The 56,929-nt window shown below is 64.8% G+C and carries 51 protein-coding genes and 1 pseudogene (2 of these 52 running past the window's edge); 15 read left to right on the top strand and 37 right to left on the bottom strand.

Annotated features, from left to right (window positions below; genetic code table 11):
* The 3 genes in view from aroQ to SR858_RS21240 are tightly spaced (at most 42 nt apart) and all read left to right on the top strand, a layout consistent with a single transcriptional unit that may run on beyond the window.
* A protein-coding gene (aroQ, locus tag SR858_RS21230) for a type II 3-dehydroquinate dehydratase (protein ID WP_019921545.1) crosses the window boundary here: on the top strand, window positions 1–258 show its 3' portion. 216 nt of this gene lie to the left of the window's left edge; the window shows 258 of its 474 coding nt (coding positions 217–474); the start codon falls outside the window, past its left edge; the stop codon is at window positions 256–258.
* Between the two features lie 40 nt (window positions 259–298).
* Window positions 299–1,426, top strand: coding sequence for a porin (locus tag SR858_RS21235; RefSeq protein WP_019921544.1), 1,128 nt, complete (start codon window positions 299–301; stop codon window positions 1,424–1,426).
* A gap of 42 nt (window positions 1,427–1,468) precedes the next feature.
* Window positions 1,469–2,806 (top strand): MFS transporter, encoded by a 1,338-nt coding sequence (locus tag SR858_RS21240; RefSeq protein WP_019921543.1) that lies wholly within the window; start codon window positions 1,469–1,471, stop codon window positions 2,804–2,806.
* A 2-nt stretch (window positions 2,807–2,808) separates the two neighbouring features.
* On the opposite strand, the gene SR858_RS21245 is transcribed toward SR858_RS21240, so the two are convergent.
* The 6 genes from SR858_RS21245 to SR858_RS21270 all read right to left on the bottom strand — a co-directional run bounded on the left by SR858_RS21245 (window position 2,809) and on the right by SR858_RS21270 (window position 8,556).
* Window positions 2,809–3,819: an NADP-dependent oxidoreductase gene (locus SR858_RS21245; protein ID WP_019921542.1), complete on the bottom strand. Its 1,011-nt coding sequence runs from the start codon at window positions 3,817–3,819 to the stop codon at window positions 2,809–2,811.
* Window positions 3,820–3,823: 4 nt separating this feature from the next.
* The gene (locus tag SR858_RS21250; RefSeq protein WP_019921541.1) at window positions 3,824–4,897 is read right to left on the bottom strand and encodes an alkene reductase; all 1,074 of its coding nucleotides are present in this window, start codon (window positions 4,895–4,897) and stop codon (window positions 3,824–3,826) included.
* 23 nt (window positions 4,898–4,920) lie between these two features.
* Entirely contained in the window at window positions 4,921–5,727 is an 807-nt protein-coding gene (locus SR858_RS21255) for an SDR family NAD(P)-dependent oxidoreductase (protein ID WP_019921540.1), read from the bottom strand.
* Window positions 5,728–5,796: 69 nt separating this feature from the next.
* Complete coding sequence (locus SR858_RS21260) at window positions 5,797–6,405, bottom strand: TetR/AcrR family transcriptional regulator (RefSeq protein WP_019921539.1); 609 nt, start codon at window positions 6,403–6,405, stop codon at window positions 5,797–5,799.
* Window positions 6,406–6,460: 55 nt separating this feature from the next.
* Window positions 6,461–7,840: a heavy metal sensor histidine kinase gene (locus SR858_RS21265; protein WP_026637234.1), complete on the bottom strand. Its 1,380-nt coding sequence runs from the start codon at window positions 7,838–7,840 to the stop codon at window positions 6,461–6,463.
* On the bottom strand, window positions 7,837–8,556 hold the full coding sequence (locus SR858_RS21270) for a heavy metal response regulator transcription factor (protein ID WP_019921537.1): 720 nt from the start codon (window positions 8,554–8,556) through the stop codon (window positions 7,837–7,839). The genes SR858_RS21265 and SR858_RS21270 overlap by 4 nt, the downstream gene beginning before the upstream one ends.
* 134 nt (window positions 8,557–8,690) lie before the next feature.
* Here SR858_RS21270 and SR858_RS21275 point away from each other — a divergent pair, with 134 nt between their 5' ends.
* The 3 genes and pseudogenes from SR858_RS21275 to SR858_RS21285 all read left to right on the top strand — a co-directional run.
* The gene (locus SR858_RS21275) at window positions 8,691–9,212 is read left to right on the top strand and encodes a GlcG/HbpS family heme-binding protein (protein WP_040377741.1); all 522 of its coding nucleotides are present in this window, start codon (window positions 8,691–8,693) and stop codon (window positions 9,210–9,212) included.
* Between the two features lie 2 nt (window positions 9,213–9,214).
* Window positions 9,215–9,649, top strand: coding sequence for a hydroxyisourate hydrolase (uraH, locus tag SR858_RS21280; RefSeq protein WP_026637233.1), 435 nt, complete (start codon window positions 9,215–9,217; stop codon window positions 9,647–9,649).
* Between the two features lie 46 nt (window positions 9,650–9,695).
* Window positions 9,696–9,836, top strand: a pseudogene (locus tag SR858_RS21285) (molybdopterin cofactor-binding domain-containing protein); the annotation flags it as partial.
* Window positions 9,837–9,860: 24 nt separating this feature from the next.
* On the opposite strand, the gene SR858_RS21290 reads toward SR858_RS21285, so the two are convergent.
* The 5 genes from SR858_RS21290 to SR858_RS21310 form a co-directional block, all read right to left on the bottom strand.
* The gene (locus tag SR858_RS21290; protein WP_019921534.1) at window positions 9,861–10,550 is read right to left on the bottom strand and encodes a hypothetical protein; all 690 of its coding nucleotides are present in this window, start codon (window positions 10,548–10,550) and stop codon (window positions 9,861–9,863) included.
* Between the two features lie 122 nt (window positions 10,551–10,672).
* Window positions 10,673–12,076, bottom strand: coding sequence for an alkaline phosphatase (locus tag SR858_RS21295; protein ID WP_019921533.1), 1,404 nt, complete (start codon window positions 12,074–12,076; stop codon window positions 10,673–10,675).
* 22 nt (window positions 12,077–12,098) lie between these two features.
* Window positions 12,099–13,547: an alkaline phosphatase gene (locus SR858_RS21300; protein ID WP_407654713.1), complete on the bottom strand. Its 1,449-nt coding sequence runs from the start codon at window positions 13,545–13,547 to the stop codon at window positions 12,099–12,101.
* Window positions 13,548–13,676: 129 nt separating this feature from the next.
* Entirely contained in the window at window positions 13,677–14,771 is a 1,095-nt protein-coding gene (locus SR858_RS21305; RefSeq protein WP_019921531.1) for a mechanosensitive ion channel family protein, read from the bottom strand.
* A gap of 109 nt (window positions 14,772–14,880) precedes the next feature.
* Entirely contained in the window at window positions 14,881–15,975 is a 1,095-nt protein-coding gene (locus SR858_RS21310; RefSeq protein ID WP_026637232.1) for a calcium:proton antiporter, read from the bottom strand.
* Window positions 15,976–16,142: 167 nt separating this feature from the next.
* Here SR858_RS21310 and SR858_RS21315 point away from each other — a divergent pair, with 167 nt between their 5' ends.
* A complete protein-coding gene (locus tag SR858_RS21315; RefSeq protein WP_019921529.1) occupies window positions 16,143–17,279 on the top strand; it encodes a glycoside hydrolase family 43 protein in 1,137 nt (378 codons plus the stop codon).
* Window positions 17,280–17,289: 10 nt separating this feature from the next.
* Here the strand turns inward: SR858_RS21315 and SR858_RS21320 are convergent, their stop codons facing one another.
* From SR858_RS21320 to SR858_RS21365, 10 genes are all read right to left on the bottom strand, one after another.
* Window positions 17,290–18,066, bottom strand: a complete 777-nt coding sequence (locus SR858_RS21320) for a PEPxxWA-CTERM sorting domain-containing protein (protein WP_051120299.1) — start codon at window positions 18,064–18,066, stop codon at window positions 17,290–17,292.
* 348 nt (window positions 18,067–18,414) lie between these two features.
* Window positions 18,415–19,224: an isocitrate lyase/PEP mutase family protein gene (locus tag SR858_RS21325; protein WP_019921527.1), complete on the bottom strand. Its 810-nt coding sequence runs from the start codon at window positions 19,222–19,224 to the stop codon at window positions 18,415–18,417.
* Between the two features lie 9 nt (window positions 19,225–19,233).
* Window positions 19,234–21,597 (bottom strand): DNA polymerase II, encoded by a 2,364-nt coding sequence (locus SR858_RS21330; RefSeq protein ID WP_019921526.1) that lies wholly within the window; start codon window positions 21,595–21,597, stop codon window positions 19,234–19,236.
* Between the two features lie 71 nt (window positions 21,598–21,668).
* The gene (locus SR858_RS21335; protein ID WP_019921525.1) at window positions 21,669–22,730 is read right to left on the bottom strand and encodes a LacI family DNA-binding transcriptional regulator; all 1,062 of its coding nucleotides are present in this window, start codon (window positions 22,728–22,730) and stop codon (window positions 21,669–21,671) included.
* A 34-nt stretch (window positions 22,731–22,764) separates the two neighbouring features.
* A complete protein-coding gene (locus SR858_RS21340) occupies window positions 22,765–23,469 on the bottom strand; it encodes a histidine phosphatase family protein (protein ID WP_019921524.1) in 705 nt (234 codons plus the stop codon).
* 13 nt (window positions 23,470–23,482) lie between these two features.
* Window positions 23,483–24,100 (bottom strand): PqiC family protein, encoded by a 618-nt coding sequence (locus tag SR858_RS21345; protein ID WP_019921523.1) that lies wholly within the window; start codon window positions 24,098–24,100, stop codon window positions 23,483–23,485.
* Window positions 24,097–25,719 (bottom strand): PqiB family protein, encoded by a 1,623-nt coding sequence (locus SR858_RS21350; protein ID WP_019921522.1) that lies wholly within the window; start codon window positions 25,717–25,719, stop codon window positions 24,097–24,099. Before SR858_RS21350 ends, SR858_RS21345 begins: the two co-directional genes overlap by 4 nt.
* The gene (locus tag SR858_RS21355) at window positions 25,712–26,980 is read right to left on the bottom strand and encodes a paraquat-inducible protein A (RefSeq protein WP_019921521.1); all 1,269 of its coding nucleotides are present in this window, start codon (window positions 26,978–26,980) and stop codon (window positions 25,712–25,714) included. The genes SR858_RS21350 and SR858_RS21355 overlap by 8 nt, the downstream gene beginning before the upstream one ends.
* Window positions 26,981–27,074: 94 nt before the next feature.
* Window positions 27,075–28,310, bottom strand: coding sequence for a M20/M25/M40 family metallo-hydrolase (locus SR858_RS21360; RefSeq protein ID WP_026637231.1), 1,236 nt, complete (start codon window positions 28,308–28,310; stop codon window positions 27,075–27,077).
* 11 nt (window positions 28,311–28,321) lie between these two features.
* Window positions 28,322–29,554: a urate hydroxylase PuuD gene (locus SR858_RS21365; RefSeq protein ID WP_019921519.1), complete on the bottom strand. Its 1,233-nt coding sequence runs from the start codon at window positions 29,552–29,554 to the stop codon at window positions 28,322–28,324.
* A 123-nt stretch (window positions 29,555–29,677) separates the two neighbouring features.
* Between SR858_RS21365 and SR858_RS21370 the strand changes: the two genes are divergently transcribed.
* Together SR858_RS21370 and SR858_RS21375 are read left to right on the top strand one after the other, a co-directional pair.
* Window positions 29,678–30,616: a LysR substrate-binding domain-containing protein gene (locus SR858_RS21370; protein ID WP_019921518.1), complete on the top strand. Its 939-nt coding sequence runs from the start codon at window positions 29,678–29,680 to the stop codon at window positions 30,614–30,616.
* 101 nt (window positions 30,617–30,717) lie between these two features.
* Window positions 30,718–32,478 (top strand): allantoate amidohydrolase, encoded by a 1,761-nt coding sequence (locus tag SR858_RS21375; protein WP_019921517.1) that lies wholly within the window; start codon window positions 30,718–30,720, stop codon window positions 32,476–32,478.
* A 405-nt stretch (window positions 32,479–32,883) separates the two neighbouring features.
* On the opposite strand, the gene SR858_RS21380 is transcribed toward SR858_RS21375, so the two are convergent.
* The 9 genes from SR858_RS21380 to SR858_RS21420 are packed head-to-tail and all read right to left on the bottom strand — an operon-like array spanning window position 32,884 to window position 43,375.
* A complete protein-coding gene (locus tag SR858_RS21380; protein ID WP_322533909.1) occupies window positions 32,884–33,204 on the bottom strand; it encodes a phytanoyl-CoA dioxygenase family protein in 321 nt (106 codons plus the stop codon).
* Window positions 33,162–33,557 (bottom strand): phytanoyl-CoA dioxygenase family protein, encoded by a 396-nt coding sequence (locus tag SR858_RS21385; protein WP_322533910.1) that lies wholly within the window; start codon window positions 33,555–33,557, stop codon window positions 33,162–33,164. Before SR858_RS21385 ends, SR858_RS21380 begins: the two co-directional genes overlap by 43 nt.
* Window positions 33,558–33,586: 29 nt before the next feature.
* Window positions 33,587–34,822, bottom strand: a complete 1,236-nt coding sequence (locus tag SR858_RS21390) for a Zn-dependent hydrolase (protein ID WP_019921516.1) — start codon at window positions 34,820–34,822, stop codon at window positions 33,587–33,589.
* 2 nt (window positions 34,823–34,824) lie between these two features.
* Complete coding sequence (hydA, locus tag SR858_RS21395; RefSeq protein ID WP_019921515.1) at window positions 34,825–36,222, bottom strand: dihydropyrimidinase; 1,398 nt, start codon at window positions 36,220–36,222, stop codon at window positions 34,825–34,827.
* Between the two features lie 10 nt (window positions 36,223–36,232).
* Window positions 36,233–37,765: an NCS1 family nucleobase:cation symporter-1 gene (locus tag SR858_RS21400; RefSeq protein ID WP_084669931.1), complete on the bottom strand. Its 1,533-nt coding sequence runs from the start codon at window positions 37,763–37,765 to the stop codon at window positions 36,233–36,235.
* Window positions 37,766–37,799: 34 nt separating this feature from the next.
* Complete coding sequence (gene preA, locus SR858_RS21405; RefSeq protein ID WP_019921513.1) at window positions 37,800–39,113, bottom strand: NAD-dependent dihydropyrimidine dehydrogenase subunit PreA; 1,314 nt, start codon at window positions 39,111–39,113, stop codon at window positions 37,800–37,802.
* Complete coding sequence (locus SR858_RS21410; RefSeq protein WP_019921512.1) at window positions 39,106–40,482, bottom strand: NAD(P)-dependent oxidoreductase; 1,377 nt, start codon at window positions 40,480–40,482, stop codon at window positions 39,106–39,108. The genes preA and SR858_RS21410 overlap by 8 nt, the downstream gene beginning before the upstream one ends.
* A 59-nt stretch (window positions 40,483–40,541) precedes the next feature.
* Window positions 40,542–42,044 (bottom strand): CoA-acylating methylmalonate-semialdehyde dehydrogenase, encoded by a 1,503-nt coding sequence (locus tag SR858_RS21415; protein WP_019921511.1) that lies wholly within the window; start codon window positions 42,042–42,044, stop codon window positions 40,542–40,544.
* Window positions 42,045–42,058: 14 nt separating this feature from the next.
* Window positions 42,059–43,375 (bottom strand): aspartate aminotransferase family protein, encoded by a 1,317-nt coding sequence (locus SR858_RS21420; protein ID WP_019921510.1) that lies wholly within the window; start codon window positions 43,373–43,375, stop codon window positions 42,059–42,061.
* A 176-nt stretch (window positions 43,376–43,551) separates the two neighbouring features.
* Between SR858_RS21420 and SR858_RS21425 the strand changes: the two genes are divergently transcribed.
* Together SR858_RS21425 and SR858_RS21430 are read left to right on the top strand one after the other, a co-directional pair.
* Window positions 43,552–45,012 (top strand): aminotransferase-like domain-containing protein, encoded by a 1,461-nt coding sequence (locus SR858_RS21425; RefSeq protein ID WP_019921509.1) that lies wholly within the window; start codon window positions 43,552–43,554, stop codon window positions 45,010–45,012.
* 11 nt (window positions 45,013–45,023) lie between these two features.
* Window positions 45,024–45,692 (top strand): TetR/AcrR family transcriptional regulator, encoded by a 669-nt coding sequence (locus tag SR858_RS21430; protein ID WP_019921508.1) that lies wholly within the window; start codon window positions 45,024–45,026, stop codon window positions 45,690–45,692.
* Between the two features lie 358 nt (window positions 45,693–46,050).
* Here SR858_RS21430 and SR858_RS21435 read toward each other — a convergent pair whose 3' ends face one another.
* On the bottom strand, window positions 46,051–46,989 hold the full coding sequence (locus SR858_RS21435; RefSeq protein WP_322533916.1) for a choice-of-anchor A family protein: 939 nt from the start codon (window positions 46,987–46,989) through the stop codon (window positions 46,051–46,053).
* 99 nt (window positions 46,990–47,088) lie between these two features.
* Window positions 47,089–48,162 (bottom strand): collagen-binding domain-containing protein, encoded by a 1,074-nt coding sequence (locus tag SR858_RS21440; protein WP_322533918.1) that lies wholly within the window; start codon window positions 48,160–48,162, stop codon window positions 47,089–47,091.
* A 302-nt stretch (window positions 48,163–48,464) separates the two neighbouring features.
* Here SR858_RS21440 and SR858_RS21445 point away from each other — a divergent pair, with 302 nt between their 5' ends.
* From SR858_RS21445 to SR858_RS21460, 4 genes are all read left to right on the top strand, one after another.
* Window positions 48,465–48,722: a hypothetical protein gene (locus tag SR858_RS21445; RefSeq protein WP_026637229.1), complete on the top strand. Its 258-nt coding sequence runs from the start codon at window positions 48,465–48,467 to the stop codon at window positions 48,720–48,722.
* A complete protein-coding gene (locus tag SR858_RS21450) occupies window positions 48,719–49,648 on the top strand; it encodes a sensor histidine kinase (RefSeq protein ID WP_019921504.1) in 930 nt (309 codons plus the stop codon). The genes SR858_RS21445 and SR858_RS21450 overlap by 4 nt, the downstream gene beginning before the upstream one ends.
* Entirely contained in the window at window positions 49,645–50,415 is a 771-nt protein-coding gene (locus SR858_RS21455) for a LytR/AlgR family response regulator transcription factor (RefSeq protein ID WP_019921503.1), read from the top strand. The genes SR858_RS21450 and SR858_RS21455 overlap by 4 nt, the downstream gene beginning before the upstream one ends.
* A 95-nt stretch (window positions 50,416–50,510) precedes the next feature.
* Window positions 50,511–50,936 carry a VOC family protein gene (locus SR858_RS21460; protein WP_019921502.1) on the top strand — a complete coding sequence of 142 codons (426 nt, stop codon included), beginning with the start codon at window positions 50,511–50,513 and terminating at the stop codon, window positions 50,934–50,936.
* Here the strand turns inward: SR858_RS21460 and SR858_RS21465 are convergent.
* The 5 genes from SR858_RS21465 to deoC all read right to left on the bottom strand — a co-directional run.
* Entirely contained in the window at window positions 50,933–52,189 is a 1,257-nt protein-coding gene (locus SR858_RS21465) for a cytidine/deoxycytidylate deaminase family protein (protein ID WP_019921501.1), read from the bottom strand. The two genes, SR858_RS21460 and SR858_RS21465, sit on opposite strands and share 4 nt — an antisense overlap.
* A gap of 4 nt (window positions 52,190–52,193) precedes the next feature.
* Entirely contained in the window at window positions 52,194–52,643 is a 450-nt protein-coding gene (locus SR858_RS21470) for a cytidine deaminase (RefSeq protein WP_322533921.1), read from the bottom strand.
* Between the two features lie 104 nt (window positions 52,644–52,747).
* The gene (gene deoA / locus SR858_RS21475; protein WP_019921499.1) at window positions 52,748–54,070 is read right to left on the bottom strand and encodes a thymidine phosphorylase; all 1,323 of its coding nucleotides are present in this window, start codon (window positions 54,068–54,070) and stop codon (window positions 52,748–52,750) included.
* 90 nt (window positions 54,071–54,160) lie between these two features.
* Window positions 54,161–56,548, bottom strand: a complete 2,388-nt coding sequence (locus SR858_RS21480; protein ID WP_019921498.1) for an aldehyde dehydrogenase family protein — start codon at window positions 56,546–56,548, stop codon at window positions 54,161–54,163.
* 15 nt (window positions 56,549–56,563) lie between these two features.
* Window positions 56,564–56,929 carry the 3' portion of a deoxyribose-phosphate aldolase gene (gene deoC / locus SR858_RS21485; RefSeq protein WP_019921497.1) on the bottom strand. It continues 606 nt past the right edge of the window, so 366 of the gene's 972 nt are visible here — the last part of the coding sequence; the start codon falls outside the window, past its right edge; its stop codon occupies window positions 56,564–56,566.

The raw sequence follows: 56,929 nt of genomic DNA on the forward strand, positions 1-56,929 counted from the left end.
GCACTGGCCGGTGTGGTGTTCAACGCCGGCGCGTACACCCACACGTCGGTGGCGCTGCACGACGCCATCAAGGGCGCGCAGGTCAAGGTGATCGAGCTGCACATCACCAACGTGCATGCGCGCGAGCCGTTCCGCCATCACTCGTACCTGGCGCCAGCGGTATACGGCGTGATGGCCGGCTTTGGCGTGCAGGGCTATGCGCTGGCGATTGCGGCGCTGGCAGCAGGGCCGCCTGCCAGCCACAGCGACGTGAAATAAAAAAACAAAATTCACACAATAACGACAACGGAGACAAGACATGAGACAGCAGCTATGCCTGGTGGCAGCGCTGGCGGGCAGCGCCATGCCCGCGCCAGCCCTGGCCCAGGGCCAGACCACGCTGTACGGCAATATCGATGAATACGTGGGCTACATCCGCAGCAGCAGCGGCGCCAGCATTATCGGCCTGAACGACGGCGCCATCCTGCGCAGCCGCCTCGGTGTGCGCGGCGGCGAAGACCTCGGCGGCGGCAACCAGTTCAAGTTCACGCTGGAACAGGGCTTTGCCACCGACAGCGGCGTGATGGCCGACAGCAGCCGCCTGTTCGACCGCCAGGCCTGGATCGGCCTGGCCGGCCCGTACGGCGAATGGCGCATCGGCCGCCAGAACACGGAAATCTTCATGGCCGGCGGCGCCATCGACTACACCGAGCGCACCACGTTCGGCTCGCTGTTCAACAGCTTCGGCATCCCTTCGCGCTACGACAACGACCTGTATTACAAGTCGCCGCGCCTGCAAGGCGCCCAGCTGACGCTGCACTACGCGCTGCCGGAAAACGCGGGGCGCGCCGACAACGGCCCGGTGGTACAAGCCATGCTGGACTGGCAGGGAGCACGGTGGCGGGCCGGCTACGTGGGCCTGGCCGCCCGGCCCGACAGCGCCACCGCCACCGTGCGCAACCGCATCGTCTATCACAACGTGTACGTCAACTACCAGTACGGCAAGGGCAAGGTGTACCTGGCGCTGGGCCGCAGCAACAACAATACCGCCAGCGCCAACGGCTTGAACACCGCGGCCATCCTCAGCAATATCAGCAGTCCGAACAATTATTTTGCCGGCACCGACCTCAACGCCGCGCGCTATTACAACCTGGCGCAGGTCTCGGCCGACTACCGCCTCGGCCCGCAGTTGCGCGTGGGGGCGCTGTACGGCGTGCTGCACGACACCTCGGGCGGCGGCGCCAGCGCGCGCGGCTTTAATGTCGGCGGCTATTACGACCTGTCGCGGCGCAGCCAGCTCTACGCGTTCGCCAGCCGGCTGACCAACGACCGCAACGCCGGCTTCCGTTTCAGCGGCTCGGCCGGACCGTCGGCCAACCTGGCCGGCGCCGACGTCAATGGACAAAAACTGACCGGTCTGCAGATCGGCATCTTGCACAAGTTCTGATGCGCTTGTTCACCATATAAACTACGATTCTTGGAGAATACAATGTCGACCGCAACCGCACAGGCCAGGCAGCAAGCTGCTGCCGCCGCCCCCGCTTCTCAACATTCACCGCGCAAAGCGGCACTGGCCAGCTGGATCGGCAGCGCCGTGGAGTACTACGACTTTTTCATTTACGGCACCGCTGCCGCGCTGGTGTTCGGCAAGATCTTCTTTCCCGCGTTTGATCCGGCCACTGCGGCCATCGCCGCCTTCGCCACGTTTGGCGTGGCCTATATCACGCGCCCGATCGGCGCCGTCATGCTCGGCCACATCGGCGACAAATACGGCCGCAAGAAGGTGCTCACGTTCACGCTGCTGCTGATGGGCGTATCGACCTTCCTGGTCGGCCTGCTGCCCACCTACAGCCAGGCCGGCATCCTGTCGCCCATCATGCTGGTGGTGCTGCGCATGTTGCAAGGCATCTCCGCTGCCGGCGAACAGGCCGGCGCCAACTCGATGACGCTCGAACACGCGCCACCGCACCGCCGCGCCTTCTTTACCAGCTTTACGCTCAGCGGCACCCAGGCCGGCCTGATCCTGGCCACGCTGGTCTTCCTGCCGATTTCCGCACTGCCGGAAGAGCAGCTGCTGTCGTGGGGCTGGCGCATCCCGTTCTTCCTCAGCGCCATCGTGGTGGTGGTCGGTTTCTGGGTGCGCCGCACGCTGCCGGAAACCCCGGCCTTCCAGGAAGAGTCCAAGCAGCAGGAAGACGACCGCCTGCCGCTGACCGTGCTCCTGCAGCAGCACAAGGCCAACCTGGTGCGGGTGATCTTTGCCGCGCTGGTCTCGGTGATCAGCACCATCTTCAGCGTGTTTACGCTGTCGTACGCGGTCAATACCGTGCACCTGCCGCGTTCGACCATGCTGACGGTGCTGGTGCTGGCCAACCTGGTGGCGCTCGGTGCGATCCCGCTGTTTGCGGCGCTGTCCGACCGCATCGGTCGCCGCCCCGTGTTCATCTTCGGCGCACTCGGTTCGGCAGCGCTGGCGTGGCCGTATATGTGGGCCATCAGCACCTCCAACATTCCGCTGATCTTCGTGTTCGGCCTGCTGCTGTCGGGCGTGGTGTACAGCGCCGCCAACGGCGTGTGGCCGGCGATGTACGGCGAAATGTTCAGCACCCGCGTGCGCCTGTCAGGCATGGCGATCGGCACCCAGATCGGCTTCGCGCTCGGCGGCTTCGCCCCGACCATCAGCGCCGCCATCCTGCGCCCGGACGATCCGATAGGCTGGGTGCCGGTGGCGGCGTTCGTCACCTGCACCTCGATCATTTCGGCCTTCGCCGTCTTCACCGCGCGCGAGACTTGCCGGGTGCCGATGCAGGACCTCGGGAAAAATTGATACTACGGTGCCGGCGCCGTCCGCACCACCACCTTGCCCCTGGCCCGCCCCTGGTCCAGGTAGGCCAGCGCCTCCCTGGCCTGGGCGAACGGATAAACCTGGTCGATCACGGGACGGATGGCGCCCGTTTCCAGCAGCTGGCCGATGGCGGCCAACTGGGCGCCGTCCGGACGCACGAACATGAAGGAATAAGCGGCGCCGCGTTGCCCGGCCAGGCCCCGGATCTTGCGGCTGAGCAGGCCCATCACGCAACGGAACACCACGTTCATGCCGCGCTGGCGGGCAAATTCGGCGGTGGGCGGGCCGATCAGCGAGACGACCTTGCTGCCCGGTCGGACGATGCCCAGCGCCTGCGCCAGTCCATCGCCCTTCACCGTGCCCAGCACCACGTCGTAGTCGCTCAGCACTTGGGTGAAATCCTGCTGCTTGTAGTCGATCACTTCATCAGCCCCGAGGCTGCGCACCAGCGCCACGTTGGCGGTGCTGGTGGTGGTGGCCACGCGGGCCCCCATCTGTTTGGCCAGCTGGATGGCAAACGAGCCGATGCCGCCCGAGCCGGCCGGGATGAACACCTGCTGCCCCGGCTTGACCAACGCATGCTCGTGGAACGATTGCCACGCGGTGAGCCCCACCATCGGGATCGATGCTGCCTGCACGAAGTCGAGGTTGGCGGGCTTGTGGGCGGCTGCGTGTTCGGGCACGGCAGCGAACTCGGCCAGCGCACCACGGCCAGTGTCGAACACGCTGGCAAACACTGCATCACCCACCTTGAACCGGGTCACGCCGGCGCCTACCTCCACCACTACCCCGGCCAGATCGCTGCCCATCACGGCAGGCAGCTCGAACTTGAGCAGCGGCTTGAATTCGCCCCTGACGATTGCGTTATCGACCGGATTGAGGCCGGCCGCGTGGACTTGCACCAGGATCTCGCCGGGCGCGGCCACCGGGCGGGCCACCTCGGCCAGCGCCAGGGCGCCGGTCTTGCCATAGGCTGTCAGAATGAGTGCTTGCATGGTGTCAGTTCGCCAAGGTCGGGTAATCAGTGTACCCCTTGGCGCCGGGCGTGTAGAACGTGGCCGGATCGGGGGCGTTCAACGGGGCGTCGCGGTGCAGGCGCTCGACCAGGTCGGGATTGGCGATGAACGGGCGGCCAAAGGCCACCAGGTCGGCCTGGCCACCTGTCAACGCCTGCTCGGCGCTGGTTTTGTCGAAGCCGCCGGCAGCGATGAACGGGCCATCGAAGGCGGCGCGCAAGGCAGCCTTGATGCCGGCAGGTACGGGCGGCGTGCCCATCGCCGAATGGTCGAGCACATGCACGTACAGCAGGCCCAGCCGCGACAGTTCCGCCACCAGCTCAATGTATTGTTCGTCAACGCCGTCATAGGCGCCAGCGGCATTGACCACGCCGTAAGGCGACAGGCGTATGCCCACGCGGTCGGCGCCAATCGCGGCCACTGCCGCGCGCGCCACTTCCAGCACGAAGCGGTTGCGTCCTTCGGCGGTCACGCCGTAGCCGTCGGTGCGCAGGTTGATATTGGCGTTGAGGAATTGTTCAAGCAGGTAGCCATTGGCCGCGTGCAGTTCGACGCCGTCGAAGCCGGCCTCGATCGCCAGGCGCGCGGCGTCGGCATACTCCTGCACCGTGGCGGCGATGTCGTCCTCGGTCATGGCCCGCGGCGCCGTGTGCGGCAACGGCCCCCTGCCGTCGACCTGCATTTCGCCGGGGCACACTGCGGAAGACGGCCCCATCACCGTGGCGCCGGCGGGCAGGTTGTCGATGTGGCTGACGCGGCCCGTGTGCATCAACTGCACGACGATCTTGCCGCCCTGCGCATGCACGGCGTCGGTCACCAGGCGCCAGCCGGCCACGTGTTCGCGATTGAACAGGCCGGGAATCCGTGGGTAGCCGAGGCCGTTGGGCGACGGCGATGTGCCTTCGGTGATGATCAGGCCGGCCGTGGCGCGCTGGGCGTAGTACTCGGACACCAAGCTGCTGGGAATGTTGCCGATGGAGCGGCTGCGGGTCAGTGGCGACATCACCACGCGGTTGGACAATTGGATGCCGCGCAGGGCGAACGGTTCGAAAATCATGATGGTTATCCTGAAAGTAAAAGTTAAGCAGGCAGCAGGCGCGGGGCGACGGTGCCGGTCTGGGCGCTGGCGAACAGTGTCACGCGCGCAGTCTCGTATTGTTCGATCAGCGCGGCATCGGCCACCGATGGCAGGGTCAGGGTTTCGCCCTGGTCAAGGCCGAACAGTGCGGCATCGACCAGGGCGTCGGCCGCCATGACCGACTCCGGCGCCAGCGCGGCCAGCGGCACGCCCGACGGGTCCCACAGCTCGGTAGCGGTGGCGGCCGGCAGCACGGCCTGCACCTTGACGCCGGTCTCGGCCAGCTCGTGCTCGATGCCGCGCGTCAAGGCCACCACGAACGCCTTGGTGCCGCTGTAGACGGCGGAAATCGGCAACGAATGCAGGCCCAGCACCGAGGCGACGTTGATGATCAGGCCGGCGTTGCGCTGTTTAAAGGCGGGCAGCACGGCATAGGTCAGGCGGGTGAGCGCGGTGATGTTCAGGGTCAGTTGCGAGGACACATCGTCCGGCGTGCTGGCAGCGAGCGGCGCCAGGCGGGCGATGCCGGCGTTGTTGACCAGCACGCTCACGGCAGGATTGGTGGCCAGCACGTCGGCCACGCTGTCCTGCCCTGCCGTGGTGGCCAGGTCGGCGACCAGCGGCGTGACCTGCACGCCGTGTTTTTCAGTGAGGCTGGCAGCCAGGGTCTGCAGGCGGTCGGCGCGACGCGCGACCAGCACCAGATCGTAGCCGCGGGCGGCAAAACGGTCGGCATAGACGGCGCCGATGCCGGACGAGGCGCCGGTGATGACGGCGATGTTGCGGCTGCTGTGAGCGGTAACTGACATGATTTTCCCTTTGGAAAATTAAAAATATGACGATCATCATATTAGTGATCAAAAAAAACTGCCGAACTATTATTCGGCAGCCGGTAAGAACTGCTTGACGGTGGCCGCGCACAGCGCTGCCGACAACTTGGGATCGTCCACCGCGCGGGCCAGCATGGTGGTCCCGATCAGGGAACACAGCAACGCCATGGCCTGCTCGTGGGCCTGGGGCTGGCCCCAGTCCGGCATCTGGCGCGCCAGCAGATCGACCATCTCCTTGATGTGCACGGTGGCCGCGTGGCGCACTTCGGGCGCCTGGCGCGGCATTTCCGAGGCCAGCGCCGAGACCGGGCAACCGCGCTCGATGGAGGCGATGTGTTCGGGCGACAGGTAAGCTTCCATGATGGCCCTGACCGCCTGGCCCGGTGGCGCACTGGCTGCCACCTTGGTGGCCAGCGCCACCGCGTCGGCGCCCGCGCGGTCGCCGGCCTCGGCCAGCAGCGCGTCGCGCGAGGCGAAGTGGGCGTAGAAGCCGCCGTGGGTGAGGCCGGCCTCCTTCATGATGTCGGCCACGCCCGTGCCATCGTAGCCGCTGCGGCGGATGGCGCGCGAGGCCACCTCGACGATGCGTTCGTGGGTCACTTCCTTGCGGCTGGCACCCGGGCGTTTGGATGATTTGGTTTGCATGACGGTCATCATATACCGGTTTTGGATTGGCTGCAAGCCCGGGCCAGGCGCGGGCGCTGCGGGTCCGCTACGGAAAAACGAGCACGAAGCGCGCCTCATTGCCAGCGGCTGCCACCCGCGCCGTGCCGCCGTGCACGGCCATGATGGCGCTGACGATGGCCAGTCCCAGCCCGGTCGAGCCGTCGGCGTTGCCGCGCGCGGGATCGGCGCGGTAAAAGCGGTCGAACAGGTGCGGCAAGTGTTCGGGTGCGATGGGCGCACCGGTATTGGCGACCGTGAGCTCGGCGCCGTGGCCGCGCTGGTCTGCGCGCAGCGTAATCGTGCTGCCCGGCTGCGCATGGCGCACCGCGTTCGACACCAGGTTGGCCAGCGCGCGCCGCAGCAAGGCCGGATCGGCGTGCACCACCGCCGCGCCCAGGCAGGCGATGCGCACGTCCTGTTCCTCGGCCATGCCCTCGTAAAAGTCGGCCACCTTGCGCAGTTCGTCGAGCGCTGCCAGCGGCTGGCGCGCCAGCAGCACGTCGTCCTGGCCGGCGCGCGCGAGGAACAGCATGCTCTCGATCATGCGCGCCAGCCGTTCCAGTTCCTCGATGTTGGAAGCGATCAGCTGTTCATAGTCGGCCGCGCTGCGCGGCTGCGCCAGCAGCACCTGGCTTTGCCCCAGCAAATTGGTGATCGGCGTGCGGAATTCGTGCGCCAGGTCGGCCGAAAAGCCCGACAGCCGGGCATACCCGTCCTGCAGGCGCGCCAGCATGGCGTTCAAGGCATCGACCAGCGGTTGCAGCTCGGACGGCGCGTGGCCGGCGTTGAGCCGCTGCGCCAGCGTGCCGGGCCGCACCAGCGCCGCGTGGGCGGCGATGCGCCGCAGCGGCCGCAGGCCGCGATGGAGCATCAGCGCGGCGCACAGGGCGGCCGCCAGCGCGCTGACGGCCGCGGCGAGCGCAATGCGCCAGCGGTACTGGGCGAACATCGCATCGCGCTCGGCGTACAGCCGCGCAACGTACACGGTAACATCGCGGCTGCCGAGGCGCGCGGCAGCGGCCACCACCCGGCCTGGTTCGCCGTTGCGGCCGCGCCAGCCGACGATGGCGCCACGGTCCGGCGCCGTGCCGGCCATGGGCGGCAGCGGATAGCGCTCGGCGCCGGCGTTGATCTCGGCCAGCACGGCGCCATCGGCCGCCACGATGCGCACCAGCGAATTTTCCTGGCCGCTCATGGTGTCGCGGAAAAATTCCGGTTGCGTGCTCACCAGTTCCACCGCACCGGGGCGGCCCAGCACGATCTGCACCTGGCGCAGCTTGCCCAGCAGCTGGATATCGTCGCGGCGCTCGATCTGGCCCACGAACTCGCGGTACAGGTAGGCGCCCAGGCCGGCCGCTGCCAGCACCACGATCAGCATGAACAGCGCGGTCACCCGCACCGTCAGCGAGGAACGCCAGCGCCTCATGCGGCGTCCGGTGCTGGGGCTGGGGCCGGGGCCGGGGCCAGGTCGCACACGTAGCCCATGCCGCGCCGGGTGTGGATCAGCTTGACGGGGAACGGGTCGTCGAGCTTGCGCCGCAGCCGGCGCACCGCCACTTCGATGACGTTGGTGTCGCTGTCGAAGTTCATGTCCCATACCTGCGAGGCGATGATGGAGCGCGACAGCACCTGGCCCTGGCGCTGGGCCAGCAGGTGCAGCAGCGCGAACTCCTGGGAGGTGAGCACGATGGTGGTGGCGCCGCGCCGCACGCGCCGGCGCAGCACGTCGATTTCGAGGTCGCCAATGCGGATCAGGTCATCCTCGCGCGCGGGGCCGCGCCGCAGCAGCGTGCGGATGCGCGCCACCAGTTCCACAAAGGCGAACGGTTTGACCAGGTAGTCGTCGGCGCCCAGCTCCAGCCCGCGCACGCGGTCCTGCACCTCGTCGCGCGCGGTGAGAAACAGCACCGGCACCTGCGCCGTGGCCTGGTCGGCGCGCAAGGCGGCCAGCACCTGCCAGCCATCCATGCCCGGCAACATCACGTCGAGCACCACCAGCGCCAGGTCGGCGGCGCCGTCTTTTGCCATGGCCAGCCCGTCGCGGCCGGTGCGCGCCAGGCGCACGGCAAAGCCCGACTCGGCCAGGCCGCGCAGCAGGTAGTCGCCGGTCTTCGGCTCGTCTTCGATAATCAGGATCGTCATGGACTGCGGCGCCAGTGAAATAGCCATTCTACCCCTGCCGACGAGCGCGCTGGCTGACGAAATTATCATCTGGCCGTCAGCCTGGCGTCGGGGTCGGAAGCGCACACTGCGGTCTTCATTCAGCCGAGGATCTCATGACTTCTACTACTGCACTCTGCGCTGCCGTGCTGGCAACCGCGATCGCCGGCCCCTGCACGGTGGCCGCTGCGGACCTGGTGCCGCAACCGGCGCTCACCCTCGCTGCAGCCAGCCGCCTGGCCACTGCCGCTGGCGGCGCCTGCCGGCAGCTGGACCGCACCATCGCGGTCGCGGTGCTCGACGGCGGCGGCCACCTGCTGGTGCTCGAGCGCGACCCGGCGGTCGGTCCGCACAATATCGAGGCGGCCCGGCGCAAGGCGTTTACCGCACTCTCCACCCGCACCGCCACGCTGGACCTGGCCCGGCGCGCAGCGCGTGACGCCGACAGCCGCAACCTCAACACCTTGCCCGAGCTGCTGCTGCTGGGCGGCGGCGTGCCGCTGATGTCGGCCGGCCAGCCGGTGGGCGCCATCGGCGTGGCCGGTGGCGGCGGCGCCGGCAACGACCATGCGTGCGCACTGGCAGCGCTTGCCGCCGTGCCCGCGCTCGACCAACCAGTTACTCACTCCAGGGAATGACCATGCACCAGCTGAAAAACCTCGCACTTTTCCTCGCGTTTGCCGCAGCTTGCGGCGCCGCCGCTGCCGCCGCCCCGGCCCGCGCCCCCAATCCGCTCAGCGTCCACGTGCTGGACCTGCAAAGCGGCCAGCCCACGGCCGGCATCCGCGTCACGCTCGAACAACGCAGTGGCGATGGCAGCAGCGACTGGCGCGTGCTGGCCGCCAGCGTCACCAACGCCCAGGGCCGCATTGCCGCGCTGTACCCGGACGGCAAGACCATGCCGGCCGGCGACTACCGCATCGTGTTCGAGACCGGCGAACATTTCAGGCGCGCAGGCACGCCCACGTTCTTCCCGCGCATTCCGGTGGAGTTCCACACCGAGGCGGGCGTGGCGCACTATCACATTCCGCTCCTGCTCAGCCCTTACGGGTACTCCACCTATCGCGGCAACTAGGACCGCCAGCCGTCGCGCCGGGCGCGGATATCGCGCATCGGCGAGCAGTTGCGCGGCCGGCCGCATTTTGAATCCCAAGACCGCGCGCAGCCAGATCATCGGCGGCATGACCATGGGCGCCGGCGCGGCGCTGATGGAAGACCTGGTGGTCGATCACCAGCGCGGTTTTTTCGTCAACCACGAGCTGCCATCGAGGTTTTTCCGGGCGTTCCTAGTCGAGGAAGTCGGCGAACTCGCGCTGGGCGTAACCGTGCAGTTTGTTCCACGGCGCCGGCGTGGCGCCGGCACGCGCCACCACATCGACGCGGCGATAAAAAGTGCCGGCCTTGTCGCCGCTTTCTATCGTGACCGGAATCTGGCGCTGCTCGTCCCACAGCACGCGCTGATAGACGCCGTTGTCCTCGCGCTCGCGCCACTTCGCGCCGGGCGTGCTGCTGGCGCGGTTGGTCACGGCCATGGTTTTCAGCAGGCGCGGGTCGAGCAGGTAGAACGCGCGGTCCCACGACCCGTCGAAGTTGACGTTGTCGAACTCGGTGACCGGGATGGCGATCACCGCCTTCTCTTTCGCATCGACAAACTCCAGGCGCGGCGTCTTGCCGGCGTTGATCACGTGGCGCGGCAGCATGACATGATTGAGGCCGTGGCGATGACCGCCCTCCTCATGTTTATGCGGCGCCGCATGCGCCGGCAGCACCCGCGCACTCCACACGTGGCCGGGCCGGCGCAGCATGGTTTCCTCGTAGCGCGACTCGCGGGTAACGCCGTCGGGGGTGACGGTTTTGCTGTAGTAGGCAATCGCCAGGTCGAGGTCGGGTGCGGTGGCCGGTGCATTGGCAACGGCGTGAACGGTGCCGGCGAGGCTGAGGGTGGCGAGCAGCGTGGAAAGGCGGGAGATTTGCATGAGGTCTCAATTGTTGGCGTTTGATTCGTCATTCCCGCGCAGGCGGGAATCCATGGACCGCGTGGATTCCCGCCTGCGCGACGGTCCGTCGTTACAGCATGACGGACCTTATTGCAGCGACTTTAAAACCCGAACGCCGTCTTCAGCAGCCCAAACACCTTGGTGTTGTCGAGCGTGCCCTTGAACGGCTTGGCGCCGGCGCCGGTAGCAAACAGTTTGACATCGCCACCACCGTGGGTTTCGCTCGACAGGCGCACGCCGGTCTCTTGCAGGTAGTTATCGGCCAGCACCGTGGTGCTGTCGAGGTTGTCGCGCAGGTTCGGGCGGTTCGGGCCGTTGCCGAACACCAGCGTGGTGTAGGTCTTGCCATCGGCATCCTTGGCCGGCTGGCCGTCGCGGTAACCACGGTTGATGTCGAGGATGGGGTTGCCGCGCTTGCCGTAGCCGTTGAACGCCAGCGTGTGGTCGTGGTCGGCGGTGACCACGATCAGGGTATTGGCCAGGGTCGGGTCGGTCAGTTTGGCCTTGGCCAGCGCGGCCTTGATGGCGTCGTCGAATGCAATGGTGTCGGTCAGCGCGCGCTTGGCGTTGGTACCGTGCAGCGCGTGGTCGATGCGGCCGCCTTCCACCATCAGGAAGTAGCCGTTGGTGTTTTGCGCCAGCAGGTCCATCGCCTTGACCGTCATCTCGGCCAGGCTCGGTTGCGACGCGCCCTCGCCCAGCGGCGGCGTGGCGGTGCGATCGAGTTCGTATTCGAGGTGGCTGCGGGTGCTGTACAGGCCGATGAATTTCTTGCCGGTGGCAGCATTCATCTCGGTCTTGTTGGCAGCGACCGTGTAGCCCTTGGCGGCCAGTTCGGTCAACAGGTTGCGGCCGTCGGCGCGGCCGGTGGTGTTGCCGGCGGCGTAAGGCGTGAAGTGGTTGCGCCCGCCGCCCATCAGCACGTCGACGCCGTCGCCCAGGGCAATATTGAAGCCGGCGCCGCCCGGCACCAGTTGCGCGGCAATGTGGTACTGCGCGTTGCGGTTGCAGATGTGCGACCAGGCCGTGGCTGGCGTGGCGTGGGTCAGCTCGGTGGTGGTAATCGTCCCTACGGCCTTGCCCTTGGCCTTGGCCAGTTCCAGGATGGTGGCGGCCGGCGTGCCGTTGGTGGCGGCGCAGTTGTTCACGCCGAGGTTGCCGTTGGCGTCGCGGCCGGGGTTGGTGGCGACCGTTTCGGCGGACATCGAGATCACCTCGTTGTTCATTTTCACGCCGGTCATGTAGGCGGCCATCGACGGTGCGCTGTCGGTGGTCTGGGCGTCGGCCGAGAAAGTCTTGATGCGCGCGGTGCGCTCCAGCGTGTCCATGGTCAGGCTGCCGTCTTCGCCGTACTTGTAGATGCGCGCGGCGGTAATCGTGGTGGGGCCCATGCCGTCACCGAGGAAGAAGATGATGTTCTTGGCTTCGCCGGCAGCGTGCGCTGGCAGGGTGAAGGACGTGGCAAGGCCCAGGGCCAGGCTGGCCGCAATCAGGGTAGGTTTCATGTCTGGTATCCGTGTGAAAGTTTTACAGGCCGGAGGCGGTCTTGACCAGGCTAAACACCTTGGTGTTGTCGATGGTGCCGGTGAAGTTTTCGGCGCCCTTGCCGATCGCGCCCAGGAACACGTCGGTGCCGCCGTGGGTCTCGCTACCCACCGCCACCCGCACTACCGCCTCCTGGTGATAGGTATTGGCGCTGGTCACGCTGTCGTCCAGGCTGGCCATGCTGCTGCGGTTGCCCTGGGTGCGGTTCTCGCCATTGCCAAAGCCGATGATCGGGTACGGTGCACCGTCGAGGTCCTTGTCCACCGCGCCGGTCACGTAGTTTTTCACCACGCCCAGCACGCCGGCATTGGCGGCAGTGGTTTTGCCGGTGCGCTTGGCGTAGCCGTTCAGGACCAGCGTGTGGTCATGGTCGGCGGTCACCACGATCAGGGTGTTTTTCAGGTCCGGGTCGGCAATGCGGGCCTTGGCCAGCACGGCCTTGATGGCGTTGTCGAACGCCACCATGTCGTGCAGCGCTTTCTTGGCCGTGGTTTCATGCAGCGCGTGGTCGATGCGGCCGCCTTCCACCATCAGGAAATAACCCTTGCTGTTCTTGGCCAGCACGTCCATGGCCTTGGTGGCCATTTCGGCCAGGCTCGGCTCCTTGGCTGGGTCACGGTCGAGGTCATAGCTCATGTGGCTGGACGAGAACAGGCCCAGCAGGCGGGTGGTCTTGCTGGCGTCGATCGCGTTCAGTTCGGTGACATTGCTGACGTACGTGGCGTTCCTGGCTTTCGATTCGTCGATCAGGTTGCGGCCGTCGCTGCGCTTGCCGCCGGCGGCGACCGGCACGAAGAACTGGCTGCCGCCGCCGAGCATCACGTCCAGGCCCGTGCCCAGCGCGGCATTGAAGCCGGCGCCGCCCGGCACGGAGGCGGCGGCGATATCGTTCTCCAGGTCGCGGTGGCAGATGTGGGCGTAGGTGGCGGCCGGGGTGGCGTGCGTCACGCGGGTGGTGGTGACCACGCCTGTAGCCATGCCTTGCGTCTTGGCTTGTTCGAGCAGGGTCGGCACCGCCGTGCCATTGCTGGCGCCGCAGTTGTTGCCAAGCTTGTTGCCGTTGGCGTCGGCCACCGGATCGACGGCGACCGTGTTGGCCGACATCGAGATCACTTCGTTGTTCATTTTCACGCCGGTCATGTAGGCGGCCATCGACGGCGCGCTGTCGGTCACTTGCGCGTCATTCGAGTAGGTCTTCACGAATGCCGATTCCGGCAGCGTATCGACGGTCAGGTCGCCGTCTTCACCGACGGCGTAGATGCGGGCGGCGGTCATGGTGGTCATGCCCATGCCGTCGCCGAGGAAGAAGATCACGTTCTTGGGGGCGGCGGCCACCGGGGTGGTGGGCGCGGTCTCGTTGACCGGGGTGGAATCGCTGTTGCAGCCGGCCAGCAGGACGGCGGTCAGGCCGGCAAGCAGTGGGAAAAGCAGCGGCTTGCACAAGGAGTTGCGGTTCATGGTGTGTGTATCCGGCAATCGTTTTAAAGATTTGCAAGATAACAAGCCAGCGTGACAGCTTGATGACAGATTGTCACCAAGCCCCAATGCCCCTGCGCTGCGTCAGGTTTTAACGGCCGCCTGCGGGGGCGGCGCTTCATTCTCGAGCAGCAGGCGCCGCGCTGGCGCCGTGGTGCTGATGCCCATCTCGGCAAAGCGCTCCATGGTGGCCAGCAGGATGGTCTGCTGGGTATCCATGTACACCAGGTAGTTGGACGTGAGCACAAAAAACACCAGCTCGTACTCGATCGCCTCGGGCGTGACCGCTTTCAGGTGGACGCGGTCGCAGCGGATGTCGGGCTGGGCCTCGACGATGGCGCGGATCATGGCCGGCACCTGGCCCGCCAGCGCAGCCGGGGTATCCGGGTTGATGCGGAACGACATGACGATGCGGCGCGTGGCCATGCGCTTGTAGTTGCGCAGCACGTTTTTCAGCAGGTCGGTGTTCGATACCACGATCTGTTCGCCGCTATCGGCGCGGATGCGCGTGGTCTTCAGGCCCACGTGCTCCACCGTGCCGGACACGCCGAGCACATTGATGGCGTCGCCCACCTCGAACGGCTTGTCCACCGCGATCGACAACGACGCAAACAGGTCGCCGAGGATGTTCTGCGCGGCCAGCGCAATGGCGATACCGCCGATACCGAGACTGGCAATGAACGTGGTGATGTTGATGCCGGCGTTGGACAGTACCGACAGCAGCAGCAAGGTCCACAACAGCGTCTTGATGGCGCCGCTGACCAGCGTGTTGGCCACCGTGAGCGGCGCGTTGGCGTCGTCGGACTGGCTGCGGAAGTAGCGGCGGATGCCGATGGTGATGGCGCGGGTGAGGTAAATCGTCACCTGCACGCCGATCACGATGAACCATAAATGGTCGATGCGCTGGTTCCACACGGCGCCGAAGTCGAGCACCGTCAGCGCCGCCAGCACGGCGATCAGGAGGATGACGAAGTTGCTGGTGCTGGCCACCGTGGCGCTGAGCACCTCGGCCAGCGGGCGCTGGGCATGGGCGCCGGCGGCCATGTGTGCCAGGCGCCGCCGCACGAACAGTTGCAAGCCGTGCAGCAGGAAAAACACCACCGTGCCGACCACGGCAGCGACAATCCAGTCTTCGAGGGGAATATTGGTGAGCCAGGGGCTCAATTGGTAATGGTTCAATGCGGGCTCCTGTGCTTGAGTTGGCTAGATGGTAACCTTCTCAGCACTGACGAGCCCGCACTTTTCCGTAAAGAACCTCTAAAACCGCGCAGTAGGTTTTCGAGATTCCTTAAGGAACGATTGCTGTAAACAAATAGACTGCGAAGATTACCAGGTGCACCGTGCCCTGCATCACCGTGGTGCGGCCGGTCCCCAGCGACAGCGTGGCGACGATCAGCGACAGCAGCAGCAATACGCTGGACTTCACGTCGATACCGAGCGACAGGGTCCAGCCGGTCATCAGCGAGACCACGGCCACGGCGGGAATCGTCAGGCCGATACTGGCCAGGGCCGAGCCGAGCGCCAGGTTCAGGCTGGTTTGCAGGCGGTTGGCGCGCGCGGCGTGGAAGGCGGCGATACCTTCCGGCAGCAGCACCACGGCAGCGATGATGATGCCGACCACGGCCTTCGGCGCACCGAGCTTGAGCACGGTCGCTTCGAGCACAGGCGACAGCATCTTGGCCAGCAGCACCACGCTGGCCAGGCAGGTCAACAGCAAGGCGGCGGACAGCCAGGTCATTTTCAGCGGCGGCGGCGGCGCGTGGGTGTCTTCGTCGTTGGTGGCCACTTCCGGCAGGAAGTAATCGCGGTGGCGCACGGTCTGCACCAGCACGAAGGTACCGTAGAGCACCAGCGACACCAGCGCGATGAAGCCGAGCTGGCTGGCGCTGTACGACGGGCCGGGCACGGTGGTGGTGTAGTTGGGCAAGACCATGGTGAGAATCGAAATCGCCGCCAGCGTGGTCAGCGCGGCCGACACGCCCGACAAGGTAAACGTCTGCTCGCCGTGGCGCTTGGCGCCAGCCAGCAAACACAGGCCCAGCATGCCGTTCAGGATGATCATCACGGCCGCGAACACGGTGTCGCGCGCCAGTCCGGCGGTCGCTTCACCGCCAGCGATCATCAGCGAAACGATCAGCGCCACCTCGATGGCGGTCACCGCGATCGCCAGCACCAGCGTGCCATACGGTTCGCCCACCTTGTGCGCCACCACCTCGGCGTGGAACACGGCCGCCAGCACGCCGGCAAACAGGCCCGCCACCAGCAACAAGGTATAGACCTGGCCGACGATGTCCTGCGCACCCATCGCCTGGCCGGCGATCAGCAACCAGGCGATTACCGGCGAGGCGATCGACCATATGGGCAAAGACTTCGATATTTTCACTATGACACTCCCGTTGCTTGGCTCTGGAAAGCGCATTGTAACTGCTGCATGCTTGCGCATTAAACAAAGCGATAACCAAATGCGCGCGTGCGATGAAAATCCGGCGAGGTGGGCACCTGGAGCCGCCGCCCGTGGTATGGTCCGAAAAAAATGCTACGGAGACAGACATGAAGCGCAGGGAAATGACCAAGGCCATCGCGGCCGGGCTGATGATGCCGTTTGCCTTTTGCCAGCAAACTGCCCAGGCACAAAGCCGGCCGGCCGCCGCCGGCCGCCAGTTGCGCATCGTGCCCGCCATTGCGCCGGTGGCCGGCACCCGCGCCCCGGCCGAGCAGGACATGCAAGCCTACCTGTTCGTCTATTTCAAGGACGAAACCCACTCGGTCCACTTCGCCACGTCCACCGACGGCTACACCTTCACCGACCTCAACGACGGCCAGCCGGTGTTACCGGGCAAGGGACTGGGCGAGCAGCAAGGCGTGCGCGACCCGCACCTGATGCGCGGCCCCGACAACGCCTTTTATATGTCGATGACCGACCTGCACATCTACGCGCGCGACGCCGGCCTGCGCAGCACCGAATGGGAACGTCCGGGCGAGGATTATGGCTGGGGCAACAACCGCGCGCTGATCCTGATGAAATCCTACGACCTGGTCAACTGGACCCACGCGCTGGTGCGCATCGATCAACTGTTCCCGGCCGACTACGCCGACGTCGGCGCTGCCTGGGCGCCGCAAACCATTTTCGATGCGGAAAAAAACCAGCTGATGGTGTACTTCACCACCCGCCACAAGGGCGGCCAGAACTACCTGGTGTACGCCTACGCCAACGCCGCCTACACCACGCTCGAGACGACACCGCAGCAGCTGTTCCACTACCCCGACCAGACCAAGAGCACCATCGACGGCGACATCACCAGGGTGGGCAACAAGTACCACCTGTTCTACGTCGCCCACGACGCCCCGAACGGCCTGCGCCACGCGGTCTCGGACCGCATCAACACCGGCTACCAGTTCGACCCGCGCAAGATCGATCCCGAAACGGTCGCCTGCGAAGCGCCGATGGTCTGGCGCCGCATCGGCAGCAAGAACTACGTGCTGATGTACGACGTGTTCGGCCTCAAGCCGAACAACATGGGCTTTTCGGAAACCGCCGACTTCACCACGTTCAAGAACCTGGGCCGTTTCAACGATGCCGGCTCACCGATGCGCGCCACCAATTTTTCCGGTCCCAAGCATGGCTCGGTAATGCATATCACGGCGGCGGAACTGGCGCGCCTCAAGGCGCATTTCGCTCGAGCCTGACTACCGGCAGTTACGCCGCCAGCGAGCCGGAACCGGGCACTGCGCGGGACTGCTGGCGCCGACGCATCCAGCCGATCAGGCCCAGGCCGCCGATCATCATGGCGTAGGTGGACGGTTCCGGCACGGCGGTGACCGAGATGTTGTCGACCGCCACGTCAAAGTTGGTGAAGCCGTACATATAGCCGGGTACGAAAGTTCCGAACACCACTTCGTCCACGCTGGCCAGCACGTCGGCAAAGCTGCGGCCGTCTGGCAGCTTGGGTCCGGCGCCGTCGTCGGTGGAGCCATAGCCGCCCCAGCCCGCCGGCAAGCCGGTGGCGGTCGGGTCGGCGATGGTGACCGACAGGTGCTGCCAGTCCTGGGTGGCGTCGATGGTGCCGAGCTTGTACCACACGCTCGAGTACGGCATGCCGGCCGGCGTGTTGCCATAGTCGCGCAGCTCCACCACCACGTCGCGCGCAACGTCCTGGTTGAAATACTTGATCTCGTTGGCCTTGATGTCGAGGCCCAGCGTCACCGGCCCCTTGGCCGAGTAATCGCCAAGAAAGGCGGTGTTGGTGGTGGTGCCGAACGAAATGCCGAAGTTTTCTATCACGGTGCGCAGTGCCGGCGCGCCATGGCCCATGCTGGTATCGATGCCGGAACCACCATTGCCATCCGCCGCTTCCAGACCGTACCAGCCCTCGTTACCATTGGAAAAATCCACTGTCGTGGAACCACCGGCCGCACAGGCGGCGCTACCAGCGAGGGACAACATCACCGCCATCATTGCTTTGTTCAAAGTCATGAGTCTTCCTTTGTCAGTTGGAGGGAGAACAAGCCACCGGCCGCCGAAAACTTGTGATCTCCGCAGAGCCGGTGCAGGGCCAGTTTGTTGTCGTTCCATCCAGCAGTCAAAGACTATGAGTCACAAATTTGCAACCAAAATGTAACCATTGAGCGGGTAATTTTCCTTACCCCTACTATGCGTTCTATTTGGAAACGGGCACGAAAGTGACCAACAGTATTGGTTTTGACGTTACCTGTTGAGATGGCGGGCCGTGCCGTCGGAATGCACCAAGGCAAGCAACGCGCAATTCTGCACAATCGCCCACAACGTCCATCGCACGATGCATGTCACCTTTTTGCCACAGCGTTAATGCGCAGACGGCTGATACAAAGCCTGTAACTGGCCATACGGCATGGCCTGCGCCACCAGCGGACCGGCGTTGCCGGTGGCGAGGAAGTCGCGGCCCATCCCGGCAGCGACTGCCCACAACGCTTGCGGAATGCCGGAGCCGGCGCTCAGGCGACGCACGCCCAGCTGCATGAGCGTGTCGGCGTCCGGCACGCCCGGCCAGTCCATCACGTTGACCGGCAAGGCCGCTGCCGCGACCACCTGCGCAATCTCATCGGGCTTGACGATGCCGGCCACGAACAGGCCGTCGGCGCCGGCCGCCTGGTACAACGCCGCGCGGCGCAGCACTTCGGCCACCCGCTCTCCTTCCGGCGCCAGGTTTTTCAGATACACGTCGGTGCGGGTGTTGATGAAAATGTCCCTGCCCTCCTGCGCGGCCAGCTCCTTGATCGCGGCGATCTTGGCAGCCAAGACCTGCGGCGCATCGTGACCGTCTTCGAGGTTGACGCCTGCCACCCCCACGTCGATCAGGCGCAGCACGCTCAGCGCCACGGCCTGCGGATCGTCGTCGTAGCCGTTTTCGAAATCGACCGACAACGGCACCGTCAGCACCCGCGCGATATTGGCGGCCACGGCGATCGCCACATCGACCGGCATCTGGCCGCCATCGGCATAGCCGGCGGCCCACGCCACGCCGGCACTGGTGGTGGCAATCGCCGGCGCACCGAGGCTTTCGAACAGCCGTGCGCTGCCCGCATCCCAGGCGTTGGGCAGGTGCAGCAAGCGGCTGCCGTCGTGCAGTTTTTTGAAGGTGGTTACAGCGTTCATCCGGGCTCCTTAAAATAAACTCGATTGCATGGTGGTGAGATTGCCGAAGCTGTCGTGCATCGGTTGCAAAATGGCGTCCGCAATCGGCTGCAGCTGCTTGGTCAGGTAATGTTCGTAGTCGATCTGCGACCGTAAATCTTCCAGCGGTTCCGGGCCGCTGGTGGTCATCACGTAGCTGATCCAGCCGCCGTTCTGGTAGCGCAGCGGGCGGCGGTGCGCCAGGTTGTACTCGTCGGCCAGGCGCGCGGCGCGCACCTGCGGCGGCACGTTCACCTTGTACTCGTCGAGCGGCTGGCGCAGGCGCTTGCGGTACACCAGCAGGTCGTCGCATTCACCGGCCAGCATGCGGTCCGCGTACTCGCGCACGTAGTCCTGGTAAGGCTGGTTCTTGAACACGCGCATGAACAGGCCTTGCTGGAACTGCTGCGCCAGCGGCGTCCAGTCGCTGCGCGCCACTTCCAGGCCGCGATAAATCACTTCCTCTGCGCCTTGCGCATTGATCATCAGCCCGGCGTAGCGCTTCTTGCTGCCCATTTCCGTGCCGCGGATGGTGGGCATGAAGAATTTCTGGTAGTGGGTGTCGAACTCGATTTCGAGGTGACAGTCGAGGCCATGCTTTTCCTTGAGCATGGTGCGCCACCACTGGTTGATGCCGTCCGCCAGCTGCTGGCCGATGGCCAGCGCATCGTCGTTGCGGTGCTCTTTTTTCAGCCAGATGAAGATCGAATCGGTGTCGCCGTAAATCACGTCGTAGCCCTCGGCTTCGACCAGCGCGCGCGTCTGCTTCATCATCTGGTGGCCGCGCAGTGTCACCGACGACACCAGGCGCGGATTGAAGAAGCGGCATTCGGTGGCGCCCAGCACGCCGCAGAAGGAATTCATCAACAGCTTCAATGCCTGCGACAGCGGCTCGTTCTTCGCGCGCTTGGCGGCGTCGCGCTGCTTCCAGATCTGCGTGGTGATCTCGGGCAGGCAGTGCTTCGTGCGCGAGAACACGGTGCCGTTCACGCCCTCCACCTGGTCGGCCGCATCGGTGGCCGCCTCCCCTTCGATCAGCCCCACCGGATCGACCAGGAAGGTGCGGATGATCGACGGGTACAGGCTTTTGTAGTCGAGCACCACGACCGAGTCGTACAGGCCCGGCTTGGAATCCATGACAAAGCCACCGGGCGACGCCCCGCCCGACACATCGCCCACGCTGGGCGCCACGTAGCCCTCGCGGTGCATGCGCGGCAGGTAGTGGTGGCTGAAGGCCGCGATCGAGCCGCCCAAGTGGTCTGCCTGCAGGCCGGTGACGGTGGCGCGCTCGATCATGAACGCCAGCAGGTTGGCCTTGTCGAAAATGCGCGTGACCAGCTCGCAGTCCTTGAGGTTGTAGTGCGCCAGCGCCGGCTTGTCTTCGTGGAAGCGGCGCTCGATCTCGGCCATCTTGTCGTAGTCGCTGCCGATGTCCTTGCCCTCGCCCAGCATCTCCTGCGAGACGTTCTCCAGGCTGTACGACTGGAACATCCACGACGCCGCCTTGAGCGCGTCGATCCCGTCCAATACGATGCGGCCCGTCACCGGCGCGAACATATAGCCCTGCTTGCCCGGGTGCTCGCGCCACTCGATGGTTTTGTTTTCGCGGCCCAGGGTCAGTGGAATGCGGTACTTGTCGGCGTTCTTTTGCAGCACCCGCAGATCGAACTGCACCACGTTCCAGCCGATGACCACGTCGGGATCGTGGCGCGCGAACCAGCCGTTCAGGCGCTCGATGACCTGGCGCGGCGTGGCGCAGTATTCGAGATCGAAGTCGATCGACTGCCCGGATGACTCCGGTGCAGTGCCGAGCATGTACACCTGGCGCTGGCCGCAGCCTTCGAGCGCAATCGAATACAGGTCGCCGTGGGCGCTGGTCTCGATATCGAGCGAGACGATCTTGAGCGTGGGACGGAAATCGGGCGCCGGCCTGAGCTTGCAGTCGAAGATCGTCGCGCCTTCGACGCGGCCGCCTTCAACGGTGACGCCGGCCGAAATGAACCGTTCCATCAAATAGCGCTCGGGCGGGCGGATATCGGCCTCGTACATGCGGATGCCGTGTTCGCGCAGCGTGCGCTCAAACGCGGTCAGTGCCTTGTAGCGCGACGCGTACACGCCGATCACCGGCTCCTGCTGGAAGGTTTTCAATTGCAGGTCGCGCAACTCGATGCCGCCCGACTGATCCATCAGCGCCGCGATGGCCGCGCGCTGTCCTGCCTCGGCAAAGGCGACGGAAGTTTGCGCGGTCAGGCGGATTTTCCGGGGGCCGTCGTCGGTGGCCAGCCAGAAGTCGATCTCGGTGCCGTGCGCAGTATCGCGCCAGTGGCGCGTGAGGATAAAGCCGGTGCAGGTCATGGCAGAATTATACTGTATGTGCATACAGCCGCAATTCTGGCCTTGCTTAGCTGCGGGAGCAGGCGCAGGGGTCAGCCGCTACTGCGTTCAATAATCGAGAAGCCGATATCGAGGATGCGCTCGCCCACCTCGCGCTCCTGCGAGCGGTCGAGGATGAAACGCGCCGCCGTGGTGCCGATCAGCGCGCCGTCGATGCGCACGGTCGTCAAGGCCGGATGCAGCTCGCGCGCAAACGCCAGGTCGCCCAGGCCAATGACAGCCAACTGCTCAGGCACCGCGATGCCGAGCGCCTGCGCCTCGGTCAGCACGCCCAGCGCCACCATATCCGAGCTGCAGAACACGGCGTCGATATCGGGATGCTGCGCCAGCAGCGCGCGCAGGCCGGTGCGACCGAAACCGGTATTGGTGGGCGCGGGCGCCACCAGCGCGGGAATTGCCGCCTCACCCGGCGCGGCCATGCCCAGCGTAATTGCCGCATCCGAGAACGACTGCATGCGGCGCCGGGCGCGGTCGTCATCGGCGCCCAGCGTGGCCACGCGGCGGCGGCCGCGCGCATGCAGGTATTCGGCCACCGCCTGCCCGACTTTTTCGTGCGAAAAGCCGATCAGCATGTCGATCGGGTTGGGCGCCAGATCCCAGGTTTCCACCACCGGGATGCCGCTGTTTAGCAAGCGCTTGCGGCCGGCTGACGAATGCATGATCCCGGTAAGCACCACGCCGTCGGGGCGGCGGCCGATGATGGCTTCGAGCAGTTCATCCTCGCGCGAATCCTCGTAGCCGGACTGCCCCAGCATCACCTGGTAGCCATGCTGCGCCAGCGCCGCCGTCAGCGACTGCACCATCTCGAGGAACACGTTGCCGGCAATCGTGGGAATCACGGCAGCGACCAGCCGGCTCTTGCGCGACGCGAGGCCGCCGGCCAGCATATTGGGCACGTAACCGGTTTGCGCGACCGCGTCTTTCACGCGCTGCATGATCGCGTCCGACACCACGCTGGGATTGTTGAGCGCGCGCGACGCGGTGATCGGCGCTACGCCGGCCAGGCGCGCGACGTCGCGCAGCGTGATGCCGCCGCTGTTGCGGCGGCGCTTGGGACTGTCGTGGCCAGGCGGTTTATCGGTGGGATCGGTCATGCTGCGATTTTAACAGGTGGACAACAGGTGAGCTTCAGCGGTAGGTGAGCATGTCTTTCCCGCCCAGCGCTTCCAGGTGGGCATAGTTGTTGAAGTAATCGAGGCCGAATTCGCCGGGCCGGTGCAGCAGCCGGGTGACCGAGCAGTTGGCCATCTTCCACGTCATTTCCATGACCTGGTAGTCCTGCAAGCCCAGCACGTGCTGCATCACGGTGGCGGTCACGCCGCTGGACGTGAACACCAGCGTGGCCTGCTTGCTGTCGGGGCGGTCGAGGCGCTCCAGCGCGGCCACCACGCGGGCGCGGAATTCGGGCCATGCCTGCGCGTATTCATCGTCATGCCAGCCGGTCATCCAGCGCTGCATCGCCGCGCGGAACAGCTGCTCCATGGCGCGCTGCGGCTCGCGCTGGCCGGCCAGGCGTTCGCCCAGCGCCGCCGGGTCGGCGAATTCCGGGCAGTGGCGCAGCATCACTTCGTGGTGGTCGAATTCGGCAAAACCCGGCTCTATCTCGCGTTGCGCCGGTGGCCACAAGCCGGCCGGCATCTCGGCCTGGCAGGCGTCGGCTGCCTGCGCGTGGCGGACCATGCCGCCGGTCAGTACGCGGTGAAAGCGCTGGTCGCGCCTGGCGAACCACTGTCCCAGCAGGCGCGCCTGCTCGATGCCGCGTGGCGACAGCTGGTCGTAATTGGCGCTGCCGAACGACGCCTGCGCGCTGCGCACCAAAAAAATCTGTCCCATGATCGTCCTACGACTACGAAGCCGAAGCCGGGCAGGCCGCGCTGCCATTGGCAGCCAGGCCGCGCACCGCCGTGGCGATATCGGCGCCCAGGCGCGCGACGGCGCGGCGGTGGCCTGCCACCAGCGCCTCGTTACCGTCGCTCACCGTCTCGCTGGCAACCGTGCGGCAGGTCAGCACCTTGGGGCTGCCCACCTGGCGCACGCTCCATACGGCGTCGAGCAGCGCGTACTTGCCGGGGGCCGACTCGAAGCGCTGGACATTGGTGCTGATGCGGTACACGGTGGCGCCTTCCGGCGTGGGCGTGCGGAACACGTCCACCGCGCCCAGGTCGTTCGTCACCACCTGCGACAGTGCCTGGCCGATTTCGGCGGCCGGCGGCGAGGTCCACAGGTCCTGTTCCAGCAAGTCCATGCGGCCATCGGTGGTCACCACCAGCTGTTTGCGCGCCACCTGCTGCGGCACCGTCACGGCCGGAATCTCGATGAAGTACGCGGGGGCTGCGCCGCTTTTCGCGGCGGGCGTGCCCATGCCCGTGGCCAGGCTGTAGAAGCGGTCGGGCGGCGTGCTGGAGCAGCCGGCCAGCGCAGCAGCAACAGCAGCGATGGCGAGGCCATACAAACGGTACGTCATTTCTTCTCTCCTTTTTTCTCCGGCTTGCCGCGGATGAGCGACTCGGGATGGCGTTCCAGGTAGTCCGTCAGCGCGTTGATGGACTCCATGGTTTGCGTCAGTTGCTGCAGCGCTTCGCGCAGATCGGACTGCACCGGCGAGTCCTTTTGCAGCAGTTCCTCGGCGGTGCCGAAGGTTTTGCGCGCCGCGCCCAGGGTGTCTTTCATCTCCGGCACCACTTGCGAATCGATCTGCTTGAGCAGAGTGTCGGCGCTTTTCAGGGTGTCGCGCAGGTTGGTGCCGATTTCCTCGAACGGTACCTTGTCGAGCTTGCGTGCAATGCTCGAGAGCTGGGTTTGCAGCTCGTCGAGCGTGTTCGGTACGGTCGGAATCTCGAGCGGGTCCTGGTTCATGTCCACCTTGGCGCTCTTGGCGTTCGGGAAGAAGTCGAGTGCCACGTACAGCTGGCCGGTGAGCAGGTTACCGGTGCGCAGCTGGCCGCGCAGGCCGCGCGCCACCATGCGCTCCATCACCTGCGGCCCGGCGTTGCGGTCCTGGTCGTCGTCGATGCTCTTCTGGAAGGCGCGGCCCAGGCGCGCCGGGTACATGTCCACCGTGACCGGCATGCGGAAGGTTTTCTTGACACGGTCGAACTCCACGCCCACCGAACGCACTTCGCCCAGCACGATGCCACGGAAGTCCACCGGCGCGCCCTGCGACAGGCCGCGCAGCGACTGGTCGAAGTACAGCACGGTGGTGATCGCGGGACCATCCGGGTCGCGCAGCGCGCTGGCCTGGTCGGCGGCCAGCAGGAACTGGCTGCCCTGCGGCGCCACCACGTCGGGTTTCTGGCCGCCGGCGCTCTCGAACGCGATCCCGCCCACCACCAGCGCGGCCAGTGATTGCGTATTGAGCTTGAAGCCCGACGAATCGAGCCGCACATCGACGCCGCTGGCATGCCACCAGCGCGTGTTCTTGCCCACGTACTGCTCGTACGGCGCGCGGATGAACACTTTCATTTTCACGCCGCGTCCCTGCTCTTCCAGGTCGAACGCGGTCACCCGGCCCACCGGGATGCGGCGGTAGTAGATTGGCGAACCTACATCGACGGAACCGAGGCTTTCGGCGTGCAGCGTAAACAGGCTGCCCTTTTCGTCGGTGGCTACCTGCGGCGCTTCTTCCAGGCCGGCAAATTCGGTGGCGGTCTCGCCGGACTTGCCGGCATCGACGCCGATGTACGCGCCCGACAGCAGCGTGCCCAGGCCGGAGACGCCGGTAGCGCCCACCTTGGGCCGCACCACCCAGAAGCGGGTGTCGGCTGCGGCAAAGCGCTCGGCTTCCTTGCTCATGTCGATCTTGACCAGCACCCTGGACAGGTCGCGCGAAATCGAGATCGAACGCACGATGCCGATATCGACATCCTTGTATTTGACCTTGGTCTTGCCGGGTTCCAGGCCGTCGCCGCTGCGGAAGCTCACCGTCACCGACGGCCCCTGGTCCACAAAGGTCTTGATCACCAGGCCCACGCCGATCAGCGCGGCCAGCAGGGGGATCAGCCAGACCAGCGAGGGCAGCCAGCGGTTGGCCTTTTCGACGGCCGGCTCGTGCACCGGCCGTAGGTGGTCTTCGTTTTCAGGCATGCTTTTCTCCATGTGTATCGACGGGGTCCCAGATCAGGCGCGGATCGAACTGCATCGACGCCATCATCGTCAGGACCACCACGGCGCAAAACGCCAGCGCGCCAGGGCCGGCGGTGATCACCGCGAGCGACTGGAAGCGCACCAGCGCCACCGTCAGCGTAATGACAAAAATATCGAGCATCGACCAGCGGCCGACAAATTCAACGATGCGGTACAACACCGTGCGCTGCTCCGGGCGCCAGCGCGAGCGGCGCTGCGCAGTCGCGGCCAGTATCGCCAGCGCCACCAGCTTCATCACCGGCACCACGATACTGGCCACGAAAATGATGATCGCCAGCGCCTGCGAGCCGCTGTTCCAGAACAGCAGCACGCCGCTGATGATGGTGTCGTCCTCCTTGCCGAACAGGGAGTTCGTGTACATCACGGGCAGCAGCATGGCGGGAATGTAGAGAATGGTGGCAGCGAGCAGCAGCGCCCAGGTGCGGCCCACGCTGTCCGGGCGGCGCCGGTGCAGCGCCGACTTGCACCGTTCACAGTGCTGGTGGCGGCCTTTTTCGGGGGCCACCAGGCCGCAGCTATGGCACGCCACCAGCGGCGCGCCGGCAGCGAGCGCCTGGTAATTGAACTGCGACTGCGACGGGCGCATGCCCTTGGGCCCCGGCAGGTGCTCGCCGATATTCCATAAAATCTTGGGGTCGAACGACATCACCAGCGCCAGCATCAGGGTAAGCACGGCAAACGCGAACAGGCCGGGATGGACGATCACGCGCGCCAGGCTGGTCATCTTGACGATGGTGATCAGGATGCCGATCATCAGCACTTCCGTCATGCCCCAGCGCCGCGCCGTGCCGAGCGCGCGCAGCATGGAGTCGAATCCGGGCGGCCGCCGCCCCCGGCTCAGCGACAGCGTGACGTAGAACAGCGACGCCAGCTCCACCGCCGGCAGCACGATGGTAAACAGCGTGACGATGGCCGCAACGATCTCCATCTTCTCGCGCCAGAGCACGTAAATCGCCCCCATCAGCGTGGAAGCGATGCTGTAGCCGCCCACCGACAATTCGACGATGGGGAAGAACTGGGCAATCAAGAAGGTGAAGATGGCAGCCAGCGTGATGGCGGCCATGGCGCGCGGATCGGAGCGGATGCCGCGATAGAGTATCGAGCCGCAACGCACACACCGCGCCTTTTCGCGCGGTTGCAAAGGGCGGTGCTGGTGCAGCACGCCGCAGTCGTGGCAACTGATCAAATCGTAGCGATACACGGTCCGGCCGGAATGATGGAAACATTCATATCATACGGCAATACTGGCGCGCACAATTGTGCGGCGGGACCGGTTTCGCGGTGCTTACTTCAATTTACTTTTTGTGCAGGAAGTCGAGCAGCGTGGCGGCCACCACCTTGGTCGCTTTGCGCAAGTCGTCCAGGTTCAGGCGTTCGTCGGCCTTCTTGGCGTTCGATTCGGGCACCGTGCGCGGGCCGGCGCCGTACAGCACGGCCGGAATCCCGTGCTCGCCGTACAGGCGCGCGTCCGCGTACAGCGGCGTGCCCTGGGCGGGAATGGTCTCGCCCAGGTAGGTTTGCGCATTGTGCTGCAGGCTGGCCACCAGCTGCGCGGTACCCGGCAGTTCGCGCAGCGCGTGCGACAGCAGCAGGCGCTTGATGTCGAGCGTGATGCCCGCCTGCCCTGCCACGGCGTTTTCGATCAGCGCGCGCACGTATGCTTCCACCTGCACCGGGTCTTCCTCGGGAATCATGCGGCGGTCGAGCTTGAGCACCACCTTGCCCGGCACGACATTGGTATTGGTGCCGCCGTCGATGCGGCCCACCAGCATGGTCGGCGAGTCGATGCCGGCAATCTGCGACTTGATCTTTTTCAGTTCCGGCAGCTCGTCGTAGATGGCGTTGAGGATGCGGGTGGCCGCCTGCAGCGCGTCGTGGCCCGTCTCCGGCATGGCGCCGTGGCCGGATTTGCCGTGCACCGTCACTTCCAGTTGCAGGCAGGCGTTGTGGGCGGTGACGATGTTGTAGCTGAAGCCCGCCGCGATGACATAATCGGGCCGGGTCAGCTTTTGCTCGAGCAGCCAGCCGGGACCCAGCAGGCCGCCGAATTCCTCGTCGTACGTGAAGTGCAGTTCCAGTGCCCCCGTCAACGGCATGCCCAGCGCTTCCAGTGCGCGGGTGGCGAAAATGTACGTGGCGAAGTCGCACTTGGAGACGGCGGCGGCGCGGCCATAGATAAAACCGTTATCGACCACGCCGCCATACGGTGGATAGGTCCAGTTGTCGCCGGGCGGCACCACGTCGCCGTGGGCATTGAGGGCCACCGTGGGGCCGCCACTGTCGTACGGGCGGCGCACGATCAGGTTGGTAATGGTCTGCATGCCGTAGTCGCGCACCGCCTGCTCGGGCACCGCGTGCTGCTCGGCGGTCCAGCCGTAGGCTTGCACCAGGTTCGCCACCATCTCGGCATGCGGCGCGTTGTTGCCGGGCGGAGTATCGGTGGGGATGCGCAGCAGTTGCTGGAGCACGCCCACCTGCTCATCGAAATGGGCGTCGATCCACTGCGCCAGTTGTGCTTTTTGGTCGTTCATCAGTTCTTCTTTCATTTTGCACCCGATTCATACCAGGCGGCGACTTGCGCGCGTTCGGCGTCGGTCATTTGCGTCAGGTTCGCCAGCGGCATGGCTTTGAGCTGGACCGTCTGCTTGTAGATTTTTTCGGCATTCTGGCGGATTTCCGCCTCGTTCTCGAGCATGATGCCGGCCGGTGCGGCCGCAAAGCCGGCCTGCTTGGGCTGGGCCGCATGGCACGACACGCAGCGGTGGTCGATGATGGTTTTCACTTGCGCGAATTGTTTGGCAGCCGCTTGCGGATCGACCGCCGGCGCAGCCGCCACTGCTGCCGGTCGGCTTGGGGCGATCGCCACGGCCACCGCCGCCAGCAGCGCCAGGCCGATGACCGGATAGCGCCACTCGACGCGGCCCTTGTGGCGCAGGTTGAAGAAGTGGCGAATGAACACGCCGGCCGCCATGATCATTGCCAGCACCAGCCACGAATACTCATGGCGGTAAGTCATCGCGTAATGGTTGCTGATCATGATGAACAGCACCGGCAAGGTGAAGTAGTTATTGTGGACGCTACGCTGCTTGGCCTTCTGGCCGTGCACCGGATCGGGCATGCGGCCGGCCGACATGGCTTCGACCATCTTGCGCTGGCCGGGAATGATCAGCATCAGCACATTGCCCACCATGATGGTGCCGATCAGCGCACCCACGTGGATGTAGGCGGCGCGGCCGCTGAGCACATGGGTGAGGCCATAGGCTGCCGCCACGATCAGCGCGAAGATCACCACGCCGAACCAGAAGTCGTGCTTGCCCAGCGGCGAGCGGCACAGCAGGTCATAGACGGTCCAGCCGACGACCAGGGTGCCGACGCCGATGCCCACCGCCTGCAGGCTGGTGATGTCGGCCACCGACTTGTCGATCATCATGGCCTGGGCGTTGAAGTAATAGGCGATCGTCAGCAGCGCGATGCCGGAGAGCCAGGTGGAATAGGCTTCCCATTTAAACCAGTGCAGCTCCTTCGGCAGTTCGGCCGGCGCCACCAGGTATTTTTGCGGGTTATAAAAGCCGCCGCCGTGCACGGCCCACAGCTCGCCCGACACGCCCTTTTTCGCCAGCTCGGAACCCGGCGCCGGCGGGCGGATCGAGTTATCGAGCCATACGAAATAAAACGATGCGCCGATCCAGGCGATACCGGTGATGACGTGGAGCCAGCGTACCAGGAGGTTGAGCCATTCAAGGCCGTAGGGGACGAGGTACGCAAACAATTCCATGGCTAGTCTTTCAGGTCAGGGCTGTGGCTAATTTACAGAAGATAGCTGCAAATGCTGCAATGCACATGAACTATCGAGTATATTAAACATATCGTATTCCGTATAACCTGAACAAGACTTTTCATGGCCGCTCTGCCACAACACCTGGACCTCCACCTGATCCGCATTTTGTACCTGCTGCTGGTGGAAAAAAACGTCTCGCGGGTGGCGCTCAAACTCAATCAGCCGCAGCCCTCGATTTCGGCCTCGCTGCGCAAGCTGCGCGAGCTGACGGGCGATCCCATCCTGGTGCGCGGCGCCCGTGGCATGGTGCCCACCCAGCATGGCGAGAGCTTGCTGCTGCCGGCCAAGCGCATCCTCGACGAGACCGAAAACCTGTTTTTAAAGAAATCGCCGTTCGTGCCGCAGATCGAAGCGCGCACCTTCCACGTCGCCGCGCCCGATTATCTCGACAGCCAGTTCCTGCCCAATCTTGTTGCGCTTTTACGACGCGGCTCGCCGAACAGCCGCGTCAAAATCCACAGCCTCGGCCCGCGCGTGGACTATGTGCGGCTGCTGTCGGACGGCGACATGGACCTGGTCATCGCCAACTGGGACGAGCCGCCCGAGCATCTGCACATGTCCAAGCTGTTCGAGGACCCGATCACCTGCGTGATGCGCGCCGACTGCCCGTACGCGCTGCGCACGCCCAGCGACGCCATGACGCTCGACGACTACCTGACCCTGCCCCACGTGGCGCCCACCCAGCTGATGCCCGGCTACCTGGGCGTGATCGACGATTTTCTCGACCGCCAGGGCTTGCAGCGCAACGTGGTGGTGGAGTCGGCGTACTTCGGCCTGATCCCCAATATGCTGGCGCAGACCGACCTGGTACTGACCACCGGCCGCCAGTTCGTGCGCCAGTACGAAAAACAGATGCCGCTCAAAACCTACGCGCTGCCCGTAAAATTCCCGGCCATGCGGTTTTACCAGCTCTGGCACGAACGCGTGCACCAGGCGCCCGAGCACAAATGGCTGCGCGAGCAGGTGGCGGCGGCGGCCAAGGGATTGACGCTGAAATAAGCGCGCCTGCTGCATAAATCGTATAACCCGTACCTGCCGCAGCATATGTCACGCCCCCGTCCACGCGCTATCATCAAGCCTCGATAACGGACACCCATGCCATGACCACACTCTCCGAGCTCAATAACTGCGACGCCGCCACCTTCATCGACCGCCTGCGCGGCATCTACGAGCATTCGCCGTGGATCCCCGAGCGTGCCGCTGCCCGGCGTCCGTTCGCCAGCGAGACCGCGCTGAAGCTGGGCTTGCAGGACGTGGTCACGTGCGCCACCCTCGATGAACAACTGGGCCTGATCCGCGAACACCCGGAACTGGCCGGCAAGGCGGCCGTGGCCGGCCAGCTGACCATGGAATCCACCAGCGAACAGGCGGCGTCCGGCCTGCACCTGTGCAGCGCCGAGGAATACGCCTTGCTGCACCAGCTCAACGCCGACTACAACGCCAAATTCGGCTTCCCGTTCATCCTGGCGGTGAAAGGCCCCACCGGCCAAGGCCTCACGCGGCGCCAGGTGATCGCCGCGTTTAGCCGCCGCCTGAAAAACCGCCGGCCCGACGAAATCGCCGAATGCCTGCGCCAGATCAAGCGCATCGCCGAAATCCGCCTGAACGACCTGCTCGGTGTTTCGCTCGACTTCGGCCCCACCATCATGGCGTGGGCCGAAACCATCGCCGCCTGGAGCGACGTCGACGTGGCAGAAGACCAGGACTTCGATCTCACCTGCGCCTACATGACCCCCGCCCACCAGCGCACCGCCGCACAGCTGCGCGACTGGATGACCGAAGCCGGCATGGATGCCCACATCGACGCAGTGGGCAACGTGGTGGGCGTGTACCGCTCCGACGCACCGGACGCCAAGACCCTGATGACCGGTTCCCACTACGACACCGTGCGCAACGGGGGCAAGTACGACGGCCGCCTCGGCATCCTGCTGCCGATCGCCATCGTGCGCCACCTGCACCAGCGCGGCGAGAGGCTGCCGTTCCAGCTGGAAGTGGTGGGCTTCGCGGAAGAAGAAGGCGTGCGCTTCAAGAGCACTTTCCTCGGCAGTAACGCGATCACAGGCCGCTTCGATATGGCGCTGCTCGACCAGGAAGACGCCGACGGCATCACCATGCGCGCAGCGCTGGCCGCCGGCGGCCACGATTTCACCGGCATTCCCGCCATCGCCCGCAAGCGGGAAGACATCCTCGCCTTCGTGGAAGTCCATATCGAACAAGGGCCGGTGCTGCTGCAGCGCGACCTGGCGCTGGGCGTGGTCACGGCAATCGCCGGCAGCTCGCGGTTCCTGGTACAGCTGACCGGCCTGGCCAGCCACGCCGGCACCACGCCGATGGCCATGCGCAAGGATGCCGCTGCCGCTGCCGCAGAGATCGTGCTGCTGGTCGAACAACGCTGCGCGCAAGCGCCGTCGCTGGTCGGCACGGTGGGCCAGCTCGAAGTGCCGGGCGGCTCGGTCAACGTGATCCCGGGCGCCTGCAAACTCTCGCTCGACATCCGCGCCGCCGACGACGCGGTGCGGCTGGCGGCAGTGGCCGATGTCCTCGACGGCATCGCCGCCATCTGCGAGCGGCGCCAGGTGGAATTCGCACTGGAACAGATCGTCGACGCCGCCGCCGCGCCCTGCGCCCCGCACCTGATGGACCAGCTGGGCGCAGCAGTGGAACGCGCCGGCCTGCCGCGCTACGACCTGCTATCGGGAGCCGGCCACGACGCGATGGCAATGGCGGCGATCACCGACGTCGCCATGCTATTTACCCGCTGCGGCAATGGCGGCATCAGCCACAATCCACTGGAGACCATGACGGCCGACGATGCCGATATTGCAGCGCGGGTGCTGCTCGATTTCATCCGCAACTTCTGACCTTCGGGGTCAGTGCCGACATTTGGACACGTGACCTTCGTGACCTTCGGGGTCAGTGCCGACATTTGGACACGAGCTCGACCTCTGTATGCTGAGCCCGTGTCTGAATGTCGGCACTGACCCCCAACTTCCTGACCCCCAACTTCGCTGTATGCTGAGCCCGTGTCTGAATGTCGGCACTGCCCCCCCAACTTCGTGAGCAGGCCTGCTGTGAGGTCCTGCTTTGCCACCGCCTCTCCTCGTAATCGATATACCGAAAAATCGCTGAAATCTTTAATCCACAAAATGTTCTGTGAATGGGCTGTACCGGGGTGATAAGCGGCAAAAAAGACAGCAGCGCAAATGGCCGCCATCCCTGGCAATTGGGGGATGGAATCTCTGGTTCGTTGGCGCCATGCCGTCATGCTAAACCGCATGCTGCCACCGCAAACCGTAAGGCAGCATCCCAGGCCCAAACACAAAGTGCAGAACGCGGCGGCGGCTGGAACCGTTTGCCTTGGATGAAGCGTGCAGCAACAGCGGCCGCAGTATCAAGACCCCACCTTTGCCAACGGTGCAGATAGCTTCTCCGAGATTGTCCCGCGCGTTCAACGCAGCCTGAGCGCCAAGCCTGCCCGCCTGGTGCGAGCCCGGCACCACCTTGAGTGGTCCATCGTCGGCACCGCATTCATCGATGTGGAGCCTCACTGCCACCAGTTCCTGCAAGACCGTTTCAGGCGGCTGCACAAATATCGCGCCATCTTTTCCGACCAGCCCGAAAGCGCCGGGTGGTCGATTTTTTCCCGGACCGGAATGCTCAGGTCCTGGTGTAGCGGAACCAGCCAGTTCTGGTCGCGCGACTTTTCAAAATAGGTGCATTGCACGGCTACCGCGCGCTCGGGCAGCGCCGGCCCAATGAGCGGGTGGAGGCGTATCGTCTGCGCCAACGCCCGGCACCAGGGCATCTCCAGCATGCTGCGCGCACCCGTGCCTTCGCTTATGGCCTGCCCAAGCGAAGCCGAAATGCTCGCACACGCGGTTTCATCGAGCACATCTGCGACGATCGCAAAGCCATCGTCTTCAAAGCGGGTTGTGTACATGGGATTTCGCAGTCGCGCAAGCCGCGGGATTACACTACTCCCGCCCGCTCCAGCATCGCATGCAGCAGCACATTGCACCCTGCCTCCAGGTGCTCCGGCTTGGCGTCCTCGATCTCGTTGTGGCTGATGCCATCCTTGCACGGCACGAAAATCATGCCCGATGGCGCCAGCCGGGCGGCGTAGATGGCGTCGTGGCCGGCGCCCGAGACCACGTCCATGGTGGAGAAACCCAGCTTGGCGGTGGCGTTGCGCACCGCGTCCACGCAGTCGGGGTGGAACGGGCATGGCGGGTAGTACGACACGCGTTCGAGCGCGATGGTCAAGCCGGTGTCGCTCTGGGTCTTGTCGATGAAGGCCAGCAGCTCGCCGTGCATGGTGTTGAGCAGTTCGTCGTTGACGTTGCGCAGGTCGATGCTGAATTTGACTTCGCCGGGGATCACGTTGCGGCTGTTGGGGAACACCTGCACCATGCCCACCGTGCCACGGCCGTATGGCGGGTAGCGGTTGGCGATCGCCACCACTTCCTGCATGATCACGGTGGACACCTGCAAGGCATCGCGGCGCAATCCCATCGGCGTGGGGCCGGCGTGGGCTTCCATGCCGGTGACCACGCAGTCGTACCACGACAGTCCCATCACGGCCGGCACTACCCCGATCACCTTATCCGCGTCTTCCAGCACCGGGCCTTGCTCGATATGCGTTTCGAAGTAGGCGCCGATCGGATGCTGGCCCGGCACCTGGTCGCCCTTGTAGCCGATGCGTTCGAGTTCTTCGCCCACGGTTTTGCCGTCGGTGTCCTTGGCGGCATACGCGGTCTCCAGGCTGAAGGCGCCGCAGAAGACGCCGGAACCCATCATCACCGGCACGAAGCGCGAGCCTTCCTCGTTGGTCCAGAAGGCCACCTCGATCGGCGCCTCGGTCTTGATGTTCATGTCGTTCAGGGTACGCACCACTTCCAGGCCGGCCAGCACGCCGTAGTTGCCATCGAACTTGCCGCCCGTGGGCTGGGTGTCGATATGGCTGCCGGTCATCACCGGCGGCAGCGCGTTGTTGGTGCCGTCGCGGCGCATGAACACGTTGCCGATCTGGTCGATCGTGATCGACATCCCTGCTTCGCGGCCCCATTTGACCACCAGGTCGCGGCCCTGCTTGTCCAGGTCCGTCAACGCCAGGCGCTTGACGCCGCCCTTGGCGGTGGCGCCGATTTGTGCCAGTTCCATCAGCGCCGCCCACAGGCGGTCGCCATTGATGCGCAGTTCAGTCATGGTCAAAGTCCTCGTGTGGATGCTGTGAAGGCGGGACGGTCGATGTGGCGGCCAGCGCCCTCCACTGCCATCAGTTCGCCGCGATGGAATACCACGTTGCCCGCCGCCAACGTGGTCGACGGGATACCCTTGACGGTGCGCCCCTCGAACACATTGAAGCCGCCCTTGGCAAACTGGGTTTTGGCTGAAATAGTGCGGGTACCTTGCGGGTCCCACACCACGATGTCGGCGTCCGCACCCACGGCAATGACGCCCTTGCGCGGGTAGATGTTGAAGATCTGTGCAGCGTTGGTGGAAGTCACGCGCACGAATTCCGATGGCGTGAGCACGCCGGTATTCACGCCCGCATCCCACACCACCGACATGCGGTCTTCCACGCCGCCGCAGCCGTTCGGGATCTTGGTAAAGTCGTCCTTGCCGGCCGCTTTTTGTTCGGCGCAGAACGTGCAATGGTCGGTGGCCGTCGTGTGCAGGTTGCCGCTTTGCAGGCCGTTCCACAACGCTTTCTGATGGTGCTTGCTGCGAAACGGCGGGCTCATCACGTGGCCGGCCGCAAATTCAAGATCCTCGCTCTGGTACACGCTGTCGTCGATCACCAGGTGGCCGGCCAATGCTTCGCCGTACACGCGCTGGCCGTGAGACCGCGCACGCGTGATGGCGTCCAGCGACTCTTCGCACGACACGTGGACGATGTACACCGGCGTGTTCAACACGTTGGCAATCGCAATCGCGCGGTTGGCAGCTTCCGCTTCCACGGCAGGTGGGCGTGACAGCGGATGCGAGCTGGGACCGGTCAGGCCCTTCCTCAGTAAATCCTGCTGCAGCTGGTAGACCAGCTCACCGTTCTCCGCATGCACGGTGGGAATCGCACCGAGTTCGAGCGAGCGGCGAAAGCTTTTCACCAGCGTCTCGTCGTCGGCCATGATGGCGTTCTTGTACGCCATGAAGTGCTTGAAACTGTTGACGCCATGGTCGCGCACCAGGATGCCCATGTCGCGGTGCACGGTGTCGTCCCACCACGTGATCGCCACGTGGAAGGTGTAGTCGCCGGCCGACTTGGCCGACCACTGGCGCCACTGATGGTACGCCTCGATCAGGTTCTGCCCCGGCGCGGGGATGACGAAGTCCATGATGGTGGTGGTGCCGCCGGCCAGGCCCGCTGCCGTACCGGTGAAAAAATCGTCGGACGTGACGGTGCCCATGAACGGCAGGTTCATGTGGGTGTGGGTGTCGATCCCGCCCGGCATCACGTACTGGCCAGTGGCGTCGATCACCTTGGCCGATGCCGGGGCGTCGAGGTTCTCGCCCACGGCCACGATCTTGTCGCCGTAGCACAGCACATCGGCGCGGAAAGCGCGGTCGGCGTTGACGACGGTGCCGCCACGGATAATGGTAGTCATTGCAGTCTCCTTAGGGGTGGACCGGCGCGCCGACGGCGGGCACGGTTTTCCCCTTCATCATGATCCCGTACACCACGGCGGAGATGGCAACGCCAACAAACCACGCGTAGGTATAGATCGTTTTAAAACCGTCGCCCACGTCTGGGAACGACGCCGGGAACGCAGCATTGAGGAAGCCGGGAATGTTGGGCAGCACGCCGACGATGAACGCCACCAGCGCCGCCATGTTCCAGCCGTTGTTGTACGAGTACTGGCCGCGTTCGCGGTACAGCTCCGCCACATCGAGTTCCGTCTTGCGCACCAGGTAGTAGTCCACGATCAGGATGCCGGCAATGGGGCCGAGCAGCGCCGAATAGCCGATCAGCCAGGTGAACACATAGCCTTGCGTGGATTCCAGTATCTTCCACGGCATCATGACGATGGCAATCGCCGCTGTCAGGTAACCGCCGGTGCGGTACGTGATGCGCTTGGGCGCCAGCGCCGAGAAATCGTACGCCGGTCCCACCAGGTTGGCGGCCAGGTTGACCGACACCGTGTCGATCAAGAGGATGATCAGCGCCACCAGCACGGCCACGCCGGTCATGCGGCTGGCCAGGTCCACCGGGTCCCAGATCGCCTTGCCGTACAAGACCACCGTGGCCGACGTGACGATCACCGCCATCATCGACAGCAGCGCCATCGGCACCGGCAGGCCCACGGTTTGCCCCACCACCTGGTCGCGCTGGGTTTTGGCAAAGCGGGTGAAGTCGGGAATGTTCAATGCCAGCGTGGCCCAGAAGCCCACCATGGCAGTGAGCGATGGCCAGAACACGGACCAGAACTGGCCGGCCTTTTTACCGCCCTCCACGAACTGCGATGGCGCCGACAGCAGGTCGCCGAAGCCGCCAGCCTTGTTGTGCACCCATGCCAGCAGCACGAAGCAGATCAGGATTTTCAGCGGTGCGGTATAGGTTTCCAGTTTGCGGATCGACTCCATGCCGTGCACGATGTAATACAGCTGGATGGCCCAGAAGCCCAGGAAGCACAGCAGCTGCGCAGCGTTGATGCCCAACACCGCGATCTTGTCGCCGCCGATCTCGCCGCCCATCAACACACCGAGCAAGGTGTAGATCATCTGGCCGCCGAACCAGGTTTGAATGCCGTACCAGCCGCAGGCGACGATGGCACGCATCAGTGCCGGCAGCTTGGCGCCGGCGGTGCCGAACGACGCCCGCGCCAGCACTGCGTACGGAATGCCGAACTTGGTGCCCGCGTGGCCGATCAACAGCATCGGCAGCAGCACGATGGCGTTGGCGAGGAAGACCGTGAGCACCGCCTGCCAGCCGGACATGCCGCCTTCGATCAGGCTGGCCGACAGCGTGTACGCCGGAATGCACATCACCATGCCCACCCACAGAGCGGCAAAGTGGTACCAGCGCCACGTACGCTGCGCGGCGGTGGTGGGCGCCAGGTCTTCGTTCCACAGTTGCGGGCTGACGGGAAGTTCACTGTTATTCACGGGACGGTCTCCAAGGGTTGACGGGCATGCAGCATCGGGTAACATCCTGCAAACGTTGCAAGTTTCGTACCCAGTACACCTACACTGCTGCCACCGTCTCTTCCACCGCTTTTACTGCAGCCACGTTCTCCGCGCGCGGGTTGCGCGGGTCCTGGGTCCAGTTCATGTATGGCTTGCCGGTCTTCTGCGGCACCATCGTGATGCAGCCCTGCACCGGGCAGGTGATCTCGCACAGATTGCAGCCCACGCACTCGTCCTTGATCACCTCGTAAGTGCGCACGCCGGCAACGTCGATCAGCTGGCTGATCGACTGGTGCGACGTGTCTTCGCACGCCACGTAGCAGCGGCCGCACTTGATGCAGTCGTCCTGGTTGATCTGGGCAATGACCTGGTAGTTCATGTTCAGGTATTTCCAGTCGGTGGTGTTGGGCACGGCCTTGCCCACGAAGTCGCTCACCTTCGTGTAACCCTTCTGATCCATCCAGCGCGACAGGCCATCCTTCATCTCTTCGACGATGCGGAAACCATGCAGCATGGCGGCCGTGCACACCTGCACGCAGCCCGAACCGAGCGCCATGAACTCGGCCGCGTCGCGCCAGTTGCCGATGCCGCCGATGCCGGAAATCGGCAAGCCTTGCGTGGCCGGATCGCGGGCGATTTCCGCCACCATGTTCAGTGCAATCGGCTTGACCGCCGTGCCGCAATAACCGCCGTGGGTGCTGGCGCCGCCCACCACCGGGAACGCCACCATCTGGTCCAGGTCCAGGTGCGTGATCGAGTTGATGGTGTTGATCAGCGAGACCGCATCGGCCCCGCCAGCCTTGGCGGCACGGGCCGGCGCGCGCACGTCGGTGATGTTGGGCGTGAGCTTGACGATGACCGGCAGCTTGCTGTGCGTCTTGCACCAGCGCGTCACCATTTCCACGTATTCCGGCACCTGACCCACGGCCGCGCCCATGCCGCGTTCCGGCATGCCGTGCGGGCAGCCGAAATTGAGTTCGATGCCGTCGGCGCCGGTCGCTTCCACCAGCGGCAGGATGTCGGCCCACAGCTTTTCTTCGCACGGCAGCATCAGCGAGACGATGATCACGCGGTCAGGCCAGTCCTTTTTCACCTGCGTGATTTCCTGCAGATTGATCTCGAGCGAACGGTCGGTAATCAGTTCGATGTTGTTAAAGCCGATCACCTCGCGGTTCTTGCCGTACAAGGCGGAATAGCGCGACGAAACGTTGACGGCGGCCGGGTCTTCCCCCAGAGTTTTCCACACCACGCCGCCCCAGCCGGCCTCGAAGGCGCGCACCACGTTGTAGGCCTTGTCGGTGGGCGGCGCGGAGGCGAGCCAGAACGGATTGACCGATTTAATGCCGCAAAATTCGATGCTCAGGTCAGCCATGTGCGGCCTCCATTTCAGGGTTGATATCGCTGTGGATGGCGTGGGCCGCCAGCTTGCCGTGTTGTACCGCCTGCACCGTCAAATCCTGGCCCGGCGCCACGCAGTCGCCGCCGGCGTAAATCTTCGGCAGCACGGTGCGGAACTGGTCATCGACATAAATCTTGTCGCCGTCGCGCTTGAGCGTGGACGCCAGCGGATCGCTGATGCTGGCCACATCCATGCCCTGGCCGATGGCCTTGAAGATGGCGTCGGCCGCAATCTCGAACGTTTCGCCGGTGCCCGTCAAACGGCCGCCGACATCGGTGGTGCGCTCGAAGCGCATGCCGCGCACGCGGCCCGCGTCGTCCAGCAGCACCTGCTGCGGCTGCGCCCATGTGCGCATGCGCACCTGGTTGTCCTTGGCGATGTGCTGTTCATGTTCGGTCGCGCTCATCGCTTCGAAACCCCGGCGGTACACCAGCGTCACTTCCTCCGCGCCCAGGCGCTGGATCTGCACCGCCATGTCGATGGCCGTGTTGCCGGCGCCGATGACGATGGCGCGCGATGGCAGTGGTAGCGCGGCCAGGTCGCTGGCCTGGCGCAGTTCGGCGATGTAGTCCACCGCCGCCAGCAGGCCCGGCGCATCCTCCCCGGTCAGGCCCAATTGCTTGCTGGCGCCCAGGCCCAGGCCGAGGAACACGGCGTCGTACTGCGCATGTAAATCTTTCAGTTGCAGGTTGGCGCCGAGCTTCTGGCCATGGCGGATCTCGATGCCGCCGATCTCGAGCAGGAAGTTCACTTCCTTCTGCGCGAAGTTGTCGGTGAGCTTGTACTTGGCGATGCCGTATTCGTTGAGGCCTCCCGATTTTTCCTGCGCCTCGAACACCACCACGTCGTTGCCCAACATGGCCAGGCGGTGCGCGCACGACAGCCCCGCCGGTCCGGCGCCCACCACGGCAACGGTTTTGCCGGTGGATGCGGCGCGCGCAAACGGGTGATTGGAGAGCGCCATATTGTCGATCGCGTAGCGTTGCAGCAGGCCGATTTTGACCGGCTGCCCTTCCGCGTCGTGGTTGCGCACGCAGGCGTCTTCGCACAGGATTTCGGTAGGGCAGACGCGCGCGCAGCTGCCGCCAAAAATGTTTTGCTTGAGGATGCCGGTGGCCGCGCCGTTGATGTTTTCATCGTGGATATTGCGGATGAAACTGGCGACGTCGATGCCGGTCGGGCAGATGCGCGTGCAGGGTGCATCGTAGCAGTACAGGCAGCGCGCACTTTCGATGGCAGCCTGGCGCGCATTGAGCGCGGGCGCCAGGTCGGTGAAGTGGGAAGCCAATTGGGCATTGGCTTGCTTTGGATGCGGCATGTAGTTCAGAGATTCGATCATCATTCTTTTTTCCTGGCGATAGACAGCGATAGCTTGGTGAACATGATGCTGAAGGCGGGGCCTTATTTCATCTGAGGGAATGCAAATTCCGCGCCAGCAGTCGAGGTATTCGGCCAGCGTTCCATCACCGCTTTATGGCGCGTGTAAAAGCGCACGCCTTCGGGTCCGTAAGCGTGATGATCGCCGAACAAACTGCGCTTCCAGCCGCCGAAACTATTGAATGCCATTGGCACCGGCAGCGGCACGTTGACGCCCACCATGCCCACCTGGATTTGCCGCACGAACTCGCGCGCGGTGCCGCCATCGCGCGTATAGATCGCCACGCCGTTGCCGTACTCGTTGCGGTTGATCAGCTCCACCGCGCTGCCCACGTCGGGCAGGCGCACGATGCACAGCACGGGGCCGAAAATCTCTTCCTTGTAGATGCTCATGTCCGGCGTGACATGATCGAATAATGTACCGCCGATGAAGAAGCCGTTCTCGCGTTCGGGCACCACGTGGTTGCGGCCATCGACCACTAATTTGGCGCCCTGCTCGACGCCTTCGCCGATCAGTTTCTCTATACGCTGCTTGGCCGCGCTGGAAACCACGGGCCCCATTTCGGCGTCATGCGCCATACCGTCGCGCACTTTCAGTGCGGCCGTGCGCTGTGCCAGTGCATCGATGATTTTGTCGCCGGCGTCACCCACCGCCACCACCACGGAAATGGCCATGCAACGCTCGCCGGCGGAACCAAATGCTGCGCCCATCAGCGCATCGACCGTCATGTCCATGTCGGCATCGGGCATGACCACCATGTGATTTTTGGCGCCGCCCAAGGCCTGAACGCGCTTGCCCGCAGCGCAGCCGCGCGCGTAAATATATTCGGCAATCGGCGTGCTGCCGACAAAGCTCAAGGCCTGAATCGAAGGGTGATCGAGCAGCGCATCGACCGCCAGTTTATCGCCCTGCACCACGTTGAACACGCCGTCCGGCAGGCCCGCTTCTTTCAGCAGTTTGGCGTGCAGGAGCGACGCCGACGGATCGCGTTCGGACGGCTTTAGAATAAAGGTGTTGCCGCAGGCGATGGCCAGCGGGAACATCCACATCGGCACCATCACCGGGAAGTTGAATGGCGTGATGCCGGCCACCACGCCGAGCGGCTGGCGCACCGACCACGCATCGATGCCGCGCGAAATCTGTTCGGTGAATTCACCCTTGAGCATTTGCGGAATGCCGACCGCGAACTCCACCATCTCGATGCCGCGCGCCACTTCGCCCTGGGCGTCGGCAAAGGTCTTGCCGTGTTCGAGCGTGACCACGGCCGCGAAGTCGTCCACGTGCTGCTGGCACAGTTGCAGGTATTTGAAGAGCACGCGGGCGCGCGTCAGCGGCGGCGTGGCCGACCACGATGGAAATGCCGCTTCTGCTGCGCGCACTGCGGCATCCACTTCTTCCCCGCTGGCCAGCGCCACGCGCGCGACCGGTTCGCCCAGCGCCGGGTTGAAAACATCGGCGTAACGACCGGAAGCGGTGTCCTGTTTGGCGCCGTTGATGAAGTGGGTGATGGTGTCAAGTTGGTTCATGTCGTTAGTCCGCTTCAATCGAGGTTTTTCAAAATCGTGGCCAGCTTGCCGAACAACTCGTCGACGTGTTTTTTCTCGAGCACCAGCGGCGGCGAGAGCGCGATGATGTCGCCGGTCACGCGGATCAACACGCCGTCCGCAAAGGCCTGCTTGAACGCGGCAAACGCGCGCGCGCCGGGCTTGCCCGCAATCGGCGCCAGTTCGATGCCGGCCACCAGGCCGATAGTGCGGATGTCGATCACGTGCGGCAGGCCCTTGAGCGAATGCACGGCGTCGGTCCAGTACTCGACCATGCCGGCCGCGTGGCCGAGAATGTCCTGTTCCTTGAACACTTCCAGCGTGGCCAGCGAGGCCGCGCAGGCGACCGGGTGGCCGGAATACGTATAGCCGTGGAACAGTTCAATGCCCGGCGGCGCATCCATGAAGGCGTCGTGGATGTGCTGCTTGCTGAACACCGCGCCCATCGGAATGGTGCCGTTGGTGAGGCCCTTGGCGGTGGTCATCAGGTCCGGTTCGACGTCGAAGTAGTCGGCCGCAAACGGCGTCGCCAGGCGGCCGAAGCCGGTGATCACTTCATCGAAGATCAACAGGATGCCGTGCTTGGTGCACAGCTCGCGCAAGCGCTTCAGGTAGCCCTTGGGTGGCACCAGCACGCCGGTGGAACCGGCCACCGGCTCCACGATCACGGCAGCGATGGTGGACGCGTCGTGCAGCGTGACGATGCGCTCCAGCTCGTCGGCCAGCTCGAAACCGTGTTCCGGCTCACCGCGCGTGTATGCGTTTTTCTCGAGATTGTGCGTATGCGGCAGGTGATCGACGCCGGGCAGCATCACGCCGTACGGCTTGCGGTTGCCGGCGATGCCGCCGACCGAAATGCCGCCGAAGCCCACGCCGTGGTAGCCGCGTTCGCGGCCGATCAGGCGGGTGCGGCCAGCCTCGCCGCGCGCGCGGTGGTAGGCCAGCGCCATCTTCAGCGCGGTGTCCACGGCCTCGGAACCGGAGTTGGTATAGAACACGTGGCCGAAGCGGTGGCTGGTGTAGTCCATCAGCTTGTCGGCCAGTTCGAACGCGGCCGGGTGGCCCATCTGGAAAGTGGGGGCGAAGTCGAGCTGGCCCACCATTTCGCGCACGGCCGCGACGATCTTCGGCTGGGCGTGGCCGCACGGTACGCACCACAGGCCGGCCGTGCCGTCGAGGATGCTGTTGCCATCGACATCCTTGTAGTACATGCCTTCGGCGGAGACCAGCAGGCGCGGGTTAGCCTTGAAATCGCGGTTATTGGTAAATGGCATCCAGAACGATGCCATCGAGTCGGGGCGGGACAGATTCATGCATATCTCCATGAAGGTTTTTGACGACCCGTAAAAAAATTTTACAAGTGGCAAAACGATGATGCAATAATAGTCAGCGATATAACTATGGCACATATACACAGACGGTAAAACAGTCCAACCGTATCGGTGGTAAAAACAGTACAGTTTCGCTTTGGCTAGCGAGGAACGCAACGATGGAATCGGAAAGCACTGCGATGGATCAAGCCGACTGTGCGGCCGAGTGGCCGGTACTGGTCATAGAGCGCAGCAAGAAGGGCAGCCTGGTCGAGCAGATCGTGGCCGCGATTGCCGCCATGGTGGGCCGCCGCGAGTTGCGCATCGGCACTAAAATGCCGTCGGTCAGGCAGTTTGCCAAGTGTAATGGCATCAGTACCTTTACAGTTGTGGAGTCGTACGACCGCCTGGTCACGCTGGGGCTGCTGATGTCGCGCCGTGGTTCCGGCTACTTTGTCGCGCGCCAGGACTTGCCGCCGGCCATGACGCCAATGGCCATGCACACCATGCCCACCGCCATCGACTCGCTCACGCCGGACCTGTATTCGGGCGTCTCCGAGGCGCTGGCGGCCGGCGTGGGCTGGCTGCCGCCCGAGTGGTACGGCGACGACACCGTGCTCGACGCCGTGCGCCATGCGATGCGCATTCCGTCCAACCGCTTGCGCGGCTACGGCCACTCGATGGGCTTTCCCACGCTGCGCCATCACCTCGCCGCCACCCTCAGCGACGACCTGTTCCCGGTCGATCCCGAGCAGATCCTGCTCACCCACGGCGCCACCCATGCGTTCGACCTGATCCTGCGCACCCTCACCCGCCCCGGCGACACGGTGTTTGTCGAAGATCCTGGCTACAGCAACCTGCACTCGCTGATCCTGCACCACGGCTGCATCGCGGTCGGCATTCCGCGCGGCGAGCACGGTATCGATGTCGAGCTGCTGGCGCGCCAGGCCGCCCTTACCCAGCCCAAGCTCATGTTCGTCAACACGGTGCTGCAAAACCCGCTGGGCACGTCCCTGAGCGCCGCGCAGGCGCACCGGCTGCTGGCCCTGGCCGAGCAGTTCGATTTCTGGCTGGTGGAGGACGATATCTACCGCGAGCTGGCGCAGCGCGGCGAGGCCTCGCTGGCAGCGATGGATGGCCTGCGGCGGGTGATCCGCGTGGGCAGCTTTTCCAAGACGCTGTCGCCGGTGCTGCGGGTGGGATCGATCTGTGCGTCCGCCTCGCTGCTGCCCGAGCTGCTGCGCGTGAAAATGCTGGCCGGGCTGACCACGTCCGAGATCAACGAGCGCGCCGTGTACCACGCCATCAGCGCGCGGCCGTATAAACGCATGGTGGACAAGCTGGTGGCGCAGCTCGAATCAGGGCGCGAGCGCACCATCGAGAGCCTGCGCAGCGCGGGCATGACGCCGCTGGCCAAGCCGCGCGGCGGCATGTTCGTCTCGGCCGGCTGGGATGCAGCGCCGCGCCCCGACTGGAACGGCAAGACCATCGCCGATGCGGCGCTCAAGGCCGGCATCCTGCTCTCGCCGTGCGATTTCTTCATGCTGCGACCGCCCGAGTCGGTCTGGTTCCGCTTCAACGTCGCCTACAGCAACCACCCGCAACTGCTGGACTTCCTGCAGTCGGTCCGTCCTGCCTGAAAGAGCTGAACATGTCGATCGTCAAACTGCCAGCAACACCACGGATCAAACGCCGCGTCATCAACCGCGACAAGCTCGAAGCCGACATCGTAGTCGTGGCGGTACGCGTGTTTGCCGAAAGCGGCTACGAGGGCGCATCGATCGCCACCATTGCCGACCGGGCCGGCCTGTCGAAGCAGAACCTGATGTACTACTTCCCCACCAAGCAGGCCCTGTACGAGCGCGTGCTCGATGATGTGCTCGACGACTGGCTGGAACGGATGGACAGCCTGGCGGCCGGCGACCAGGAGCCGCAGGCGGTGCTGCGCGCCTATGTGCAGGCCAAGCTGAAGTTTTCGCGCGAGCAGCCGTGGGCGTCGCGCGTGTATGCGATGGAGGTGATCGGCGGCGCCCAGTTATACGGCGCCCAGATCCAGCGCCGCGTGGTGCCGCTGCTGCGCAAGGATATCGCGGTGTTCGAGCAGTGGATCGCGGCGGGCAAGATCGCCCCGGTCAACGCCACCCACCTGCTGTTCGCGATCTGGGCCATGACTCAGTCCTACGCCGACTTCGCGCCGCAGATGGCGCTGGTGCTGAACCGCAAGCAGCTCGGCAAAAAGGATTTCGACGACGCCGAACAGCTGATCGTCGATATGGTATTGGCGGCGGTTGGAGTGCCCCTGGTATCCAGGAGCGCCTGAAAACCGCCCAGGGCAAGGCGCTGCAACGCCGCCATCAGCGTTCGGTCAGAAAGCGCCAAGAGCGCCTGACAACCGCTCAGGGCAAGGCGCAGCGCCGCAGACAGTACGAACGTACGGCAAGGCGCTGCAACGCCGCCATCAGCGTTCGGTCAGAAAGCGCCAAGAGCGCCTGACAACCGCCCAGGGCAAGGCGCAGCGCCGCAGACAGTACGAACGTACGGCAAGGCGCTGCAACGCCGCCATCAGCGTTCGGTCAGAATGCGCCAAGAGCGCCTGACAAGCCGCCCAGGGCAAGGCGCAGCGCCGCAGACAGTACGAACGTACGGCAAGGCGCTGCAACGCCGCCCTGGGCGGCTTGTCAGGCGCTCTTGCGGCGGCGGGCTACGACGCCCATCAACCCCAGGCCCGCCAGCAGCATGGCCCAGGTTTGCGCTTCCGGCACGGCCGTGGCGACCAGCTCCAGTCCCGGCACATCGACAGCGGCAAAGCCCCCGCCTGCGGCCGTACCGATGGTCACCGAAGAATTCCAGTCATTGACCACCACCGTGCCGTAAATGGTGCCGCTGCCACCGGTCACGGTGGCCTTGGGCGCCAGCACGTTGGCGTTGAAGCCGTTGACGAAATTGAGGGTGGTGGCGTCGGCAAAGTTGAACAGCACATTGTAGCCGTCGAATGCGCTGAAGCCGCCCTTGAACGTGGCGCTGTCGCCGAGGAAGTTGACGATCAGCGTGGCGCCCGCGCTCAGGTTCGAGAAGCTGTACCAGCTGCTGGAATCGAGCCAGCTGGCGTCGAGGTTGATCACTTCGACCTGGCTGTTGGTGCCGTTGATGAAGATGCCGTTCCATTTTTGCTCGGTACTGGCGGTAGGCGTCAGCGCCGCCAGCGCGTTCGAAGTTTGCGTGAGCGACGTGGCCAGCGCATTCAGGTCGGCTGGCGCGGTGCCGGTGGTGACCGGGCCGTTCAGGGTGCCGCTCTGGTTCAGGTAGCTGGTGCCGCCCACGTAGGTGCTGCCGTGACCGACATTGCCGCTGGTGAACGTAAAATCGCGGCCCGCAACCACCGCGTAGTCGCCGTAGGCGCCGGTGTTGCTGGTATTGACGGAATAATTGGCCAGGCTGATGTCGCGGCCGGCGAGGATCGATCCATCCACCCTGCCGCTGCCGGACTTGAAGTCGTTGAACGAATAGACAGCGGCGCCGCCCAGGTCGATCTCGAGCACGTCGGCATGGGCCACGGTCATTGCCGAGGCAAGGGCAACGGACGAGATGAAGCGGGCGGTAATTGTCGAAACGGACATGGCAGGGGTTCCCTTTTTAGGTAGAACCCCCGAGTCTAGCATAAATTATATTTACGCAAAACATTTTCCATTTCCACAACACAACATAATACGACAAATTCAAGCCTGCTTGCGGCGGCGGGCCATGAAGCCCAGCATGCCCAGGCCGGCCAGCATCATGGCGTAGGTTTCCGCTTCCGGCACCGCCGTGGCTAGGCTGCCGCTGAACTGTTGCAGGTGTACTTCACCCTGCTGGTTGAATGCCTTGGCATACACGCCGCCCTCGACATTGGCGCCGCCGAGGTTGCTGAACGTACCATCAGCCACCACGACCTGGCCGACGAAGGTGCGATCCACGGTCACGCTGGTGGCGCCGGCGAAGTTCCAGATCAGCGAGCTGCCCAGGCTGTTAGGAGCGAGAATGTTGGCGCTCAGCGACAGGACCTTGTTGTCGGTGTTGAAGATCACCGTGCTGGCGTTGGTCAGGTTGAACGCGAACTCACCGATATTGGACGAGAAGATCTGGCTGTCCAGCGTGCTCAGGTCGAACACCAGCACGCCGTTGGCATTGCCGGTACCGCTGAAGGTGACCTTGTTGCCGGTAATGTCCACCGCGGCTTTTTCCGTGCCCTTGAGCGCCGCCAACTTGGTGCTCATGTTATTGATCACGTTCGAGAAGTCGGTGCTGGTGGCGGCGGCGCGGGCGGCGTCCATCACGGCGGTGGTCGAAGCCAGCGGACGGTTGTTATTGGTGCCACTGTAGCTGGCGGCGTGGCCACCGCCGTTGAAATTGACGTTGGTGGCGGCGCCAGCCACCCAGGCGTCGCCGTTAAACGTCGACGAAGTGGCGCTGCCACCCACGTAGGCCTGGCCGGTGTTGACGATGATGCCGTTGGCGCTGCCGCCTACCACGGCGCCGAGGCCGTTAACATGCAGATTGCCGCTGGCGCTGCCGCCCACGGTCAGGCCGGCATAAGCCGACTTGGCGGTGTCCGAAGCGTGCTGGACATAATCGCCGCCCTGCAGGTTGCCGGCGACGTAAGTGCGGCCATCGACATGCGACGTCGAGGTCATATCGCCCTTCACCACCACGTTGAACTGCTTGAGCATTTCGTCAGCCGTCAATGGTGCGGCGTGTGCAACGCCTGCGAACAGGGTGGAAGCGGCAAGAGCGACACAGGTACGAACCATCATGGTGACTTATCCTTAGAAATTGGTGGAAGGTTGTGATCGGAATCAGTTAGATTCCATAGCCACAACAACAATTGCGATGATATCACCACAATTGCAATTTGAATACTTTATTTTTTGCAATTGACAATTTTTTTCTGCAACGCACCATCCGCGCGCTGGGGACAGCCTCGTCCCACTTGTCGCGCGCAATCGCCGCTGATCCCGCCAAAACCGCAGTTGATCGGAAACTGCGCCCGGACGACGGACGGCACGGCTACAGTGACTCCATCAACACCGATCAACACTTCACCAGGGAGACCACCATGAGCAACTTTTTCCACAACGCCGGCAATGTCGTCGATGAAATCAGCCGCGCTTTCACCCAGGCGCTGCGCTTTGCTGCGCGCACCATCCGCCGCCTGTCCTGGCCGGCGCTGCTGGGCGCCGCGCTGGTGCTCGCCTTCATCGTCAGCATCCTGCCGCTGGCCTTGACCCTGTTTGCCATCTTCCTCGTGGTAAAACTGGTGATGGGCGCCTGCGACGGCCAGCGCGGCCGCGTCATCAAGGAGCCGCTGCAATGAAAAAGGGCCGGCTGACCGCAGCCGGCTACAGCAATGCCAAGGGCGCGCTCGACATCGTGCGCGAAATCGGCGAGATCACGGCCACCCTGTGGTGGCGCTTTTTCGACTGGCTGGCCCAGGTGGAATGGCGCAAGCTGGTGATCATCTGGCTGCTGGTCATGATCTTCGGCATGACGCCGTTCGGCCATCCCGAGCAGACCGGCGCCTTCATCGTGCTGTCGCTGGGACTGAAGGTGCTCGCTGGCGGCAAGCGCCGCGCCGAACTCGAAGCGCGCGACGCCACCACCCATGCCGACGAAGAAGGCCTGGAACGGCGCCTGGTCGAAGCGCGCATGGCCGCGCTGCAGGCGCAGGTGGAGCCCCACTTCCTGTTCAACACCCTGGCCCTGATCGGCCAGCTGATCGAGACCGATCCGCCGCAGGCCGCGCGCATCCACCAGAACCTGATCGACTACCTGCGCGCCACGCTGCCACAGATGCGCGCACGCGGCGCCGGCACCCTGGGCAGGCAGATCGAGATGTCGCGCGCGTATCTGGCCATCATGCAGGCGCGCATGCGCGCGCGGCTGGCCGTGTCGATCGACGTGCCCGACGAGATGCAAAGCGCCACCTTCCCGGTGATGATGCTGCAGATCCTGATCGAAAACGCCATCAAGCACGGGCTGGAACCGAAGATCGCGGGCGGACGCATCGACATCCGCGCCAGCGTCGATAACCAGGTGCTGCAAGTCGATGTGCTCGACGACGGCATCGGCTTCAATGTGCACGCAGGCGACGGCCTGGGGCTGGCCAACGTGCGCGAGCGGTTGCGCATCCTGTACGGCAACCGCGCCCAGCTGGTGATCGAGGCGCCGCTCACCGGCGGCACCCGCGCCAGCATCCGCCTGCCCTACGCGCCCGATATCTTTGCCGGCGGTGCGCCATGAACCGCCCTACCGCGCTGATCGCCGACGACGAAGAAGGCATGCGCGAGCAACTGCGTACGCGGCTGCGCGACGCCTGGCCTGCGCTCGACATCGTGGCCGAAGCGGCCAACGGCATCGAGGCCGTGGCGCTGGCAGGCCAGCACCAGCCCGACATCGTCTTCCTCGACATCCGCATGCCCGGCCTGTCCGGCATCGAAGCGGCGCGCCTGCTGTTCAGGCGCTGCCACCTGGTGTTCGTCACTGCGTACGACCAGTACGCGATCGAGGCGTTCGAACAGGGCGCGCTCGACTACCTGATGAAACCGGTGGGCGGCGAACGCCTGAAGACCACGTGCGCGCGCCTGCAGCAGTTGGTGGGCCGCCAGCCGACCGACATCCAGCGCCAGCTGCAAGCCCTGCTGGCACAGCCAGGCCGGCCGTCCGCAGCGCCGGCAGCGCCCGACTACCTGCGCTGGATCCAGGCCGTGGTGGGCGCCAACCTGCGCATGATCAGCACGCGCGAGGTGCTGTACTTCCAGGCCGACGAAAAATACACGCGGGTCCAGACCGGCCAGTCGGAAGTGCTGATCCGCAAACCGCTCAAGGAGCTGGCGGACGAGCTCGACCCCGACGAATTCTGGCGCATCCACCGCTCGACCCTGGTGCGGGTGGACGCCATCGAAGGCATCACGCGCGACCTGCGCGGCCGGCAAATGCTCAAGGTGCGCAACCATCCCCTGCTGCTGGAAGTAAGCCGGGGCCATGCCGGCAGGTTCCAGCAAATGTGAATACGCTTGATGGAGATCAGGCTATACTGAATTGTCATTGAACTTGCTACCCGTTCGGTGATCGAAACAGTTCCACTTTCCGCATCGGAGGAACCATGACCAGCATCCCCAAGCCAACCTTGTGCAATGTCGTGCCCTGCATGCGCTACCGCGATGCGCCGGCCGCCATCAAATGGCTGAGCGACACCTTCGGCTTCGAACCCCAACTGGTGGTGCCCAACGACGACGGCACCATCGCCCACGCCCAGCTGGTGTTCGGCAATGGCGTGATCATGCTCAGTTCCGTCTTCAACACCGAGTTCGGCCGCCTGATGAAACAGCCGGCCGACATCGGCCATGCGGTCACGCAAAGCACCTACCTGGTCGTCAACGACGCCGACCACGTGTACAGCCGGGTGCTCGAGGCAGGCGCCGAGATCCTGCTCGACATCAAGGACGAAGACTACGGCGGCCGGGGATTTACCTGCCGCGATCCGGAGGGGCATATCTGGAGTATCGGCACCTACGACCCGCAAACTTAAAGGCGCTGGAGGGCAGCGACCAGCGCGTGGTCGCGGACCTGGGTGGGGTGCAGGCGGATGACGTCGCGGTACAGCGGCGGCATGGCGGCGCACAGGGTGGCCAGCGCTGCTGCGTCGATGCGCGGCGTCACGTACTGGAACTGGTACGGGTTGTGGTCCGGCAGCGGGCCTTCCATGGTCGAGGCCCAGGCGCCCAGGTCCATGAAGCTTGCCGCGCCGTGGTCCGGTCCGTGCGCAAACACGAACGTGCCTTCGCGCGGGTGGCCCAGGTAGCGCCGCACCTCTTCCTGTTCATCGTGCGTGGCGCCGTCCATCAGCTTGTAGCGCAGCTGCGCGTAGGCGCGCGTAATTTCCATGAACGCGGTGCGAATGCCCGACTGCGCGCGCTTGCCGGACATGCACAGCAGCAGGTTACCGAAGGCGTCGAGCAGGGCCACGGCATCGCCTTGGGTTGCGGCCGCAGCTGCGCGATGGCCACCCTGTTCGCTGCCCTGGTCCCGCGCCATGGCTTGCAACAGGAACGGCGCCAGGCCGGCATCAGGCGCATGCGGTGCGCAGCGGTATGTCAGCGCATCGGGATGCAGTTGCTTCAACGCGCGCACGATGCGGTGGTCGGGCGCCAGTGTGGCCGGGTCGCGCAGTTGATCGCGCGCGCGGTCGGCGCCGAACAGCGCCACCACTTCGCGCGAGGTGGCTTCGAACGCCAGCGCGCACAGCGCCTGGGTGGCTTCCGCAATGGTTTTACCGATGAAGAAAGAACGCGGCGTGGCGCCGGCGCCCGCGCGCGCATACAGCGATGCGCCCAGCACTGCCGGATAGCTGAAGCTGCGCTGCGCCTGTGCGCGCAAGCCAGCCGGCAGCGCTTCGAACACAGCCGCCTCATCGTAGTTGATGCCGGCGATGCGGTCGGGCGCAGCTGCCACCACGTTGAAGCCGCCGGCCAGGATCGCGCCGCTGCACATGCAGCACGGGTCGAGCGTGGTGACGATGGTGATGTCTTCGGGCGGCGGCAGCACGCGGCCCCGGGCCCGTTCGGCGTAGTACCAGTCGATCAGCTGGCGTTCGCCGTGGGCGGTGGGGTCGAACACCAGGCCGTGCAGAACGACGTTGTTGTGCAGCGACTTGAGCACGTTGCCGTGCTGGTCGAGCATCAGGCCACCAACACCGAACGTGCCCTGGGTCTTGGCCGCGATGGCCTCGGCCGCCGCAATGGCGACGGCGGCCTGGACATCGATTGTCTTCTTGAAAACCAAGGACTTACTTCTTCAGGTCGGCGCGGCCGAACCCGTTGGGCAGCTGTTCGGCTGCCGTGGTCTCAAGGATGTCGCCCTTGAGGTTGGTGAGCAGCACCGGCAGTTCGTCGCCGCCCAGCTCCAGGATCACCTGGCGGCAAGCGCCGCACGGAGCGATCGGGCCGTCGGTCTCGCCGATCACGACCAGCTGGTCGAAGTCGCCGGGCTGGTAGCCGTGGGCAAAGGCGCTGAAGAACGCGGTGCGCTCGGCGCAGTTGCACAGGCCATAGGCGGCGTTTTCCACGTTACAGCCGTGGAAAACCTTGCCGTCCCTGGTTTGCAGCGCGGCGCCGACCTTGAAGTTGGAGTACGGCGTATAAGCCTTCAGGCGCGCGGCGGTGGCTTCGGCGATCAGTTCTTGTTTGTTCATTTGGTTATCCTGTGAACCGTCATTCCCGCGCAGGCGGGAATCCATGGAACCTGTGAGTCGCGTCGCCATTGTTTTCTACGAAGCATACGGTCTATGGATTCCCGCTTTCGCGGGAATGACGGATTGGCGGTTACGGGTTGGCGTTGAGGTTATGGGCGGATGGTGCGATACACGACCGGGTTGGCGGCCGGTGCCGTCTCGCTGATCTGGTACGCCGCCTGGATTTCGCGGATCGCCTGCTCGGCCGCTTCCTGCGTGCGGGCGTGGACCATCGCCAGCGGCTGGCCGGCTTCGATCTTGTCGCCCAGGCCCGCCAGCCCGGTCAGCCCGACTGCGAAGTCGATCGGATCGGCCGCGCGGCGGCGGCCACCGCCCAGCGATACCACGGCCAGGCCGATTTCGCGGCAGTTGGTGGTGGCCGCATAACCGGAAACCAGCGCCGGCGCCGGCACGATGATCGGCGAACGTTCCAGGTACTTGTCCGGATTGTCCATCAGGTCGGCCGGGCCGCCCAGAGCAGTGACCATGCGGGCGAAGCGTTCGGCCGCTTCGCCGCTGTCGAGCGATGCTTGCAGCTTGGCGCGCGCTTCGTCTTCGGTTGCGGCCAGCTTACCCAGCACCAGCATCTCGGCGCACAGCGCCATCGTCACTTCGTGCAGGCGCGCGGGACGCGACTTGCCGGTCAGGTAGTCGATCGCGCCGCGCACTTCCACCGCGTTGCCGGCGTACGGCGCCAGCGATTCGTTCATGTCGGTCAGGATGGCGGACGTGGTCATGCCCGCGCCGTTACCCACCTGGACAATGCTCTCGGCCAGTTCCACCGATTTTTCGTACGTAGGCATGAAGGCGCCGGTGCCGGTCTTCACGTCCATCACCAGCGCATCGAGGCCGGCCGACAGTTTTTTCGACAGGATCGAGCCGGTGATCATGGCCACCGATTCCACGGTGGCGGTGACATCGCGCACACCGTAGAAAATTTTATCGGACGGCGCCAGCGACGCGGTCTGGCCGATGATGGCCACGCCCACTTCCTTGACGACCTTGCGGAACAAGGCGTTGTCCGGCACCGTGCTGTAGCCGGGGATCGAATCGAACTTGTCGAGCGTGCCGCCGGTGTGACCGAGGCCACGGCCCGAAATCATCGGCACGAAGCCGCCGCACGCGGCAATCATGGGGCCCAGCAGCAGCGAGACCACGTCGCCGACGCCGCCGGTCGAATGCTTGTCCACTACCGGACCTGGCAGGTCGAGCGAACGCCAGTCCAGCACTTCGCCCGAGTCGCGCATGGCCAGCGTAAAGGCCACGCGTTCGTCCATGGTCATGTCGTTGAAATACACGGCCATCGCCAGTGCGGCGATCTGACCTTCGGTGATGCTCTTGGTGGTGATGCCACCGACGAAGAACTGGATCTCCTCGGCCGACAGGATGCCGCCGTCACGCTTCTTGCGTATGATCTCTTGAGGTAAAAACATGCGATTCTCCGCTAGGAAATATGGTGCTCAAAGTGATACGGGCCGGCAGCTCCAAAGGAACGCCGGCCCTGATTGTCCTGTCCTTAAGCGTTAAACGCCGTAAGGAATCCAGACATTCTTGACTTGCGACGCATGCGCCAGCACTGCGCGGCCACCGGCTTGGGCGGTGCTGAACCAGTCGCGACCCTTGGCGCCGCCCACCCAGGTGCGCTTGAGCGAGGCGGCCGACAGGCGCTCCACTTCCGCGCAACCGGCAGCCGAGCCGTCGTGGCGCCACATGGCGTCGATGTCGCTGTGCGTGGCCAGCGTGCGCGCCAGTTCGTCGGCGCTACCGGTGACGATGTTCACCACGCCACCGGGCAGGTCCGACGTATCGAACACCTGGTACAGATCGGTGGCCGACAGCGGATGCGCTTCGGACGGCACCACCACCACGCGGTTGCCCAGCGCGATGGCCGGGGCCACCAGCGAGATCAGTCCCAGCAGCGGCGCCTCGTTCGGGCACACGATGCCGATCACGCCGACCGGTTCGTTCAGCGCCACGGTCACGCCGTGCATCGGCGGCTGGTGCGCCAGGCCGTCGTACTTGTCGGCGTACGCTGCGTAGTAGAACAGGCGTTCGATCGAGGCCTGCACTTCCTTCTCGGCGCTGGCGCTCGAGGCGCCGGTCATGGCGGCAATGCGCGCCGCGAATTCCTCGCCGCGCGCGGCCAGGTTTTCAGCGATGTAGTACAGCACTTGCGCGCGGTTGTGGGCGGTCGCTTTCGACCAGCCGCCGGCTTTATGGGCCGCTTCCACCGCGTTGCGGATGTCCTTGCGGCTACCCTCGCCCACTTCGGCGATGAAGGCGCCATCGGCACCGTGGACGGCGCGGCTGTAGGCGCCGTCAGGGCGGGCCTGCTTGCCGCCGATGTACATCTTGGCAGTGCGGTCGATGGCGAAGGCGCCACCGGTGGCAGGAGCGGCTTTGGCCTTGGCCTTGTCAGCCAGCAGTGGCGCGGCAGGACGCGCATCTTCCGACAGTGCGGTCAGGTATTCGTACATGCCTTCGCGGCCGCCTTCACGGCCGAAGCCGGACTCGCGGTAGCCGCCGAAGCCGCACGCGGCGTCGAACTGGTTGGCAGTGTTAATCCACACCACGCCGGCCTTGATCTGCGGCGCCACATCGAGCGCCAGCGAGATGTTCTCGGTCCACACGCACGCGGCCAAGCCGTACACGGTGTTGTTGGCCAGTTGTACAGCTTCTGGCGGGGTGCGGAAGCTCATGGCGACCAGCACCGGTCCGAAGATTTCGGCCTGCGCCACGGCAGCCGACGTGGAGGCGCCGGTGATCAGCGTGGGCGGGAACCAGGCGCCATCGACGGGAATCTCGCACGCTGGCTGGTACACGGTGCAACCTTCGGCGCGGGCCGATTCCACCAGTTCCGTAATGCGCTGCTGCTGGATCGGATCGACCAGCGCACCGACGTCGATCGATTTTTCCAGCGGCGCACCGAGCGTGAGCTTGTCCATGCGCGCGCGCAGCTTGGCCAGGAATTTCGCTTCGATCGATTCCTGCACCAGCAGGCGCGAACCGGCGCAGCACACCTGCCCCTGGTTGAACCAGATCGAATCGACCAGGCCTTCGACAGCCGCGTCCAGGTCGGCGTCTTCAAACACAATGAACGGCGACTTGCCGCCCAGTTCCAAGGAGAGCTTCTTGCCGCTGCCGGCAGTCGCAATGCGGATCTGGCGACCGACTTCGGTGGAACCGGTAAAGGCCAGCTTGTCGATGCCGGCGTGGTTGACGATGGCTTCGCCCACGGCGCCATCGCCGGTAACGATGTTGACCACGCCCGCTGGCACGCCGGCCTGCACGCAGATCTCGGCAAACAGCATGGCGGTCAGCGACGTGAATTCGGCCGGCTTGAACACGACCGTGTTACCGGCGGCCAGCGCCGGCGCAATTTTCCACGACAGCATCAGCAGCGGGAAATTCCAGGGCACGATCTGGCCCACCACGCCCACGGCGCGGTAGTCGGCAAATTCTTCGGCCTGCAGTTGCGCCCAGCCGGCGTGGTAGTAGAAGTGACGCGCGGCCAGCGGCAGATCGACGTCGCGCGTTTCGCGGATGGTCTTACCGTTGTCCAGGGTTTCCAGCACCGCGAACAGGCGCGCGTGCTTTTGCAGCAGGCGGGCGATCGCGTACAGCACCTTGGCGCGGCCATGGCCGCCCAGTGCCTGCCAGCCCGGCTGCGCGCGGCGCGCGGCGGCTACGGCGCGATCGACATCGTCGCCGGTCGCTTGCGTGAGGTCGGCCAGTTTCGACGCATCGGCCGGATTGGTGGAAGCGAACAGTTCACCGGCGTCGGTCCAGCCGTTGTCGATGAACAGGCCGAAGGTGCGGCCGTGTTGTTCCAGCCACGCTTGCGCTTCTTTCTGGCTTTCGGGTGCTGGGCCGTATTCCATGGTGTTGAGGATCTCTTTAATTGATGGCATGACGTGTCCAGATTTTTAAGGTTGGGCGTGACGATGGGCGGCCGAATAGCTGCCGGTCACGTAATGTTCGAGCTGGCGTTCGATGTCGGTCAGCAGGCTCGAAGCACCGATACGGAACAAGTGCGGCTCGAGCCACTCGTTGCCCAGTTCTTCCTTCATCAGGGTCAGGTACTGCAGGGCCGCCTTGGCCGTGCCCACGCCGCCTGCCGGCTTGTAGCCGATCTTGAAGCCGGTCTGCTCGTGGTAGTCGCGAATCGCGCGCACCATCGTCAGCGACACCGGAATCGTGGCATTCACAGGTTCCTTGCCGGTGGACGTCTTGATGAAGTCCGCGCCGGCCATCATGCATACCCACGACGCCTTGGCGACGTTTTCCAGCGT

Origin of the sequence: Duganella zoogloeoides, from assembly GCF_034479515.1 — a bacterium.
Classification (GTDB): domain Bacteria; phylum Pseudomonadota; class Gammaproteobacteria; order Burkholderiales; family Burkholderiaceae_D; genus Rugamonas; species Rugamonas zoogloeoides.

Coding starts and splice junctions, on each gene's coding strand:
- SR858_RS21295 (WP_019921533.1), bottom strand. CDS start 12,076: ATGAAACCTACCCTGATTGCGGCCAGCCTGGCCCTGGGCCTTGCCACG.
- SR858_RS21270 (WP_019921537.1), bottom strand. CDS start 8,556: ATGACGATCCTGATTATCGAAGACGAGCCGAAGACCGGCGACTACCTG.
- SR858_RS21350 (WP_019921522.1), bottom strand. CDS start 25,719: ATGCCTGAAAACGAAGACCACCTACGGCCGGTGCACGAGCCGGCCGTC.
- SR858_RS21425 (WP_019921509.1), top strand. CDS start 43,552: ATGGAATCGGAAAGCACTGCGATGGATCAAGCCGACTGTGCGGCCGAG.
- SR858_RS21370 (WP_019921518.1), top strand. CDS start 29,678: ATGGCCGCTCTGCCACAACACCTGGACCTCCACCTGATCCGCATTTTG.
- SR858_RS21290 (WP_019921534.1), bottom strand. CDS start 10,550: ATGCAAATCTCCCGCCTTTCCACGCTGCTCGCCACCCTCAGCCTCGCC.
- SR858_RS21260 (WP_019921539.1), bottom strand. CDS start 6,405: ATGATGACCGTCATGCAAACCAAATCATCCAAACGCCCGGGTGCCAGC.
- uraH (WP_026637233.1), top strand. CDS start 9,215: ATGCACCAGCTGAAAAACCTCGCACTTTTCCTCGCGTTTGCCGCAGCT.
- SR858_RS21455 (WP_019921503.1), top strand. CDS start 49,645: ATGAACCGCCCTACCGCGCTGATCGCCGACGACGAAGAAGGCATGCGC.
- SR858_RS21265 (WP_026637234.1), bottom strand. CDS start 7,840: ATGAGGCGCTGGCGTTCCTCGCTGACGGTGCGGGTGACCGCGCTGTTC.
- SR858_RS21415 (WP_019921511.1), bottom strand. CDS start 42,044: ATGAACCAACTTGACACCATCACCCACTTCATCAACGGCGCCAAACAG.
- SR858_RS21335 (WP_019921525.1), bottom strand. CDS start 22,730: ATGACCGATCCCACCGATAAACCGCCTGGCCACGACAGTCCCAAGCGC.
- SR858_RS21430 (WP_019921508.1), top strand. CDS start 45,024: ATGTCGATCGTCAAACTGCCAGCAACACCACGGATCAAACGCCGCGTC.
- SR858_RS21365 (WP_019921519.1), bottom strand. CDS start 29,554: ATGGAATTGTTTGCGTACCTCGTCCCCTACGGCCTTGAATGGCTCAAC.
- SR858_RS21250 (WP_019921541.1), bottom strand. CDS start 4,897: ATGATTTTCGAACCGTTCGCCCTGCGCGGCATCCAATTGTCCAACCGC.
- SR858_RS21320 (WP_051120299.1), bottom strand. CDS start 18,066: ATGACTTTGAACAAAGCAATGATGGCGGTGATGTTGTCCCTCGCTGGT.
- SR858_RS21450 (WP_019921504.1), top strand. CDS start 48,719: ATGAAAAAGGGCCGGCTGACCGCAGCCGGCTACAGCAATGCCAAGGGC.
- SR858_RS21400 (WP_084669931.1), bottom strand. CDS start 37,765: ATGTTACCCGATGCTGCATGCCCGTCAACCCTTGGAGACCGTCCCGTG.
- SR858_RS21360 (WP_026637231.1), bottom strand. CDS start 28,310: ATGAACGACCAAAAAGCACAACTGGCGCAGTGGATCGACGCCCATTTC.
- SR858_RS21245 (WP_019921542.1), bottom strand. CDS start 3,819: ATGCAAGCACTCATTCTGACAGCCTATGGCAAGACCGGCGCCCTGGCG.
- SR858_RS21340 (WP_019921524.1), bottom strand. CDS start 23,469: ATGGGACAGATTTTTTTGGTGCGCAGCGCGCAGGCGTCGTTCGGCAGC.
- SR858_RS21275 (WP_040377741.1), top strand. CDS start 8,691: ATGACTTCTACTACTGCACTCTGCGCTGCCGTGCTGGCAACCGCGATC.
- preA (WP_019921513.1), bottom strand. CDS start 39,113: ATGGCTGACCTGAGCATCGAATTTTGCGGCATTAAATCGGTCAATCCG.
- SR858_RS21385 (WP_322533910.1), bottom strand. CDS start 33,557: ATGTACACAACCCGCTTTGAAGACGATGGCTTTGCGATCGTCGCAGAT.
- SR858_RS21435 (WP_322533916.1), bottom strand. CDS start 46,989: ATGTCCGTTTCGACAATTACCGCCCGCTTCATCTCGTCCGTTGCCCTT.
- SR858_RS21240 (WP_019921543.1), top strand. CDS start 1,469: ATGTCGACCGCAACCGCACAGGCCAGGCAGCAAGCTGCTGCCGCCGCC.
- SR858_RS21410 (WP_019921512.1), bottom strand. CDS start 40,482: ATGATGATCGAATCTCTGAACTACATGCCGCATCCAAAGCAAGCCAAT.
- SR858_RS21470 (WP_322533921.1), bottom strand. CDS start 52,643: ATGGATTCCCGCCTGCGCGGGAATGACGGTTCACAGGATAACCAAATG.
- deoA (WP_019921499.1), bottom strand. CDS start 54,070: ATGTTTTTACCTCAAGAGATCATACGCAAGAAGCGTGACGGCGGCATC.
- hydA (WP_019921515.1), bottom strand. CDS start 36,222: ATGACTACCATTATCCGTGGCGGCACCGTCGTCAACGCCGACCGCGCT.
- SR858_RS21330 (WP_019921526.1), bottom strand. CDS start 21,597: ATGACCTGCACCGGCTTTATCCTCACGCGCCACTGGCGCGATACTGCG.
- SR858_RS21440 (WP_322533918.1), bottom strand. CDS start 48,162: ATGATGGTTCGTACCTGTGTCGCTCTTGCCGCTTCCACCCTGTTCGCA.
- SR858_RS21255 (WP_019921540.1), bottom strand. CDS start 5,727: ATGTCAGTTACCGCTCACAGCAGCCGCAACATCGCCGTCATCACCGGC.
- SR858_RS21315 (WP_019921529.1), top strand. CDS start 16,143: ATGAAGCGCAGGGAAATGACCAAGGCCATCGCGGCCGGGCTGATGATG.
- SR858_RS21345 (WP_019921523.1), bottom strand. CDS start 24,100: ATGACGTACCGTTTGTATGGCCTCGCCATCGCTGCTGTTGCTGCTGCG.
- SR858_RS21390 (WP_019921516.1), bottom strand. CDS start 34,822: ATGACTGAACTGCGCATCAATGGCGACCGCCTGTGGGCGGCGCTGATG.
- SR858_RS21420 (WP_019921510.1), bottom strand. CDS start 43,375: ATGAATCTGTCCCGCCCCGACTCGATGGCATCGTTCTGGATGCCATTT.
- SR858_RS21445 (WP_026637229.1), top strand. CDS start 48,465: ATGAGCAACTTTTTCCACAACGCCGGCAATGTCGTCGATGAAATCAGC.
- SR858_RS21325 (WP_019921527.1), bottom strand. CDS start 19,224: ATGAACGCTGTAACCACCTTCAAAAAACTGCACGACGGCAGCCGCTTG.
- SR858_RS21480 (WP_019921498.1), bottom strand. CDS start 56,548: ATGCCATCAATTAAAGAGATCCTCAACACCATGGAATACGGCCCAGCA.
- SR858_RS21235 (WP_019921544.1), top strand. CDS start 299: ATGAGACAGCAGCTATGCCTGGTGGCAGCGCTGGCGGGCAGCGCCATG.
- SR858_RS21375 (WP_019921517.1), top strand. CDS start 30,718: ATGACCACACTCTCCGAGCTCAATAACTGCGACGCCGCCACCTTCATC.
- SR858_RS21460 (WP_019921502.1), top strand. CDS start 50,511: ATGACCAGCATCCCCAAGCCAACCTTGTGCAATGTCGTGCCCTGCATG.